Raw genomic sequence first — 54,927 nt, 5'->3', positions numbered from 1 at the left:
ACCAATCTCATCGTCGGCGTGATCGGCGCCCTGATCGGCGGCTTCATCGCCAATGCGCTGGGCTTCGCCTGGGGCGGTTGGATCGGTTCGACCATCGTCGCCACCATCGGCGCCATCATTCTTCTGTTCCTGCTGGGGCTGGTCAAGCGTCGCGCTTGATCAACTAGAAGCACAGAAATGGAAAAGGGCGGCTCGCGAGAGCCGCCCTTTTTTGCATTCGCCGCGATCGGTCTATTGATCGCGAGGCGCGGGCTGCAAATCGCCTTGCGCGCCGATGACGACGCCGCCCTGCACGGAGGCGGCGCCGGCCGGCAGCAGGCGGGTGGCCCCGTCGATCGTGCGGACGAGATAGCCCTGGGTACGGCCCGCCGTGTCGCGGCTCAGGCCCACGACCTGACCCAGCAAGTCGCCGTCCGAAGCGCGCACCGCGGCGCCGACCGAGACATCGGCGGTGGCGGAGTCGTGATCGACATGGGTGTCGGTCTGGGCGTTCGCGCCGACAGACGTGGCGTCCTGAACTACGTCGCGCGTGTTTCGGACGGTGTCGCGGGTCAGGTCGCCGGCGCCGCGCGCGGCGCCGGCGACCGTGCCGGTCACCCCGCCGATCGGCGGCGTGGAGACGCCGGCCTGGCCGGAGATATCGCCGCCCAGAACCTGGGCCGAGGCCGGCAGGGCGAGAGCGGCTGCGGCCGTGAGGCCGGCGAGGGATGCGAGGGTTTTCATGGTCAGTCCTCCTTGTTTGAATAGGCGGCCGAGGCGACCGCTTCGAGGTGCAGCGTCAGCGGGGAGAAACTCAGGCGATCATCGTTGCGGTTGGTCGCCGGTCGGCGGGGCCATCGGATCGCTGCTGCCCGACGGATCGACCGGCTCGGTCGGGGGCGGCGTCGCGGGATCGGCGGCGGGATCGGACACCGCAGCAGGGGCCGGAGCGGACTCCATGGCGGGCGGAGCGCCCGGGATCGGAGCGGCGGCGTCATACTCGGCCTTGGTGTAGGCCACGACGACATGGGCGCCGTCCTGGCGGATGCCGTTCAGCGGCACGGCGCGCAACTGTCCGTCGGCGCCGCGCACGGTCAGCTCCTGCGCGCCCGATTCATTATTCTGAACGCCTTCAAGCTTGCCCAGTTCGCCGTCAGGACCGTGGACCGCCGTGCCGGGATTCAACGAAAGGCTCTGCGGGGCGGCGGTTGCGGCGGCCGGGTCTTGGTCCGCCGGCGTTGTCGTCGCGGCGTCTTGCGCCAGGGCGGGAGAGGCGATCAGGAAGGCGGCGGCGCTGGCCAGAATGGCGGTCTTGAAGCTCATGGGACTGTCCCGTGTTGCACGGGCCCGACGCCCGCAACGACAGAACCCGCCCTGTTACCGATTGTTTCACCTGCCCCTAAATGACCTCCGACCTGCCTCGATTGGACGATTCCTGGTTTAGGATGCATGTCGCGCCGAATCGGCAGGAGGTCGCTTGAATCGCCGGAACGCCTATGTCCCCGGCCTGCTGCGCAGGTTGCTGGGTCTCGCCTATGAGCTGACGCCGCAGATTTTCGCGGTGCTGGCCTTCGGCGCGGGCGCCCTGATGCTGATCTCGGCGGTGACGCCCGAGTTCGACGGCCGACTACGCCAGCTGACGGGCGTGGTCTCGCCGATCCTGATCGACCTGTCGCACTTCGTCGCCAGCATCGCCGGATTCGTGCTGATGCTGCTGTCGGCGGGGCTGTGGCGCCGGCGGCGCGGCGCCTATTGGGCCGCCCTGGCGGTCCTGGCGGTCGGCGCCGTCTTCTCGCTGCTGAAGGGGCTGGACTGGGAGGAGTCGATCGACCTGATCGTCGTCGCCGCCCTGCTGGCGCCGTGCCGCACGGCCTTTGATCGGCGTTCACGTCTCAGCGAGCCGCTGCGGCCGGGGTGGCTGCTGCTGCTGATCGCCGTGGTGGCGTCCATGCTGTGGTTGGGCTTCTTCGCCTATCGGGACGTGGCCTATTCGGACGAGCTGTGGTGGCGGTTCCTGGTGGACCGCCAGGCCTCGGGCTTCCTGCGGGCGGGTCTGGTCCTGTCGCTGCTGACCCTGCTGGTGGCGGGGCGGTCGCTGCTGAGCTCGCCCGGCGCCGACAGCCATGGCCCCGCCGCGCCAGAAGAGGTCGAGCGCGCGCGCATCGCGCTGGAGGCCGCCGAACATGCGACCCCGGAAGCCTGGCTGGCCATGCTGGGCGACAAGGCGCTGTTGTTCAGCCCGTCCGGCCGCAGCTTCCTGGCCTATAGGGTGCGGGGCCGGCGCTGGATCGCCATGGGCGAACCGGCCGGATCACCGGAGGAACGTCAGGAACTGTTGTGGGCCTTCGCCGAAATGGCCGACAGCTATGGCGGCTCGGCGGTCTTCTATTCGGTGGGGGACCACATCCTCAGCGAATTGGCGACCATGGGCCTGGCCATGCGCAAGGTCGGCGAGACGGCGGTTATCCGCACAGAGGCCTTCACCACCGAAGGCAAGGGCAAGCAAAACCTGCGCACCGCCCTCAATCGGGCCGAGCGCGAAGGCGCCCGCTTCGAGGTCCTGCCGCCTGGCGCAGCCATTACGCTGGAGCCGGAATTGAAGGCGATTTCCGACGCCTGGCTGGCGATGCACAACGGCTCGGAAAAGGCTTTTTCTCTTGGCCGGTTCGACATCGACTATCTGAACCTGACGCCCCTGGCCCTGGTGCGCGAGGGCGAGCGGATCGTGGCCTTCGCCAATCTTCTGGTCACGCCGGGCGAAGCGGCCGTGGACCTGATGCGCTACACCCCCGACGCGCCGCACGGGGTGATGGACTATCTGTTCACTCGCTGCGTTCAGTGGGCCAAGGCCGAGGGAATCGCCGCCTTCGACCTGGGCATGGCGCCTCTGGCCGGACTGGAGGATCGGCGCGTGGCCCCCGTCTTCGCCCGCGTCGGCGCCCTGGTGTTCGAGGAGGGCGGCGCCCTGTACGGCTTCCAGGGCCTGCGAAGCTACAAGGCTAAATTCGCCCCGGACTGGAAGGCCCGCTTCATCGCCGCCCCGGTCTCCACGCCTCTGCCCCTGGCCCTGCTGGACGTCGCGCTGCTGACCAGCGGCGGCTGGCTGGGAATGCTGGGGCTGCGCAAGGGGCGCTGATATCGACTGGCGGGCCCGAAGCCGTCATGGTGCGCCCATGTCGTTCAAGCCCCTCTTTTCGCGCGCCCTGGCCCTGTCGCCCGAGCGTCTGCATTTCGCCGCCCACAGCCATCACCTGTGGCCCGACGCCAGTTTCGAGGCCCAGCAGCAGGCCTGGATCGACGCCAATCAGCACGCCGATCGAAAGTGGGATCTGATCTTCGGCGAGGTCATCCCGCGCGCGCAGGCCGAGGTTGCGGCGGAGCTCGGACTGTCCTCGTCCGACAGCCTGGTGTTCGCGCCCAACACCCATGACCTGCTGCTGCGGGTATTTTCGGCCTTCGAGACCCGGCCGGTGCGCATCCTGTCGACCGACGGCGAATTCCATTCGTTCCGGCGTCAGGCCGATCGCTGGGAGGAGGCGGGCGAGGCGGTGGTCACGCGCGTGCCCCTGGCGCCGTTCGAGACCTTCGCCGAACGGTTCGTGGCGGCGGCGAAGGCGGGCGGGCACGACTGGATCGTAGTCAGTCAGGTCTTCTTCCGCACCGGCGGCCTGTTCGACCGGATGGAGGATCTGGCGGCCCTGGCCCGGCCGGAAGGTCCTTGGGTGCTGGTCGACGGCTATCACGGCTTCATGGCGACCCCGACCGACCTGTCCAAGGTCGCGGACCGGATCTTCTATGTCGCCGGGGGCTATAAATACGCCATGGCGGGCGAGGGCGTCTGTTTCCTGCACGCGCCCGCCGGTTTCGCGCCCCGGCCCGTGGTCACCGGCTGGTTCGCCGAGTTCGGGGACCTGTCAGGTCCGCCGGGCGGGGTCCAGTACCGGTCGGACGGCGGCCGGTTCTGGGGGGCGACCTTCGACAGTTCGGCCCTCTACCGCTTCAACGCGGTGCGCGGGATGTTGACCGGGGCCGGACTGACGACCGCCGATGTCGCCGATCACGGTCGGGCGCTGGCGGTTCGGTTTCAGGATGCGGTTCGGGCGGGTGACGCGGGGGTGTTCGACGAGGCCGAGATCCTCAATCCTGTCGCGGGCGACGGTCCCCGCGCGCGCTTTCTGGCCCTGCGCCACGAGGAGGCCCAGGCCTGGCGCACGGCCCTGTTGGCGGATGGAGTGGTGACCGACGTGCGCGACGACGTCATCCGGTTCGGCTTCGGCCTGTACCAGGAGGCCGAGGACGTGGACCGGCTGATCACCGCTTGTCGCCGGATTCAGCGCCTCTAGAAGAAGGTGCTGTCTTCCTGCTTCTTGGCCACGGGCGCGGCCCGTGGCGCGGCGGATCGGTTCTGTCCCGCAGGACTGGACGATGGCGCCACACCGGGGTTCTGGCCGTCCGGCGCCGGGCCTTCGGGAGCCTGGCCGTCCGCCGGCGGGATGCCCGGCAAGGCGGGATAGGGCAGGGCGGCGGGGGCGTTCGCGTCCGCCGGCGTTCCGTCGCCCGGATAGGTTTCCGCCGCCGGCAGGGCGTCGACGGGCTCGGCCTGCCCCACACGTTCGGGCGCGTTCAGATCGTCGCGGATAAAGGGCCAGGACCGGCTGTCGGCGCAGCCGCAGGCCTTCAGGAAGCCGTCGCGGTCGCGCCAGAGGATCAGCGGATAGGTGATCTGCACCCCGGCGTCCTCGAGCAGGGCGGTCAGGCGCGTGTTAAACTGGCGGCTGGCCTCCACCACGGCGGCGCGGGCCAGATTGCCGTCCGCCGGGGGGATCCCGGCGGCGGTCCACTGACGCGCCGGCGTCGCGGTCCAGCGCTGATACAGCGACCAGTCGCGGGTCAGCCACAGTTCGGCGATGGTCGCCCGTTCGGCGGCCGTGGACTGGGCCAGGCCTTCGAGGTCGGGGCGGGCGAACAGGATGATCCTGGGCTCGACACCGGCGGCGCGAAGCTTTTCAGCCTCCTCGTGCTCGTAACGCTGGGCCGAGGCGCTGTCGCGGTAGGCGACGATATAGAGGGGCTGTCCCCCGCCGCCGCCGGACACCCAGGAGGCCTCGTCCAGAAGCTGCTGGATCTCGGCCTGATTGCGGCTGATCACCACCGGCTGGAAACGCGAATAGAAGTTCCAGTAGGCCCAATAGGCGACCCCGGCGATAACCAGCCCGACGAGGGCGGCCAGGCCGGTCCATATCAACAAGCGACGCATCGGGACGAGGCTCCAGCTACACCATTGGGGCGGTTAACGCATAACACCGAAAACCGTCGTGCGCTTGATCGCCGCGAGATTTCGAAATCGAAATCCTTCGGTGCGGTCCAGGCGTCACACCTGTCGACGGCCTTACGGTTGCCAGCCCGAGGTTTGATCGGCATCGCTCTCGCCGGCCAGGGCCCCCCGGGTCTTCTTCACCTCGGCCCAGGCGGCGCGCAGCAGGGCGGGCACGCCCTCGCCGGACACGCCCGACACCAGCATCGGCCGGCGACCGGCCACGGCTTCCAGTTCCGCGGCCTTTTCCTCGCGCGCTTCCGGCGTCAGGGCGTCGATCTTGTTCAGGGCCAGGATCTCGGCCTTGTCGGCCAGGCCTTCGCCATAGGCCTCCAGCTCGCCCCGGATGATCCGGTAGGCCTCGGCGACGTTGTCCTGCGTCCCGTCGATCAGGTGGATCAGGCTGGCCGAACGCTCCACATGGCCCAGGAAGCGGGTGCCCAGACCGGCGCCGTCGCTGGCGCCCTCGATCAGGCCGGGGATGTCGGCGATGACGAACCGCTCGGACGGCGACAGGTCCACCATCCCAAGGTTCGGCGCCAGGGTGGTGAACGGATAGTCGGCGATCTTGGGCTTGGCGGCGCTGGCGGCCGCCAGGAAGGTCGACTTGCCCGCATTGGGCAGGCCGGCCAGACCGATGTCGGCGATCAGCTTCAGCCGCAGCCAGATCCAGCGCTCCTGCCCGTCCTGGCCAGGATTGGCGTAGGCGGGCGCCTGGTTCGTCGGGCCCTTGAAACGGACATTGCCCCAGCCGCCGTTGCCGCCCTTCAGCAGCAGTTCCATCTTGCCGGGCGTGTCCATGTCCAGCAGGACCGTCTCCTTGTCCTCGTCCAGCACCTGGGTGCCGACCGGCACCTTCAGATGCACGTCCTCGCCCTTGCCGCCGTGCATCTGGCGGCCCTGGCCGTGGTGGCCGGTCTGGGCCTTGAAATGCTGCTGATAGCGATAGTCGATCAGGGTGTTCAGACCGTCGACCGCCTCGATCCAGACGTCGCCGCCCTTACCGCCGTCGCCGCCGTCCGGACCGCCGTTGGGAATGAATTTCTCGCGCCGGAACGACACGGAGCCCGCGCCGCCGTTGCCGGAGCGAATATAGATCTTGGCTTGGTCGAGGAATTTCATCGCGGGCTTATGCCGCAAGACGGCGCAAAATTACAGACGCCCTCTCCCCTTGCGGGAGAGGGAGACCGCGCACGGCGACGAAGCCGTCGTTCTGGCGCCGTCGGGCGAGGGGTTTCACAGGCGCTTGGACGCCCGTGTCACCCCTCATCCGGCCCTCTGGGCTGCCTTCTCCCGCAAGGCGAGAAGGAGGAGGCGTCACCCCTTCGCCCACACCCCGAACGGGTCGCTCCATTCCATCCCCAGCGCCTGCGCCACCGCCGGATAGGTGATCTCGCCCTTCAGCACGTTCAGGCCGCGCGCCAGGTGCGGGTCGGTCTTCAGGGCGTCCAAGCCCTTGTCCGCCAGGGCCAGGCCGAACGGCAAGGTGGCGTTGTTCAGGGCCTCGGAACTGGTGCGCGGCGCGGCGCCCGGCATGTTGGCGACGCAATAATGGACCACGCCGTCGATGACATAGGTGGGGTCTTCGTGGGTCGTCGGCTTTGAGGTCTCGAAACAGCCGCCCTGGTCGATGGCGACGTCAACCAGGACCGAACCGGGCTTCATCTTGGTCAGGTGCTCGCGTTTGACCAGTTTGGGCGCCGAGGCGCCGGGCACCAGGACGGCGCCGATGACCACGTCGGCCTTGACGATCTCTTCGTCGATCGCGCCGATGGACGAATAGCGGGTGATGACCCGGCCCTGGGTGACTTCGTCAATATAGGCCATGCGCGGGATCGAGCGTTCCAGCACCACCACCTCGGCGCCCAGGCCCATGGCCATCCGCGCCGCGTTCAGACCGACGACGCCGCCACCCAGCACCAGAACCCGCGCCGGCGCCACGCCCGGCACGCCGCAGAACAGCAGGCCCATGCCACCGTTGTGCTTCAGCAGGGTCTCGGCCGCCGAGAAGACGGCGATCCGGCCGGCGACTTCCGACATGGGCGCCAGCAGCGGCAGGCCGCCGCGGGCGTCGGTGACGGTCTCATAGGCCACCGCGGCGCATTTCGACGCCAGCAGGCCCTTGGTCTGTTCCGGGTCAGGCGCGAGGTGCAGATAGGTGTAAAGGATCTGGTCCTCGCGCAGCATCTCCCACTCGACCTTCTGGGGCTCCTTGACCTTCACGATCATGTCGTTGTTCGCGAAGACGGTCGCGGCGTCGGCGACCAGAGTCGCGCCCGCCTTTTCGTAATCAGCGTCGGTGAAACCGGCGCCCAGACCGGCGCCGGTCTGCACAGAGACGCTATGGCCGTGGGCCACATATTCGCGCACCGCCGTCGGCGTCAGGCCGACCCGGTGTTCGTTCTTCTTGATCTCGCTGGGAACGCCGACGCGCATGGGAGCCTCTCCTTGGATATTGGCGGCGTCCGTTGTGTGAGCGGATCGCCTTTGCCGAAGATATAGCGCCGAGCGGGGCGCAGAATCCTGTTCATTTCGCGATCTGATCGCCGTACATGCGCAGCATCTGCGAGGAATTGCGACTATGAAGACTGTTTCCGCCGTCGAACTGGACGGAACCGACAGAAAAATGCTCCGCCTTTTGCAGCAGGACGGCCGCGTGACCAACGCCGACCTGGCGCGGCAGGTTGCGCTGTCGGAAAGCGCCTGTCTGCGTCGGCTGCGGGCGCTGGAGGCGGTCGGGGTGATCGACCACTACGCCGCCGTGATCAGCGAACGGGCCGTGGGCCTGCCGATCAGCGTCTTCGTCACCGTCACTCTGTCGTCCCAGTCCGAGGCGGTGCTGACCGCCTTCGAACAAGCCGTCGCCGCCGCGCCCGAGGTGATGGAATGTTATCTGATGACCGGGGGCGCCGACTATCTGCTGCGGCTGGTGGTGCGCGACGTCGACGATCTGGAGCGGGTCCACGCCAAGACCCTGACCCGCCTGCCGGGGGTGCATCGGGTCTCGTCCAGCGTGGCCATGCGGTCGGTCGTCAAGCGCGGGGCGCTGCCCGTTTAGATTGTGTGGCCTTGACGCCCTTGGGACGCAGGAAGATCAGGGGGGCATGGGTGTAGAAGAAAGCATCGCTGTCTGGACTGATCGCGAGCCCACGCTCGATGAAGAACTGCGCGCGCTGGGCGAGGAGGACGTCTTCGAGATGGCTAATCTGCCGCCCGACTGGACCGGGGTGCTGGCGACCGTCTTCATTTCAACCGCATTGGGCGGCCATGGTCCGAAGATCAAACTCTATCTCAAGACGGGCAGGGGCCAGCCCAGCGCATCGATTTCGATAGATCCAAACCCCCGTGTCCTGGCGAGCAGTCTGGAGGAGCGCGATCTTAAGCGGATCGCGCCCAAGGCTCTGGAGTGGGTCGCTTTGAACCATGAGGCCCTCACAAGCTTCTGGTTCGAAGGTCAGGACTTGATGATCCAGGATGTGGCTGATTTCGGCCGGTCCCTGAAAAGGGTCTGACCCTACCTCAGCGCCAGGGTCACCGTCTTCACGTCAACATATTCGTCGATGCCGTGGATCGAGCCCTCGCGGCCGTAGCCGGACTGTTTGACCCCGCCGAACGGGGCGACGGCGGTGGAGATCAGGCCGGTGTTGACCCCGCACATGCCCGCCTCGATCCTACGACTGAACCGCATGGCGCGGTCCAGGTCGCGGGTGAACAGATAGGAGGCCAGGCCGAACTCGCTGGCGTTGGCCTTTTCCAGCGCTTCTTCCTCGGTGTTGAACGGGAAGACGGGGATCATCGGGCCGAAGGTCTCTTCTTCGCGGAACAGTTCGTCGTTTCCGCCCAGGGTCACGGTGGGCTGGAAGAAGCGGCCGCCCAGGTCATGGCGCGCGCCGCCGGTCAGGACGCGCCCGCCGTCGGCGACGACCGCCGCCACATGGCGTTCCACCTTTTCGATGGCCTTGTCTTCGATCAGCGGCCCGACCGTGACCCCGTCTTCGAAGGCGGCGCCGACCTTGATCTTCGCCACCTCGGCAGCCAGCTTCTCGGCATAGGCCTCGGCGACCGACCGTTCGACATAGACTCGGTTGGGGCAGATGCAGGTCTGGCCTGCGTTGCGGAACTTGCCCTTGATGGTCTCCGCCACCGCCAGATCCAGGTCGGCGTCGGCGAAGACGATCAGGGGCGCCGCCCCGCCCAGCTCCATCGAAACCCGTTTCAGGGTCGGCGCGCACTGCGCGGCCAGTTTGCGGCCCACTCCGGTCGATCCGGTGAAGGACAGTTTGCGGATCAGCGGGCTGTCGGTCATCACCTGACCGATCACCGAGGCCTCGCCCGTGACGATGGACAGGGCGCCGATTGGCAAGCCGGCCTGATAGGCCAGTTCGGCCAGGGCGATGGCGGTGAAGGGGGTCTGGCTGGCCGGCTTGACCACGGCGGTGCAGCCGGCGGCGAAGGCCGGCCCCAGCTTGCGGGTCAACATGGCGGCCGGGAAGTTCCACGGGGTGATCAGGGCGCACGGCCCCACTGCCTCGCGATAGGTCAGCAGCAGATGGCCCAGAGGGCTGTCCTGGGTCTCGCCGATCAGCCGTTCGGCCTCGCCGGCGAACCATTTCAGGAAGCCGTTGGCATAGGCGACCTCGCCCTTGGCCTCGGCGAACGGCTTGCCGTTCTCCAGGGACATCAGGGCGCCCAACCCCTCGATATTTTCGTCGATGAGCAGGGCCCATTTGCGCAGGAACAGGGCCCGCCTGTGTGGATCGGACCGCGACCAGTCCGGGAAGGCCTCGGCGGCGGCCTGGACGGCGCGCTCGGTCTCGGCCACGCCAAGATCAGGGATATGGCCGATGATCTCACCGGTCGCCGGGTCATCCACCGCGATGCCGCCGCCGTTCGCGGGTATCGGCTCTCCGGCGATCAGCGCGTGCTGGCGAAGAAGGGCGAGGCCGGCGTTGCGGGCGGTCTGGTTCACGACAAGTCTCCTGAGGCGGTCCTGAAACGAACAAGGCCCCGACGAAGCGGGGCCTTGCAAGCGTCGTCTATGCGGCCGAGGCCGCGGACGATCAGTTCTGGGCGTCCTGGGCGGCGCCCGTGACGGCCTGACCGGCGGCCTGGGTGTCGCGGCCCACGCCTTCGACGGTGTTGCAGGCGGCGGTGGTCAGGGCGGCGGCGGCGGCGAACAGTACGAAAATCTTGCGCATGAGAAAGCTCCGGTTGAGCCGACACGGGAGTCTGTCGGTCTTGGCCTTCTCAACGCGACCGCACGGCGCCGGTTCCGTCGGCCGCGCTCGTCTTGTCGGCGGGATCCACGGGCGAAAGCGCTTCAGGCGTTGCGAAGGTCATGCGGGCGATAGCTCCGCCTTCCGGCGCCTCGAAGAATTCCGCTTCGCCCCGCAACTGTTTGGCGAAGGCCCCCATCAGGGTTCGTCCGACACCCGCCTCCGCACCGGACGCGAGGCCGGGACCGTCGTCTTCGACCTCCAACACCGAAGTGTCGCCGTGAACCCGGAAGCGGACCTTCAGCGACCCGCCCCGCCCCGCGAAGGCGTGCTTCTGAGCGTTCGTCACCGCCTCGACCAGCCAGAGGGCGAGCGGCGCCAGCTTGTCGGGATCGACCAGCAGGGAATCCGCATCCACTGAACTGATCACGACCGGTCCTCTGCCGGCTTCGCTGGCGATCAGCTGCCCGACCAGTTCGGTGAGGAAGTCGCGTGCGTCGGCGTGACGGATATCCTCGCTCTGGTAGAGGGTGCGATAGATAAGGGCGAGGGCCGAAATCCTCTGGCGCGTGTCGCCCAGGGCCGCCTTGGCCGGGGCGTCGGTCAGGGCCCGTTGCTGCATGGACAGCAGGGAGGAGATGATCTGCAGATTGTTCTTCACCCGGTGATGGATCTCGCGCATCAGCGCGTCCTTCTCGGCGATGGAGTTCATCAGCTCGCGGTCGCGGACGGTGATGGCCTCGGCCATCTCGTCCAGGGTCCGGGCCATGGTGCGAATCTCGGACGGAGCGTTCATCGCCTGCAACGGCCGCACCGAGAACCGTCCCCTGGCGTAGAGGGCCGCGATCCGCTCCAGATAGTCGAGCCAGCGGATGAAGATGCGTTCCGACAGCAGCATGACCGCCGCGAAGGCGGCCAGCCAGGCGCCCAGCGGCAGCAGCAGGGTGCCGATCGGATTCAGCCGCGCCCACGATAGCAGTCCCGGCGCCGGCGCCGACAACAGGGCATAGAGATCGCCGCCCGCGAGCACGGCGCCGGCGTAGTCGCGGCGCTGATTACGACTGTCGGTCGCTGCGAAGACGGCCGAACCCCTGTCACGTGCTCGGGCGACCCAGCCCGACACGTCGCCGCCGTCGGACAGGTGGAAGGCTGCGGGATCGCTGGCGATCAGTATGCGGCCCGCGCCGTCGGTCAGGGCGGCCTCGGATGCGGCGGGCAGGGCGGGATCGCGGATGTCGGGCTGAAGGACGGACAGGGGAATGACGGCGGCCATGGCGCCGTCGAACCGTCCCATCGGCCGCTCCGCGCGGATGGCGATGATCAGGGCCGCCGGATAGCCTGCGTCGGCCGGCGCCCGGACCACGACCATTTCCTCGCCTTGTCGCAGGCGCTGGAACCAGTCCGCCTGCGCTGCCGGGGCCACGCCGGAACGAAGGCCGTCCAGCCGCCCGGACGAGCAGACCGCATCGCCGGTGGGGCTGAGGCGGTACAGGCCTTCGTAGCCCTCCAGCCGATCGACCAGGGCCGTAAGACGCGGGGCGCAATAGGGGCCGAGCGCATCTGGACTGAGGGCCCGCAACAGCACCTGGGCGCTGTCCAGCCGCGCCTTGGCGTCGCCGGCGCTGCGTTCCGCGGCCAGTTGCAGATCGATCTTGCGATCCTCCGCCTGTCGGCTGAAGTCAGCCTGGGTCTGGATCAGGATCAGGATGAAGAAGGGCAGCAGGGCCAGGGCCATGGCCGTGCCGAGCCGAAAGCGGATGCCCTGAAACCGGGCCGTGCTCCATTTCCGGCCGAGACGAGGCCGGGTCTCGGCGTCGCCTGATCTGGACCCCTGCGTCACCGAGGCTCAGGACCTGGCGCCGGCCAGTCTGTCGGCCTCGCCCAGGATGGTGCGCATGGCGTCGCCGGCGGCCTTGCCGTCGCGCCCGTAACCGCCCTTTTCGAGCGTGGCCTGAAGCGCCCGGCGCGCGCGGCTGACCCGGCTTTTCACGGTCCCCACGGCGCAGCCGCAGATTTCGGCCGCCTCTTCATAGGCGAAACCGCCCGCGCCGACGAGGATAAGGGCCTCGCGCTGTTCTTCAGGCAGGGTCTTCAGCGCTTGACGCAGTTCGTCCAGGGCGACCGGCGCCTCGGGATCATCGACCGCCACCAGGGTCCGCTCGGCCGCTTCCTGATCCAGTTGCGACTGGCGCCAGGACCGGCGTTTTTCGGAATAGAACTGGTTGCGCAGGATCATGAAGGTCCAGGCCTTCATGTTGGTGCCCATCTGATAGCTGGCGCGGGCGTCCCACGCCTTCATCATGGCGTCCTGGGCCAGGTCGTCTGCTGCGGTCGGATCGCCGGTCAAGGTTCGCGCGAAGGCGCGCAGATGAGGAATCAGCTGGACCAGTTCGCGCTTGAAGCCCTCGTCATCTGCGGACGCGGGTTTAGGCGCGGCGCCCAGGCGAGGGGAACTCATGCGCCACCACCCGATGACTTGGCGTCGGCGCGCTTCAGAATGTCCAGGAATTCATCTGGCACGGGTTCGTTGACGACCTCGTCGAACATATGGCGCAATTTGACGCCGATAGCCTGTTGGCGAAGCCGAGCTTCCTCGAGCCCCGCCTCCCCCGCTTTGTCGGCGCCCTTGCGCCGCGAGGAATCGGAAGAATCAATCATAGACAGAACACCGCCCACCCAACTGCAGTGCAGAAATGCAGCGTAGATAACGTCGCCCTCGTCGCTGGGTTCCTCCCCTTCGAGATTAAATACTCAAGCTTGCGAGGCCGTGCGGAACCGTGATCCATTTCATACGTTTCGATCCGCTGTAGCGCTGCGTCCGAAGGGACGGTTCAGCAAACTTTGTCGGGGACTACCTATATGAGCCTATTGGCCAGACTTGCGCCGCACCTGCCCTATGTCCGTCGCTATGCGCGGGCGCTGACGGGCGATCAGGCCACCGGCGACAACTATGTCCGCGTCGCGCTGGAAGCGCTGGCTGCAGGCGAGCAACAGCTTTCGCCGGAAATGACGCCTCGCGTCGCCCTGTATCACGTCTTTCACGCCATCTGGTCCTCGACCGGAGCGCAGTTGGAGGACGGCGGCGAGGCCGAAGGCGGCAGCGACGCCTCGAGCCGGCTGCTCCGCATCGCGCCGCGGTCCCGTCAGGCGTTTTTGCTGACCGCGCTCGAGGGCTTCACGCCGTCGGAAGCGGCCCAGATCCTGTCGGCTGACGCGCGCGACGTCGAACGCCTGATCGCGGACGCCCAGTCCGACATCGACGCCGAACTGGCGACCGACGTCCTGGTGATCGAGGACGAGGCCATCATCTCCGCCGACATCCAGAGCCTGGTGAAGGAACTGGGTCACCGCGTGACCGGCGCCGCCACCACGCACGAGGAGGCCATCGACGCCGTCGCCCGTCACAAGCCGGGCCTTGTTCTCGCCGACATCCAGCTGGCCGACGGCTCTTCGGGGATCGACGCCGTCAAGGAAATCCTGAAGAATATCGACGTGCCGGTGATCTTCATCACCGCCTTCCCCGAACGGTTGCTGACCGGCGAACGTCCCGAACCGACCTTCCTGATCACCAAACCCTTCCAGCCGGAGACGGTGAAGGCGGCGATCAGTCAGGCGCTGTTCTTCCACCCTTCGCGTCACAAGGAAGCCGCCTAAAAGATCCTGACGGCCTATGGCAGAACCCTCGGGACGGCGTCGCGAGGGTTCTGCCGCGTGTCAGTTGGACGGCTCGGTCGGGGCGTTGACGTTGGGCGTTTCGCCGGTGGGCTGCGGCCGGGCTTCTCCGTTGGGTCCCGTCGGGGCGTCTGCGGCGGGCGGAGTGGCGGCGTCGTCCTGGAAAGCCTGCACGTCCACCGGCTGATCGCCGTCATTGGCGTTGGTCGCCGACAGCCCCCACTGGCTGAAGAACCAGATCCCGATCATCAAAAAGGCCGCCGCGCCGGCCGAAAGGATCAGAACCCACAGAATTCGCGTGCCTGAGCGACCCTGACGGGCCGACTTGGCGTCCACCGGGCGAAGCGTGTGGACCTTCGTTGTATTGGCGTGGGGATCTTGCTGGGTCATGTCCGGGGCTCCCGCTGTTATTTTTCTGGCCGCCGCTCAACGCGGGGTGAGAGGCGACGTTCCGCCTGCGGGCCCTATGGCTGTCCCGGTTATGTGGCGTGTGAAATAAATCCGACGACGTCGGGAACCACTGTTCACACGTGCCGTTATCGGCCTGCGGAGGCGGCGACGCCCCCCGACTTGAGATTGGCGACAGCCAATCTGTCGCCTCCGCGCCTCATTCTCGATGATGCCACTTTCAGGGCGGCCCGCCATGGGTCGCCCTTTTTCTTTCCGAATAGGCCTCGACCGTCGCGTTCGCTCGGGTCAGGATGGTCTATAAAGAAAACGCACGGAGAGAGACGCATGGCTTCGAACGGCAAGATCAATCGCCAATGGGTGCTGCGCCAACGACCACGGGGGCTGATCCAGCCCGGCGACTTGGAGTTGGTGGAGAGCCCGATCCCCGCGCTGAACGATTCAGAGGTTCTGGTCCGCACCGTCTATCTGTCGCTGGATCCGACCAATCGCACGTGGATGAACGATTCCGAAGGCTATCTGCCGCCCGTAGCCCTGGGCGAGGTCATGCGCGGCCTGACCTTGGGCGTCGTCGAGCACAGCCGTTCGGACCGGTTCAAGGTCGGGGATGTGGTGATGCCGGCCTCGGGCGGCTGGGCGGATTATGCGGTCGTGCCGGACACCGGCCTGCGACCGGTGCACCGCGCGCCGGGAATGCCGCTGACGGCGAACATGTCGGTCCTCGGCATGACCGGCCTGACCGCCTATTTCGGCGTAACCGATGTCTTGAAGGCCAAGGCCGGCGAAACCCTCGTGATCTCGGCGGCGGCCGGCGCGGTGGGATCCATCGCCGGGCAGATCGCCAAACAGCGCGGTTGCCGGGTCATCGGCATCGCCGGCGGGCCGGAGAAATGCGCCTGGCTGACGGATGAACTCGGCTTCGACGCGGCTGTCGACTACAAGAACGAGGATGTAGGCACGGCGCTGGATCGACTGGCGCCGGACGGGATCGAACTGAATTTCGAAAACGTCGGCGGCGACATCATGATCGCCGTGTTCAATCGTCTGAAGGTGCATGGCCGCATGGCCGTATGCGGGCTGGTGTCGTCCTATAATGCGACCAAGGCGCCGCCGTCGCCGAACTTCGCCCGCCTCATCACCCATCGCCTTAACGTTCAGGGCTTCCTGGTGCTGGACTACGCCCACCGCGCCCGCGAAATGGTCGCCGAGATGGGCCCGTGGCTCGCCGAAGGCAAGGTCAAGTGGAAGGTCCATGTCGATGACGGACTGGAAGGCGCGGTGGACTCATTGAACCGCTTGTTCACCGGCGATCACGACGGCAAGCTGCTGGTTCGCGTTTCCGAAGAACCGGCCTGAAGGAAGTCCATGAGCGATCCCCTGCTCGTCCATTTCGAGGATCTGGAGACAGGGCAGGTCGTGCCCCTGGGCGCCTGCGCAGTCGATGCGGCGGCGCTGGACGTCTTCGTCGAGCGGTTTTCGCCGGGTTGGGACGCCGCCTATGGGGCGCCGGACGCCATGGTCTACGCCCTGTGGAGCCGGATGGCGGCCGAAAAGTCCGGCGGTTGGGCCCAGAGCAAGGTGCTGGCGGTGGACGGACTGCGCTATATGCGCAATCCGCCGCCGGGCGAACTGTTGCGCGGCCGCATGACGGTGATGGGCAAGGATCCGGTCGGTGACGAAAAAGGCATCGTCATCGCCTCGCACGATCTGCTGGACGAGGCAGGGCGCCTGGTCTTTTCCTGCCTGACGCGGGCGTTGTTCGCACGACGCTGAAACGAAAAACGCCCCGCCGGCTGACCGGCGGGGCGTTGTCTCGATACTCGGTTGCGGGTCTTAGTTGACCGTGCCGGGCGCCTGACGGAGGAAGGCCAGGGCGATCAGACGATCCCAGCCCAGCAGCGACACCAGGTGGGCGTAGATCTGGCCCAGGGCGCCGTTGTCGCGCAGCTCGGCCAGCTTCTCGACCGGCAGAGCCTTCAGCTTGTCTTCCGACACGGCGTAATATTCGGCCAGCTTCTGCGGCGCGCCGGGCGAGCCGTCCGGGTTGCGCGGCGTGAAGACGGCTTCGCGGACGTCCAACAGGTCCAGGTCCTGGATCAGTTTGACGAAGGCTTCGGTGCGCTGGCGCTCCTGCTCGAAGTTGTTGCAGAACTCCATCGCCATGGTGGTGTAGTCGCTGGCCTGGCCGTTGACGAACAGCGGGTTCTGGCCGCCTTCGGTCACGATCGAGGCGCCGCGGTCGATGCACAGGATCAGGCGCTGGTTCTGCTTGTCGTCGGCGAAGACGAACGGATAGCGGCGAACATAGGCCGGGATATAGGCGTCGGGACGGAACTCGCCGTCAGCCGCGACGAACAGGTTCTCGCCTTGGCGCAGGCCCATGACCACGACCGGCTGCCGGTTGTCGCCGGTGAAGATCACCGGATAGGACAGGGCGGCGGCGGCGAACTCGGTCACCGTCAGCGGCACGACATTGGTCTGGCCCACGAAGGCATAGGGCTTCTCAGCCGGATTGACGCCCAGCGTTGCGTGCAGGGTCGGGTCCAACGGCTCGGGGTTGGTGTAGAAGAGGACATTGCCTTCGAGCGGCGAATTGGTCGTGTCGGTCATGAGAAGCCAGGCACTCTGGAATGGAATGAGGCGGGCCTTCTAGCCCAAGCCCGCCTCAGCGGCAAACGGCCTGACGGTCGGGGGACCGCCAGGCCGCGCTCGTCGATCAGAAGGCGTAGGTGACGCCGACGCGAAGGTTCCGTCCGGGCAGGGGCGCGATGTCCTTCAGGAAGGAGGTATGCTCGCGCGCCTCCTCGTCCGTCAGATTGTGCGCCTCGGCGAAGACGGTGACGTTGCGATCGCCGAACGGGCGGACCGCGCCGCGCAGATTGACCATGGTGTAGGCGTCGGTCGGGAGTTCGTTGTCGGACAGGCGATCCTGCTCGCCGACGTGACGCACTTCGCCCGCCAGATCCCAGGTCCTCGATGTCCAGGCCAGGCGGGCGGTCGCGGACCACGGCGGGATACGTGCGGCGGGACCCAGGTCGGTGTCCGCCTTGACGTAGTCCGCCGCGCCTTCCAGCGACAGCTTGCGGTCGCCGCTCTGCCACAGGGCGTAGGCGGCCTCGGCCTCGAAGCCCTGGAAGTCGGCGTCGGTCTGGACGAACTGATAGATCGGGAACAGCTCGTCCTCTTCCTCGAAGTAGAAGTCTTCGCCGGTCGCCCGCTCGTCGATGAAGCCGTCGTACCAGGACTTGTAGACATGCAGGTCGCCGGTGAAGGCACCGCGGTCATAGTGGACCGTGCCTTCCAGGGTCGTGACCTTTTCGGTGTCCAGGTTCACGTCGCCGGTCTCGTAGACGGCGGTGGCGATATGGACGCCGTCGGCGAACAGCTCGACCTCGCTGGGCGCCCTTTCGGTGCGCGACAGGCTCAGGCCCAGGAACAGACCGGCCTGGGGACGCACGAAGGCGGCGGCGCTGGCCGACCAATTGTCGAACTCGCGCTCGACCTCGGCCGTTTCGCCGATCGGGGTGGCGGTCAGGGTGCGGCGGTCGTAGCGCAGGCCGCCCTCGAAGCCGTAACGGCCCAGGTCGTAGCGCTGGACGGTGTAGACGCCCTGTTCCTCGATCTTGACGGTCGGGACGAAGGCCTCTTCGCCGATGGCCTCGAAATTGCGCTCCAGGGCCTGGACGCCGACGGCGCCGTTCCAGCCGTTCTGCTCACGCTGGATCAGTTCGCCGCGCGTTTCCCAGCCGTCGGAGTTGAAGACGGTGCCCGGCTCGCCCGGGCCTTCGAACTCGGTGTGGGTGTAGTCGGCATGGCCGTAGGAGGCGCGCACCTTGGCGAAGGGACCGCTGTCGAAGCGGTATTCGCCGCGCCCGTCCCAGCGTTCCTGCTCCAGGTTGATGAAGACCTCCGGCTCGGCCACCGTGCCGTATTCGCTCTCGGTCGACTTGTAGGACAGGCCGACGAAGCCCTTGTCGGCGATATAGGAGCCGCCGACGCCCCAGGCGTTCAGTTCAGACCAGCTGTTAGGCTGCTTGTCGCCCTCGCCGCGCGGCTCGCCGTCGCTGTCGGCCAGAACCTGCGAGCGGGCGGGGGAGGGGATGTCGTAGTCGTCGGTCTTGCGCGTCACGCCGCTGACGTTCAGGGCGAAATGGCCGGCCCCGACCGTGACATGGCCCGAGGCGCCGCGTCCGTCGTCGACGCTGGAATACTGGGTCGAGACCCGGCCCTCGATACCGCCCTCGGGCAGAGTCTCGGGGATGCGGTCGTCGATGATGTTGACCACCCCGCCGATGGCCGAGCCGCCATAGATCAGGGTCGCCGGGCCGCGCACGATCTCGATACGGTGAGCCTCGCCGGGATCGGTGGCGACGGCGTGGTCGGGCGAGACCGAGCTGGCGTCGATCTGGCCCAGGCCGTTGGTCAGCACCTGGACGCGCGGGCCGGACAGGCCGCGGATCACCGGTCGGCTGGCGCCCGGCGCGAAGTCGGTCGAACGGATGCCCGGCATGCCGTTGACCAGATCGCCCAGCGAGGTCGCCGGGGCGATGGCCAGCTTCTGCTCGTCCAGCACGTCGGTGGCGATGGTGGTCGCGCGCTGGGTGACGCCGAACGGAGTCGCCGTGACGATGATGTCGTCCACCTGAGCGGTCGGACCCGGGGCTGTCTGGGCCAGAGCGGCGCCGCCCAGGGCGCTCCATGCCAAGGCGCCGGTTGCGGCGGACAACAGAAGGGAGCGAGGGGCGAAATGACGCATGGACACGACTTCTTTCGGTAGGAGGGCTGAATGTGTTATGAGATAACATCACGAAACGTCAAGCCGTGTTCTGTTGCGGCGGAGGCGGTCAGCGACTAGCTGTGGCGCATGAGTTCCACCTGCGACCATGACCACGATCCTTCGGGCCTGAACGGCGCGGCTCTGACCCGCGCGCTGGAGGGGGCGGAAGCGCGCATGGCGGCAGCGGGCGAAAGGATGACGCCGCCGCGCCGGCGGGTCCTGTCTCTGCTGCTTCAGACCGGCGAACCGGTGAAGGCCTATGATCTGATCGCCCGGTTCGGCGAGGACGGTCAGGCCGCCAAGCCGCCGACCGTATATCGCGCCCTCGAGTTCCTGGAACGCCAGGGCATGGCGCACCGGATCGCCTCCATCAGCGCCTATGTCGCCTGCGCCGGTCACGAAGGGGAGACGACCCATGCGGCGGCCTTCCTGATCTGCGACTGCTGCGGCTCGACGCGTGAGATCAGCGGACCGGACCAGGGCGTCATAGACGCCGCCGCGGCCGCCGTGGGCTATGCGATCGCCCGCACGACCATAGAGGCGCACGGTCTGTGCGCCGCCTGCCGAGAGGCTGCATGATCATGGACGCCGCGCTGATGTCCCCGCCCCGCCGTCTCAGCGTGCCGATCGACAACCGCTGGGGCGCGGGCCGGATGTCCGTGATGGATTACGGGGACCCGAACCGGCCCGTCGATCTGATCTTCTCCCACGCCAACGGCTTCAACGCCGCGACCTATCGAAGCCTGCTCTCGCCCCTGTCGGCGTCGCTGCGGATCTGGGCGCCGGATCTTCGCGGCCACGGCGGATCGGACCTGCCGGTGTTCGCCCGTCCCAAGACCAGTTGGCTGGACCATAGGGACGATCTGCTGAGCCTGATCCAGTCCATCGACGGCCCGCCGGTGGTTCTGGCCGGCCATTCGATGGGGGGCACCGCCTCGCTGTTGGCCGCCGCCGAACGGCCGGACCGCGTCTCGCGCCTGGTCCTGTTCGATCCGGTGATCTGGAAACGGTCCGCAGTGCTGGCCTTCAACCTGCCCTTCGCCCACCGGCTGATGGCGGCCATCCCGCTCGCCAAATCCACCCTGCGCCGCCGCAGTCTGTTCGACAGCCGCGAACAGGCCATGGCCGCCTATCGCGGGCGGGGCGCCTTCAAGGGCTGGCCCGACATGGTGCTGGCCGACTATCTGTCGGAAGGCCTGGCCGAGACGCCCCAGGGCCTGGCCCTGACGGCGACCCCGGCCTGGGAGGCGGCCAATTATTCGGCCCAGGCGCACAATCCATGGCGGGCGCTACGGCGCTATCACGGCCCGACCCGGATCCTGAAGGCCGAGCACGGCGCCCTGACCAGCGTGCCCGTCGCCCCGCGCGGCCTGTCCCATGTCTCGGTCGAGGCGGTGGCCGGCGGCGGGCATCTGTTCCCCATGACCCACGCCGACGTCGCCCGCGACGCCCTGTTCGAGGCCGCCGTCTGAGCGCGGATGATTAATCGGGGGACAGGCGCCGAGCCCCATGATAAGGGCGCCGTTGAGCATAACTCCCCCCGAGACGCCCGCTTGTCCTTCTTCCACGCCGGTCCCGCGCCCAAAGGCGCCGGCCCCCGCTCCGGGGGGTTGCGCGACGGATTGATCCTGACGCCGGGGATGAAGGTCGGCCTGTTCGGCGGTTCCTTCAATCCGGCGCACGAGGGGCACGCCCATGTGGCCGAGACCGCGATGCGTCGCCTGGGCCTGGATCGGGTCGTCTGGCTGGTCTCGCCCCAGAATCCATTGAAGGACGCCCGCCACAGCGCCCCCCTGGAAGACCGCATGGCCTCGGCCCGCGAACAGGCGCGCGGTCCGTCGATGATCGTGTCGGACTTCGAGAGCCGGGCCGGGACGGCCTGGACGGTGGACACCCTGCGCCTGCTGGTCGCCCGCCACCCCGGCGTCCACTTCGTCTGGCTGATGGGGTCGGACAATCTGGCCAGTTTCCACCGCTGGCGGGGCTGGACCGACATCATGCGGCTGACGCCGGTGGCGGTGATCGCCCGGCCGGGGTCTCTGCTCGACAGCCGCACCGCCCCGGCGGCCGCGCGGTTCGCCACCTTCCGCGTTCCGGCGGAGCAGGCCGGCCTGTTGCCGACCCTGGCGGCCCCTGCCTGGACCTATCTGACGGCGCCGCTGAATCCCCTGTCCTCGACCGCGATCCGAACCTCGGACGGACGACGCTCGGCCTCGTGATCCCGGCGCCGGTTCACGTTTCGGCCTATCCGTGCTAAAGGGCTGCTTTAGTCAACGCTCCCGGAGCCCTCCGCTGACCCCCTCGCCCGCGTATGATACGCAAGACGCCGCCGTTTCGAACACGGCGCACGAGATGGACGCTATCGAACCTCTCCATTCCGAAGACGGATCCGAGTCTGTCGCCGCTTTCGGCGATTCCGGCCCGCGTCCGGTCGGCTCGACCCCGCTTGAAGAAGCCCTGCTGACCCGCCTCGACGAGGACAAGGCCCAGGACATGGTCCTGATCGACCTCAAGGGCAAAAGCGCCATGGCCGACACCATGATTGTCGCCTCGGGCCGGTCGCACCGCCACGTCGGCGCCATTGCCGACCACCTGCTGCGCACCCTCAAGGAACAGGGTCTGGGCAAGGCCAAGGTCGAGGGCCTGCCGCACTGCGACTGGGTTCTGATCGACGCCGGCGACGTGATCGTCCACCTGTTCCGCCCGGAAGTACGGACCTTCTACAATATCGAGAAGATCTGGGCCGTCGATTCCGCCCACCGCATGGTCCGCGACTAGGACCGTGAGGCTGAGCATCGTCGCCATCGGCCGACCGGGCCGGGGGCCTGAGGCGACGCTCGCCGACGACTACGCCCGGCGCGCCACCCTCGCGGGCCGCGCGCTGGGCCTCGGTCCCCTCGAACTGATCGATCTGGAGGCCCGCAAGCCGGGCAAGGCGCCGGAGGCCGAGCTGATCCTCGCCGCCGCCGAAGGCGCGCATCTGATCGCCTGCGACGAACGCGGCAAGACCTATCCGTCGCGCGCCTTCGCCGATCATGTGGCCAAACTGCGCGATCAGGGCGAACGCCGGCTGGTCTTCGCCATCGGCGGGGCCGACGGGCTGGACGAGAGCGTGCGCGCCGCCGCCGGATCGACCCTGGCTTTCGGCCCCCAGACCTGGCCCCACGCCCTGGCCCGCGCCATGCTGGCGGAACAGTTGTATCGGGCCGTGACCATCCTGGCCGGATCACCCTATCATCGCGACTGACATGGGTCGCGCCACCACACTCTCCCTCGCCCTGCTGACGGGTCTCGTCCTCGCCGCACCCGCCGTGGGGCGTCAGGCAGGCGAGAGCGAGCTGTCGCGCATCCAGGCGGAATACCGCGACGAGGCCGTGCGGGCCCGCCGTCTGCGTGCCGACGCCGACGCCGCCAAGGCGGAGCTGACGACCCTTGAACGCCGTCTGGCCGCTCTGCGCGCCGACGAACGGACCGACGACCGCCAGATCGAGGATCAGCGCGCCCGCCTTCAGCAGCTCAGCGTGCGGGAGGCTGAACTGGTCGCGAACCTGGCCCGGGAACGCGGCGCCCAGGGCCGGCTGCTCAGCGCCCTGCAGATGATGAGCCGCCGCCCGCCGCCGCCCCTGCTGGTGCCGGCGGATAAGGCGGTGGACACGGTGCGCGCCTCCATTCTGCTGAAGGCCATGACGCCCGATCTGGAGAAGCGGGCCAGGACCCTGGCTGATCGTCAGGACGAAATCATGCGCATCCGCCGTCTAGCCGTCCTGTCGTCGGAGCGCTTGCTGACGACCGAGAGCGCTCAAGGCGACCGCCGCGCCGAGATCGAGGGCGTGACCGCGCGCAAGACCGCCCTGACCGCCGTGCTGAACGCTGAGGCCCGCGCCGCCGAACGCGTCGCCCGTGTGCTGGAAGGCCGAATCCGGGAACTGGGCGGCTCCGTCCCCACCGCCGAGCCTGCCGACGCGGCGCCCGCCCGCCTTCCCGCGGGCCGCAGCCGCCTCAGTTCGCCGGTCCAGGGCGCGCCGACCCAGACGTGGGGAGCGGGGACCTCGGGCTGGCGCTGGCGGGCGGACCGGGCCGCGGTGGTCGCGCCCGCCGACGCCAAGGTCGCCTATGCCGGTCCTCTGACCGGCTGGGGTCAGGTGGTCATCCTGGACTTGGGCCCCGGCTGGCGCGCCGTGATCGCCGGGCTGGAAAGTGTGGAGGTGACGCCTGACGCCCGCGTCGCCGACGGCCAGCCCTTGGGACGCAGCGGGCCGGACGGCGACGTCTATTTCGAGCTGCGCCGCGAGGAACGGCCCATCGACCCCGGCCCCTGGCTGAGATGAACCCGCAATAGAGCTTTGCATTCTGCTCCGACGCTGATTTTATCGGCGCGACGCCGCGTCGCCACGATTTCGTCGTGTCGGCGAGGCTTACCCCTCCCAACGGGCGCCCATCATGATCGGCCCGACCGAAAGAGACCGAATGCGTAAACTGCTCCTCGTCGGCTGCGCCGCACTGGTTCTCGGCGGCTCGGCCGCCGTCGCCACCAGCCAGACGCCCCGCAACGAAACCTTCCGCATGCTAGAGCTGTTCGGCGACGTGGTCGGCATCGTCGAGCAGGCCTATGTGGTGCCGGTCGACAACAAGAAGCTGATCGAGGCCGCTCTCGCCGGCATGATGACGGCGCTGGATCCCCATTCCAACTATCTGCCGCCTTCCAGCTATGACGAACTGCGCGAGCGGACCGAGGGCCAGTATTCGGGCGTCGGCTTGACCATCACCTCCGAAGGCGGTCTGGTGAAGGTCATCTCGCCTATGGACGAAAGCCCCGCCGCCAAGGCCGGGGTCCAGGCCGGGGACGTCATCTCCTCGATCGAGGGCCAGAACGCCGCGGGCCTGACCGTCACCCAGGTGTCCGAGAAGCTGCGCGGCGAGGTTGGCACCAGCGTCCGCGTCACCTTCCTGCGCGACGGCGAAGAGCCGCGCGAGGTGGTCCTGACCCGCGAAATCATCAAGGTCCAGTCGGTCACCGGCCGCGTCGAGGGCGACTTCGGCTATCTGCGGGTCTCGACCTTCAACGAGAACACCGGCCGCGAACTGACCGAGGCCATCGCCAAGATCAAGGCCCAGAAGCCGGGCGTGAAGGGCTATGTGCTGGACCTGCGCAACAACGGCGGCGGCTTGTTGAACGCCGCCATCGACGTGTCCGACGCCTTCCTGGAACGCGGCGAGATCGTCAGTCAGCGCGGCCGCAAGCCCGAGCAGATTCAGCGTTATTCCGCCAAGGCCGGCGACCTGACCGGCGGCCTGCCGGTGGTGGTCCTGGTCAACTACGGCTCGGCCTCGGCTTCGGAAATCGTCGCCGGCGCCCTGAAGGACCATGAGCGGGCGATCGTCGTCGGCCTGACCAGCTTCGGCAAGGGCTCGGTTCAGACGGTGATCCCGTTGCGCCAGGGTCAGGACGGCGCCCTGTCGATCACCACGGCCCGCTACTACACCCCGTCCGGCGCCTCGATCCAGAAGATCGGCATCGAGCCGGACCTCGAGGTGGCCCGGTCTGAGGCCGAGGCCCGGATCGTCTCGCGCTCCAGCTTCATCTATTCGGAGGCGGCCTACTCCACCGCCCTGGACTCCTCCATCGGCGCCGAGCGCAAGGGACCGCACACCCCCCACGAAGCCCCGGGCAAGGACTTCGACAAGGAGAAGGACTACCAGCTGCTGCGCGCGCTCGACGTCCTGCGCGCCGGCGGCGACCTGTCGAAGCTGTCCGCCCCGCCGGAGAATATTGTCGTGACCGAGCCTGGGTCGGAGCCGAAGACGGACGCGCCGACGACCGACGAGGACCTGCCCGAGGACGAATAGAGCCGGGCCTCGGCCCGCGCCTTGCAACGTCTCCCGCAGCAGCCGGCTGAACCGGCCTGTCGGGAGACGTTTTTCATGTCGGTTTCGTCACTTAACGGCTCCATCGGAAATGTCGCCTCGGTCGGTTTAGCCCTGTCGACCGGGAAATATCAGCCGACCTCGTCGATCCAGGGCGATCTGGACCAGATCCGGGAAAAGGGTTTCAGCGTCTGGGCGCACGATCAGCAGATGGAGAAGCTGAAGGAGCGGCTCCGCGCGGAAGTCCTGTCCGACAAGAAGATGAGCGAGAGCGACGTCGCCGCCATGCCGGCTGAACACCAGGCCGCCGTCGAAGACGAGATAGCCAAACTGATCGCCCAAAAACTGCAGGAGGCGATGAAGGCCAAGGTCCAGGAAGCCGCCGAGACGGGAAAGACGACGGCCGTGCTGGTGGATATTTCGGTCTGACTCGCCTCTGATTTCATTGCGTCGAGCCGGTCGGGCTTTGCTCCGAGCTGCGAAACGGCCGCGGGAGTCGACATTCCCCTTGTTTTCCTTCATAAGCCGCCGCTTCCGACGCAAGTGAACCTCGCGTCTCCACCAGCACGACCCCATCTCTGATGGACGAGGCTGGCGAGAACCCTCCGCCGACGTGATCGTCGCCGGGGGTCGTTGTCGTATGGAGCCGTTTCACCCGTCGCCACGAGGTAGTGAATGTTCGAGGCTCTGAACGAGCGGCTTACAGGCGTCTTCGACCGGATCACCGGCCGCGGCGCCCTGTCCGAAAAGGACGTGGCCGAGGCGATGCGCGAGGTGCGCGTGGCCCTGCTCGAGGCCGACGTCGCCCTGCCCGTGGTCAAGGAATTCATCGCCTTCGCCACCGAGCGCGCGACCGGCGAAGAGGTCATCCGTTCGGTCAAGCCGGCCGACCAGGTGGTCAAGATCGTCTATGACGGCCTGATCGAGATGCTGGGCGGCGAAGAGCCGGTCCCGCTGAACACCAACGCCAATCCGCCCGCCGTGGTGCTGATGGCCGGCCTGCAGGGCTCGGGCAAGACCACGACCTCGGCCAAGCTGGCGCTGCGCCTGACCAAGTTCGATCGCAAGAAGGTCATGATGGCCTCGCTGGACACGCGTCGTCCGGCCGCGATGGAACAACTGGCCCAACTGGGCCGGCAGATCGAGGTCGCTGTCCTGCCCATCGTGGCGGGCGAGAGCGCGGTCCAGATCACCCGCCGGGCGCTTCAGTCGGCCAAGCTTCAGGGCTTCGACGTCCTGCTCCTCGACACGGCCGGCCGCATCACCCTGGACGAGGGGCTGATGAACGAGGTGGCCGAGGTCGCCGAGATCGCCCAGCCCGTCGAGACCCTGCTGGTCGCCGACAGCCTGACCGGCCAGGACGCCGTACGCACCGCCGCCGCCTTCCACGCACGCCTGCCTCTGACCGGCCTGGTCCTGACCCGCGCCGACGGCGACGGGCGCGGCGGCGCCATGCTGTCGATGCGGGCTGTCACCGGCCTGCCGATCAAATATCTGGGCGCGGGCGAAAAGGTCGATGCGCTGGACGTGTTCGACGCCCGTCGCGTCGCCGGCCGCATCCTGGGCCAGGGCGATATCGTCGCCCTGGTCGAAAAGGCCAGCCAGGACCTGGACCAGGCCAAGGCCGAGAAGATGGCCCGCAAACTGGCCAAGGGCCAGTTCGACCTGGACGACCTGGCCGGTCAGCTTCAGCAGATGAAGCGGATGGGCGGGCTTCAGGGCATCATGGGCATGCTGCCCGGCGTGGCCAAGATGAAGGGCCAGATGGCCGAAAGCGGCATCGACGACCGCATGATCCTGCGCCAGGAAGCTATCATCTCCTCGATGACCAAGGTCGAGCGCAAGAAGCCGGACCTGCTGAACGCCAGCCGCAAGAAGCGCATCGCCGCCGGCGCCGGCGTCGAGGTCCAGGACGTCAACCGGGTTCTGAAACAGCACCGCCAGATGGCCGACGTGGTCAAGCAGATGGCGCGCGGCGGCCCCAGGAAGATGCAGCAGATGGCCGCCATGCTGGGCGGTCTCGGCGGCGGCGGCATCCCCGGCATGGGGGGAGCCGGCGGCCCGGACATGAACCGATTGAAGGCCCTGGGCGGCGGCAAGACGCCGGAACCTAGCGCCGACGAACTGAAAGCCATCCAGGACCGCCTCGCGGGACTTGGAAACCCCCTCGGGGGCGGCGGACAACTTCCGGGAGGCCTTCCGGGCCTTCCGGGCTTCCCTCCCAAGAAATAACGACATCCTAGAAAGAGACTTGAAATGCTGAAGATTCGTCTGGCCCGCGGCGGCGCCAAGAAGCGCCCCTACTACCACATCGTCATCGCCGACTCGCACTCGCCGCGCGACGGCAAGTTCATCGAGAAGGTCGGCAGCTACAACCCGATGCTGCCCAAGGACGGCGCCCAACCGCGCGTCGCCCTGAAGGTCGAGCGTATCGCCGAATGGCTCGGCAAGGGCGCCCAGCCGACCGACCGCGTCGCCCGCTTCCTGTCGCAGGACGAGACCCTGGGCCAGAAGGTGAAATGGACCCAGTCCAACAACCCGAACCGCGCCCAACCCGGCAAGAAGGCCCAGGAACGCGCCGCCGAGCGCGCCCAGCGCGAAGCCGACCGTCTGGAAGCCGAAGCCGCCGCCAAGGCCGAGGCTGCTGAAGCCGCCGCCGCCGCCAAGGCTGAAGCCGAAGCCGCCGCCGCCGCTCCGGCCGTCGAAGAAGCCCCGGCTGAAGAAGCCGCTGTCGAAGCCGCTGTCGAAGCTCCGGCCGCCGAGGCTGCTGTTGAAGAGGCTCCGGCTGCTGAAGAAGCCGCCGAAGAAAAGACCGAAGCCTAAGTTCTTCGGTCTCGATACGATCAAGGCGGCGTCTTTCGACGCCGCCTTTTTCATGCGCTAAGGACGCCCATGACCCAGGACAGCAGACTCATCCTCGTCGGCCAGATCGGCGGCGGTTTCGGGGTGCGGGGCGAGGTGCGGGTGACCGCCTTCACCGCCGATCCTCTGGCCCTGACCGCCTACGGGCCGCTGTTGCGCGCCGACGGGACGGTCGCCCTGACCCTGACCTCGACCCGGCCGGACAAGAACGGCGTGGTCGGCCGGGCAAAGGAAATCACGACCAAGGAACAGGCCGACGCCCTGCGCGGCCTGAAGCTGCACGTCCCCCGCGACCGTTTCCCCGAGCCGGAAGAGGACGAATTCTACCTCGCCGATCTGATCGGGATCGAGGTCCGCGACACGGCCGGCGCCGTCATGGGCGCGGTCAAGTCGGTCCAGAATTTCGGCGCCGACGACATGCTGGAGATCGCCCCCGCAGGCGGCGGCCCGACCTGGTACTTGCCTTTCACCAAGGAGGCGACGCCCGAACTGCACCTCGCCGACGGCTGGCTGATAGCCGCGCCGCCGACAGAGGTGGGCGAGCGCGAGCCGGACTAGCTGTTGTCCTCGACCTCGGCGTCCGGGCCGTTTTTCTTGATGGAGTCGATGGCGTTCTGGGCCGAGGCCTTGGAGCTGTAGCCTTCGGTCGAGAACATCGTCTCGCTGTTGTATTTGAAGCGGACGCGGAACTCGCCGGCCTTGTCCTTGTAGATCTCGAACTTGTGCGCCATCGGGGGCCCTCTCCAGTCTCGACCCTGATCGGGTCACGGCCAAGCTGGCCCGCCGCTGTGTGCGTTTCCAGACACAAACCTGAGAGCAAAAAAGGAACGGACCCGGTTGCGGATCGGGAGGCGCGCGCCACATGAGGGTCTCACGGAGGATTCGCCATGACCGACCTGTCCCAATTTCCGATCACCCGGCGCTGGCCGGCCCAGCATCCCGACCGGCTGCAGCTCTATTCGCTACCGACGCCCAATGGGGTGAAGGCCTCGATCATGCTGGAGGAGATCGGGCTGGCCTATGAGCCGCATTTCATCGACATCTCGGCCAACGAGACCTGGGAGCCGGAGTATCTGTCGCTGAACCCCAACGGCAAGATCCCCGCGATCCTCGATCCGAACGGCCCGGGCGGCAAGCCGCTGGCCCTGTTCGAATCCGGCGCCATCCTGATCTATCTGGCCGAAAAGACCGGCAAGCTGCTCTCCGCCGACCCCGCCGAACGCTACGAGACGATCCAGTGGGTCATGTTCCAGATGGGCGCGATCGGCCCGATGTTCGGCCAGCTGGGCTTCTTCCACAGGTTCGCCGGCAAGGACTACGAGGACAAGCGCCCACGCGACCGCTACGTCGCCGAGAGCCGCCGCCTGCTGGGCGTACTGGAGACCCGGCTAGAGGGCAGGGACTGGATCATGGGCGACTATTCCATCGCCGACGTCGCGACCCTGGGCTGGGTCCGCAATCTGGTCGGCTTCTACGAGGCGGGGGAGATCGTCGGTTTCAAGGACTTTCCGCACGTCGCCGCCTGGCTGGAGCGCGGCCTGGCCCGCCCGGCCGTCCAGCGCGGGCTGACGATCCCCGCCAAGGCTTGAATGAAAAAGGGCCCGAGCATCCGCTCCGGCCCTTGGTCTTCGGTCGCGGCGGCCCAGGCCGCGCGCCGCATCAGCCTTCGATGTCTTCCGGCAGGCCCACGGCGTGGAAGCCCGCGTCGACGTGGACGACCTCGCCCGTGGTCGAGCGACCCAGGTTAGAGCACAGCCACAGGGCCGCGCCGGCGACGCCCTCCATCGAGGTCTCTTCCTTGATCAGCGAGAACTGGGCGCTCTTGGAGTGCAGGCCCCGGCCGCCCGAGATACCGGCCAGCGACAGGGTCCGCATGGCCCCGGCCGAGATGGCGTTGACGCGGATGTTCTTCGGCCCCAGATCGCGGGCGATATAGCGGGTCGCGGCCTCCAGCGCCGCCTTGGCCACGCCCATGGTGTTGTAGTTCGGGATGACCCGCTCGGACCCCAGATAGGTCAGGGTGATGAGGCTGCCGCCGTTCGGCATCAGTTTGGCGGCGCGCTTGGACACGTCCACGAAGCTGAAGGCCGAGATGTTCAGGGCCAGCAGGAAGCTGTCGCGGGTGGTGTTGTCGACGAACGAACCCTTCAACTCGTCCTTGTTGGCGAAGGCCACCGAGTGGACGACGAAGTCGATCGTGCCGAAGGTCTTTTCCAGCTCGGCGAAGGCGGCGTCCATCGAGGCGTCGTCGGTGACGTCGGCGGGGATCAGCAGCTTGGCGCCGACGCTTTCGGCCAACGGGCGCACGCGTCGTTCCAGGCTTTCGCCCAGATAGGTGAAGGCCAGTTCGGCGCCCTGCGCCGCCAGTTGCGAGGCGATGCCCCAGGCGATGGAGCTTGAGTTCGCCACACCCATGATCAGGCCCTTCTTGCCCTTCATGAGGTCGCCGGTCGGCATGTCCCAGCCTTCGGAAGTGGCCATGGTTCGTCTCCTGATGATTTCCGCGGAGGGTTAGCAGGGGTCGGCCACAGGCTCAACGCTTCTCCCTCCCCCCTGCGGGGGAGGGGGGCGAAGGCGTAGCCGAAGCCGGGTGGGAACGGCCGGGCGCCCCATCACTGAAACAAGATCCGTGCGACGTCGCCTTGCCGCCCCCACCCCGTCGCTGACGCGACGCCCCTCCCCCCCCGCGGGGGAGGGAGAAAACTCGCCGTATTTACAGCAGGGCCGTCACCGCCGCGCGCGCGGCCTCGCCTAGGTCGGGGCGTTTCAGGGCCAGGGCGACATTGGCCTTCAGCAGGCCGATCTTGTCGCCGCAGTCGTGGGTCACGCCCTCGTATTCGACGGCGGTGAACAACTGGTCGGCCATCAGTCGGGCCATGGCGTCGGTCAGCTGGATCTCGTTGCCGGCGCCCCGTTCCTGAGTGGCCAGCAGATCGAAGATTTCCGGCTGCAGGATATAGCGGCCCGAGATCGACAGGTTCGACGGCGCCGTGCCCTTGGCCGGCTTTTCGATCATGCCTTTCATGGTGATGCGACGGCCGTCGCGCGCCGAGGGATCGACGATGCCGTATTTGTGGGTCTCGCTCTCGGGCACGGCCTCGACGCCGATCAGATTGCCGCCGACCTCGTTATAGGCGTCGATCAGCTGTTTCAGCGCGCCCGGCCGGCTGTCGACGATGACGTCGGGCAGCAGCACGGCGAAGGGTTCATGCCCGATGATGTCGCGGGCGCACCAGACGGCGTGGCCCAGGCCCTTGGGCGACATCTGGCGAGTGAAGCTCATCTCGCCGGCGTTCGGCAGCTCAGCCCGCAACTGGTCGAGAATCTCGGTCTTGCCCTTGGCCTCCAGCTGGCTTTCCAGCTCGATCTGGTGATCGAAATAGTCCTCGATCGCGCCTTTGGACCGGCCGGTGACGAAGACGATATGCTCGATCCCGGCCTCGCGGGCCTCTTCGACGATGTAAGACAGGATCGGCCGATCAACGACGTTCAGCAGTTCCTTCGGCGTGGTCTTCGTGCCGGGGAGGACACGGGTTCCGAGGCCGGCGACAGGCAGCACGGCCTTGCGCAAACGCGCGGGCTGAGAAGTCATAGGGTTTTCCTGATTGCTATCCCGCCCCCATCATAACCGACGGATCGGCCGTGGAAAGGGGCGGGAGTATCCGGAAGAGCGTTGTTATTGCGGACGCTGCATCGGCGTCATCGCCGTGGCGACGGCGCGCTGGGCCTGAAGCTGATCTTCCGGCAAAGGGATCAGGCCACGGTCGGCCAGATAGCCGCCCTTGCCGGCGGCGCCTTCGGACAGAAATTCCTGCACGAACTGCTGCAGGCCCGGGATCACGCCGATATGGGCCTTCTTCACATAGATGTAGAGGCTGCGCGACAGCGGGTATTCGCCGCTGGCGATGGTGTCCGCATTGGGTGCGACGCCGTCGATGGTCTCGGGCTTCACGGTGTCCAGGTTCTGTTCCAGGAAGGAAAAGCCGAACACGCCCAGCGAGCCCGGCGTACGGCTCAGGGTCTGGACGATGGCGTTGTCATTCTCGCCCGAGTCGATCCAGGCGCCGTCTTCACGCAGGGTGTGGGCCAGGGCTTCGAAACGATCTTCGTCCGACTCCGCCACCGCCGCCACGGCAGGCACCAGCTTGGCGCCCGGCGTCATGCCCAGCTCCAGGAAGGCGTCGCGCGTGCCCGAGGTGGGGGGCGGGCCATAGACTTGGATCCGCTGGTTCGGCAGGCCGCTGTTGACCTGGTTCCAGGTCTTGGCCGGGTTGGCGATGAATTCGCCGTTCGGCCCGGGGACTTCCTTGGCCAGGCCTTCGTACAGATCGTTCAGCTCGAAGTTGAAGCTGTTGCCGTTGCGCGCCGTGGCGATGACGATGCCGTCGAAGCCGATCTTGATCTCTACGATGTCGGTGACGCCGTTCTTCTGGCACAGGTCGAACTCGGACGCCTTCATCTGGCGCGAGGCGTTGGCGATGTCCGGGGTGGTCGGTCCCACACCCTGGCAGAAGGCCTGGATGCCGCCGCCGGTGCCCAGAGACTCGACGCGTGGCGCGGCGCCGCCCGAGGTGCGGGCGAAGTTTTCGGCCACGCGCGTGGCGAAGGGGAAGACAGTAGAGGAGCCCGCCGCCCAGATGCCCGACCGGGCGCTCGAGCTTCCGCCGCCGTCTCCGCAGGCCGCTAGGGCCAGCAGGGCCGCGGCCGAAGTCGCGAGTTTCAGTGCACGGATCATTCTGAGCTCTCCCTGAGCATCGATTTCACGACGTTTAGATCAGACGAGTGTGAAGGTTTTTAAGGCGCTGTGACAGCCGGAAGAGGCAGCCGAAAGGCCGAAATCATCTACAGCAGCCGCTTGCGCATGACCTGAGACAGGGTGTCGATCAAGGTCACGGCGACCACGATGACGATGGCGATGGCGGCGACCCGGCTGTAGTCGAAGGCCTGGATGCTTTCGAACAGGGTCTGCCCGATGCCGCCGGCGCCGATCAGGCCCAGCACGGTGGCCGCGCGGCTGTTGGATTCGAACCGATAGAGGGCGAAGGAGGTCCACAAGGGCGCCACCTGGGGGAAGACGCCCCAGACGATTTCGTGCAGCTTGCCGGCGCCGGTGGCGCGCACCCCTTCGACCGGCCCCTTGTCGATCGACTCGACCGCTTCGGAAAACAGCTTGGCCAGGACGCCGCCGGTGTTCAGCGCCAGGGCCAGCACCCCGGCGAGCGGACCCAGGCCCACGGCGACGATGAACAGGGTGGCGATGACCAGGTCCGGGATCGAGCGCAGCAGGTCCATGAACCGGCGTACGACGAACACCATCCAGCCCGGCGCGATGTTACGCGACGCCATCAGGCTGAGCGGCAAGGCCAGGAAGACGGCCAGGAAAGTGCCCCACAGGGCGATCTGCACTGTCAGCCACATCTGACCGGCCAGGCTGGTCGTCGGCTGGGTGAAGACGTGGGTGAAGGAGGTCCAGAAGTCGCCGGCGGGGAAGATGGCGCCCCAATCGGGCCGAAGCAGATCGGCGCCATAGGTCGAGATGTTCGACGAGCCCGAGAACAGCCGGCCGATATTCTGCATGTCGACCTTGCCGAAGCTGGCGATCAGGATGATCGCCAGTCCGCCCCACAGCATGATGTCGAACAGGGTCGAGGACAGGGACTTGGTGGGCGCTGCGGGGATGGCGCCCGGCACTGCGCCAGGGGCGACGCCGCCCTGGGCCGCCATGTCTGCGGTGACGTCGCTCAAGGCTGGACCTCGCGCTTGGCGCGCAGGGCGGCCAGATCGCGTTCGGCGGCGGCGACCCCGGCCTGGTCGTTCTTGGCCTTGGCCTCGTTCAGCTTCTGGTCGGCGACCATCTCGCGCACCGGATCGAGATAGGAATCATCGGCGGCGCGGAACATCGAATAGTTCAGCCCGGCCAGCACCTGGCGCTGGCGATCGGCTTCCGGCCCCTGGCCCTGGCCATAGGTCAGGAAGAAGCTGCGCAGCTTCTCCTTCAGGACCGGATCCAGATCCTCACGGATGACGATGCCGGATTCCGGAATCGGCGGCGAAACCCAGATGTCCTCGATCTGGGCGGCCAGCTGCGGGTTTTCGCGGCGCATGAAGACCGTGTTGACCGAGTTGGAGGTGGCGATGTCGACCACGCCCGTCGCGACGGCGAAGGCGTTGGCCTGGTGGCTGGCCGAGCGCACCGTCTTGAAACACTGGTTCGGCACGATGCCGCGCGGATTGAACAGGAAGGTCAGGGGGGCCAGGGTGCCCGAGGTCGACTGGGCGTCGCCGATGCCGAAGTCGTACTGCTTGCCGCAAGCCAGCACCTTGTCCAGCGTGATGCCCGAGCCCTTCTGCACGATCAGGGTCGAGGTGTAGCTGTCGCGGCCTTCGGGATCGACGATGCGGGCGATGACCTCGCCCTGGGCGCGATCGACGGCTTCCAGCGCCGGCTTGGCCGAGAACCAGGCCACCTGGGTCTGGTTGAAGCGCATGGCCTCGATCAGGACATTATAGTTGCCGGCGAAAAAGGGTTTCACCGGAATGCCGATGGCTTCGGACATGTCGTCCAGCAACGGCTGCCACAGCGGCCCGGACGAGGCCTGGCCTTCCGCCGACAGGATCGAGAAGGTCAGTTCCGACGGCATGGCGCCGGTGGTCTTCTTGTCGTCACCGCCGCCGCACGAGGCGACGCCAAGCATCAGGACGGCGGCGCCGGCGGCCACGAACAGGCGACGGACCGAGCCCTTGAGGGAAAGGGGGGTACGGGAAGGGCTCATGCCTTGGTCTCCCAGAACGCGTCCTCGAATTCAGGACCGTAGATTTCGATCAGGCGCTGTTGATCCAGGCCCGTGGCGGGACCGTCATAGACGATTTTGCCGCCCTGCAGGGCGATGACGCGGTCGCAGTAGCGGATGGCGTAGTCGACCTGGTGCAGGGTGACGATCACCCCCATGCCGTCGCGCCTGTTCAGCTCGACCAGCAGCTCCATCACCTTACGGGCCGACACGGGGTCTAGCGAGGCGACCGGCTCGTCGGCCAGGATGGCCTGGGCGCCCTGCACGATGGCGCGGGCGATGGCGCCCCGCTGCTGCTGGCCGCCCGAAAGCGTATTGGCGCGCTGCCCGGCGTAGTCGCTGACTCCGACCCGGTGCAGGGCCGCCATGGCCCGGTCCTTGTCGGCCTGGGGCCACAGGCCCAGCAGACCCCGCCAGACCGGCAGACGCCCCAGGGCGCCCAGCATGACATTGGCGAACAGGCTGAGGCGGCCGACCAGGTTGAACTGCTGAAAGATCATGCCCAGCTTGCCGCGCGCCTTGCGCACGGCGCCGGTGACCCGCCCGTCCTTCTGCACCGTCTCGCCGAAGACGGTGATCACGCCCTTGCCGGCGTCGATCGACTGCAGGCCGGTGATGGAACGCAGCAGGGTCGACTTGCCGGACCCGGACGGGCCGATCAAGGCGACCATCTCGCCCGAGTCGACGGAAATCGAGACGCCGTCCAGCGCCTTTCGCGATCCGAAGGTCTTCGACACATCGCGCGCCAGGACAAGCCCGGGGGCGACGGCGGCTGCGGATGAACTCATGAACTCGCTGGGAGGCTGTGGCGAACGGCGCCGCATGACGCGACAGGAGCGTTTGGGCAAGTCCTTAATCGCACGTCGTGCGCAATCTCGTCCAGACCCCGATCCGTCAGCTCGACAGGGCCGCCTCCTCGACCCGCCGTACGTCGGCGGTGATCGGCAGGGCGATGCGCGACCGTTCCAGCGCCTCCCGCGCGAGGGCCGTGGCGGCGGGCGCCAGGGCGGGCGTCGTCGCCAGGGTCTTCAGGGCCTTCTGCAGCCTCAGCGCGACCACCAGATCGCCCGCCCCGTACCGGGCGATGGGACCGAAGACGTCTTCCAGCAGATCCTCATGCTCGATCGCCGGCCCCATCACCCGGTCGCGCAGGGGCTGATCCCGGTCCTTGGCGCCGTCCTGGACCCAGGCGTCGAGCAGACGCACCCCGGTTCCCGTCACCTGGATGGCGGTGCCGGGATCATTCACGCCCGGCGACAGGGCCTTTGCGGCGATCTCGCCCAGCACGATCAGGCCGAAACGGGGGTCCTGATCGAAGGATCGCGAGTCACCCAGGGTGAAGGCGGAATGGAAATCGGCCTGCGCCTCGTCGTCGCACGCGGCCAGGCTGATGCGCGCCAGGATGCTGCCGCGCCGGACGAAGGCGCCCGGCACCGCGACCACCTCGACGTGGCAATCGCGGGCTTTGGCCACGGCTTGCAGACGTTCGGGATCAACGTTCTGGACATAGCCGGTCGCCTTGGCCGTAACCTCTGCGCCCCGCTCCAGCCGCCCCGACCGGCCGCCGAAAAACGGAGAATCGCGACGCATTTCCAGCGCCTCCAGCGCACGCGCCTCCACCAGATCTATGGTGTGGCCCACGCGGGCCAGACTGGACAGCCGATTGATCCAGGCCAGCAGCCGATAGGCCACCAGTCCGACCATGGCCAGGCTGACCAGAAACAGTATGGCTCGGCCGCTTTGACCGTAATAGTGGGCGTTGATCGCCGTCACCGAGACGATGGCGTAGAGAAAGGCGCCGACGAAGGTCGCCAGCGCCTTCTGGGTCTCCTCGTCAGTCGTCACCAGGGCGGCCACGCGCGGGCTGGCCGCCGTCGAAACGGAAGTATAGGCGGTGACCATGGCGCCGACCGAAAAGGTCGCGACCCCCAGAAGGCTGGAGGCCAGGATCGTCAGGATGGATTCGACCGACTCGCCGCCCAATCGCTCGGCCATGTCGTCCGGCACCCAGGGCGCCAGGGCTGCGGCCAACAGCGACGCCGCGACGCCTACGCCGGCATAGGCCGTCGCTTTCACCCAAAGTTGGCGTGCTAGCTTGCGCCAGAAAAACAGCCACCGATTCATGCGGACCTCCTGTCAAGGAACGGCGCAGAACGGCCAAGGTTGCCCGCTGGAGGTTGTCCACAGGCGTCCCCGCGGATTTGTGACAGTCAAATCCAGGCCCTGCCACGAAAAAACCCCTTTACATGACAGTTCGATGCCCCCATATCGCGCCTTCCGGCGGACCCCGTGGTCTAACCGTTAAGCGCTGCTAACGCCGGTCTGGGTTTAACAATTAGCAGGGGGTTACGTGAATTGCGCACGTACCAGTTTCCCCTGGACCTGGTCCGTGAGCGGTCCCCTGAACGTCCCGTCGCCCTCGTGCGACCGCGTTCGGTTTCCGTAGCGGCGCGCTGGTTCCAGGATAATCTAAAGGCCGACGTCTTCTATGCGGTGAAGGCGAACCCGTCGCGTTGGGTCGTCGAGACCCTGATCGAGGCCGGGGTTCGCGGCTTCGACGTGGCGTCCATCGCCGAGATCGAACTCGTTCGTTCGGTCAGCCATGACGTTCGCCTGGCCTTCATGCACCCGGTCAAGAGCCGGTCTGCGATCACCAAGGCCTATTTCGAACACGGCGTTCGCACCTTCTCGCTCGACTGCGAGGATGAGCTGAACAAGATCCTCGACGCCACCGGCGGCGCGGACGACCTGAATCTGATCGTGCGCATGGCGGTTTCGGCCGATGGCGCCGCCTATACGCTTTCGGGCAAGTTCGGCGTCTCGACTGACCAGGCCCCGGCCCTGCTTATGGCCACGCGCCAGGCGGTCAAGGATGGTCTGATGGGCGTCAGCTTCCATGTCGGCAGCCAGTGCATGCGCCCGACCGCCTACCAGGCCGCCATGGCTCAGGTCGGCCGTTCGATCAGCCGTGCGGGCGTCATCGTGGACATCGTCGATGTCGGCGGCGGCTTCCCCTCGGTCTATCCGGGCATGGTCCCGCCGGACATGAGCGAATACGCAGACGCCATCCATCGCGGCTTCAACGAGATGCCGGTGTCGGAAACGACCGAGCTGTGGTGCGAACCCGGCCGGGCGCTGGTCGCCGAATCTTCGTCGATCCTGGCCCGCGTCGATCTGCGCAAGGGCGACGCCCTGTATCTGAACGACGGCTCGTACGGCTCGCTGTTTGACGCGACCCACTCGCGCTGGCCCTTCCCGACCAAGCTGGTCCGGGACGGCGAGGCGTCGGGCGATCTTAAGGCGTTTCAATTCTACGGCCCGACCTGCGATTCCATCGACCATATGCCGGGTCCGTTCTGGCTGCCGGCCGACATCCGCGAAGGCGATTTCATCGAAATCGGCATGCTCGGCGCTTACGGCGTCGCCATGTCGACGGGCTTCAACGGTTACGGCGAACACGATATCGCCGCGGTCGAGGACGCTCCGATGGCCTCGCTCTACGGTCTCGCCCCGCGCTCCATCCCGACCGTGCGCACCACGGCCGAGGAGAACGCCCGCAAGGTCGTGCGTCTGTCGCGCCCGAAGGGCAAGGCCGGTCAACGCAAGAAGTCGCGGCGGTAAACTTCATTTGCACGGGTGGGCCCGCGTCCCTAGAAGGCGCGCGTCCACCCAAGCCAATGGAGGCGACCATGCGAACGCGCGACCAGGACTTCAGCTTTCCAGCCCACTAGCAAACGCCGGAGAGGCTTTCCCCAGCGAAACCCGTGTCAAGACGGGCGACCGTGTCGTCCATGGCGACAAGGAGCTGCTGGAAAAGCTCGGGCGTCAGGACCCGTGCCCCTGCGGCTCAGGGCGTAGATTCAAGGCTTGCTGCATCGCTGCTCGATCCTTTCAAGGACCTGAAGCATTACAGGCGTAGCAAGTAGATTTCCGACCCGCCGTCGCTCCGTCCGGCGGGTCGGCGTTTCCCTCGACGGCGCTCAAATCAAGGGAAACCTCCGAAATGAACGCACCCGTTCAGGCCAACACCAAGGCCCAACTGCTGCAGGATGTCGTCGAACACGTCGACATCACCAGCTTCGACGCCCGTCCGATCATCGACTCGATGCGCAAAATGAGCTTCTCGTCGCGCGACACCGCCCGCGCCGCCGACATCTTCTCCATGGCCATTGAGGACAAGGACTGCTCGCCCTGGCTGATCCTGGCGGGTTCGACCTCGGCCGGCGGCTGCATGCACGTCTACCGCGACATGGTGAAGTTCGGCATGGTCGACGCCGTCGTCGCCACCGGCGCCTCGATCGTGGACATGGATTTCTTCGAGGCCCTGGGCTTCAAACACTACCAGGCGGCCGGCGAGGTGGACGACAATGTCCTGCGCGAAAACTACATCGACCGGATCTACGACACCTATATCGACGAGGAAGAACTCCAGGCCTGCGACCACACCATCCTGGAGATCGCCAATCGTCTGGAGCCGCGCGGCTATTCCAGCCGCGAATTCATCTGGGAGATGGGCAAGTGGCTGAGCGAGGGGAATGCGAAAAAGCCCGGTTCCCTGATCCAGACCGCCTATGAAGAGGGCGTCCCGATCTTCTGCCCGGCCTTCGTCGACAGCTCGGCTGGTTTCGGCCTGGTCAAGCATCAGAAGGAACGCGCGGCCGCCGGCCAGGCCTATCTGATGCTGGACGCCATCGCCGACTTCCGCGAACTGACCGACATCAAGATCGCCGCCGGCGTTACCGGCCTGTTCATGGTCGGCGGCGGCGTGCCCAAGAACTTCGCCCAGGACACGGTGGTCTGCGCCGAAATCCTGGGCGTCGAGGCCGAGATGCACCGCTATGCGGTCCAGATCACGGTCGCCGACGTCCGCGACGGCGCTTGCTCGTCCTCGACGCTGAAGGAGGCGGCTTCGTGGGGCAAGGTCCAGACCACGCACGAACAGATGGTCTTCGCCGAGGCCACCACCGTCGTGCCCCTGATCGGCTCGGACGCCTATCACCGCGGCGCCTGGAAGGCCCGCGACAAGCGCCGCTGGAACAAGCTGTTCGAAAAAACGTCCTGAGAAAAAGGGCGGCTCTGCAAGGAGCCGCCCTTTTTTACTATCCGGCTTCGCCAAACGCCTTGCCGGCTTCGACCGGTTCGCAGCGGATCAGGCGAGAATCCGCCACCGCCGCCTGGCGGTGAATGACCGCTACTCGATATTCCGGGTCCTGCAACATCGAGACGAAGGCGGCGGCGGTCGGGTATCGGGCGATGAAGGCCAGGTCCCAGGCCTCGTCGGCCGGGCCGATCAAGGTCAGTTGGGGGCGTCCAAGCCAGACCTGATCGCCGCCAGAGCGGGCGAAGGGCGCCGCGGCGGCCTTGCCATAGGCGGCATAGGCCTGGGCGCCCGTTCGACCCTTGTCCGCATCCGGATGATCGGCCGGATAGGCGGCGTCGTCGCGGAAGCGCAGCAGATTGATCATGGCGATGGGTTGATCCGGCGGCAGGTCGCGGAACGCCGCCATGGCCTCCCGGCTCGGATCAATCCAGCCGGTCATGCCGCGCAGGCCTCGAACCCGGCCTTCAGCGCCGCCTCGTCCAGGTCGCGGCCAATAAAGACCGCGCGGCTCCAGCGGCGTTCGCCGGCGCCCCATTCGCGTTGCAGGTCGCCTTCCAGAATCATGTGCACGGCCTGGAAGACCAGGCGGCGGTTCTCGCCCTGAACGTCGATGATCCCCTTCGCGCGCAGGATGTTCTGCCCCTGTTCGCCAAGCAGCCGATCCAGCCAGGCGGTGAATTTGGCGCCGTCCAGCGGCCGGTCCAGCGACAGGGAGATTCCCTTGATGTCGTCCTGGTGGGCGTGACCGCGCGCGCCATGCGTATGATCGTGAGCATGGCCGTGGTCGTGCCCATGGTCATGATCGTGGTGGTCGTGGCCGCAATGTTCGTCGTGGACATGTCCGTCCGCGCCGTGCGGCGGGTTGGCGAAGTCCGGCTGGACCTCCAGGATACGATCCAGGTCGAAGGCGCCCAGGCCCAGCACCTGATCCAGCGGCACGTTCGATCGCTCGGCCCGCACGATGGGGGCCAGGGGGTTCAGCGCCCGCAGACGGGCCTCGACGGCGTCCAGTTCGTCCGGGGTCGCCAGATCGACCTTGTTCAGGATGATGCGGTCGGCGAAGGCCACCTGTTCGCGCGCCTCTTTCGAGTCGTCCAGCCGGGCCATCACGTGTTTGGCGTCCACCAGGGTAGTGACGCTGTCCAGCTGGGTCTTGGCCTTGACGTCCTCGTCGACGAAGAAGGTCTGGGCCACCGGGCCGGGATCGGCCAGGCCCGTGGTCTCGACGATGATGGCGTCGAAGGCCGGCTTGCCGGGACGTTGGCGCTTCATCAGGCCGGCGACCACGCGGATCAGGTCGCCGCGCACCGTGCAGCAGACGCAGCCGTTGTTCATCTCGAACACGTCCTCGTCGGCGCCGACCACCAGATCGTTGTCGATGCCGATCTCGCCGAACTCGTTGACGATGACGGCGTAGCGCTTGCCGTGGTCCTCGGTCAGGATCCGGTTCAGCAGGGTGGTCTTGCCCGCGCCGAGATAGCCGGTCAGGACGGTCACTGGAATCTTGCCAAGCGTGGCGGTCGAGGCGGGGGCGGCGAGGGTGTCGGTCATCGCCGCTAGATGGCGGCTGATGTCGCACTTGGAAAGAGGGGGCGCTAAGCCTTCTTCACGAACTCGACACGCAGGACCAGGCCGCGCACCTTGTCGACATTGGCCTCGATCTCGTCGGTGTCGCCGGTCAGGCGGATATTCTTCACCAGGGTTCCGCGTTTCAGGGTCACCCCGCCCGATCCCTTGACCTTGAGGTCCTTGATCAGGGTCACGCTGTCGCCATCGGCCAGGATGTTGCCGTTGGAGTCTTTGGTCACGTCGTCGGTCATGGCGAAGCTTCTAGCGCTCTGGTCGGCGAATATCCACACTGGAGACGCGGGATTTTTGCGCTGTCTCCTTGTGTGTGTTGACGGTCTGCTCCCGCCTCGCGAAGACGACCGGGGAGGTCACGCCTGTTTCCTTTCGTCATTCCGGGCGGAGCGCAGCGTAGACCCGGAACCCAGCGGCGCGCGAGAGCGCGAACCTGTCGCGGACTCGGTGTTTCAGCATGGTGCGGCGGATAGATTTCGCCTTCGGCGCCGCTGGGTTCCGGGTCTACGGGCCAAGCGGCCCTTCGCCCGGAATGACGAAAGGGGGAGGCCGATGGAGAACGGACATGATTGCTCCCCACTCTGTGAGGAGGAGACGTCTAGTCCGGGACGTTGGCGTCCAGTTCGTCCAGCCAGACCCGCGCCGAACCGTCCGACGGCGCACGCCAGTCGCCGCGGGGCGAAAGCGAGCCGCCGGTCACTACCTTGGGGCCGTTCGGCAGGGCCGAGCGTTTGAACTGGGCGGTCTGGAAGAAGCGGATAAGGAACTTCCTCAGCCAGGCCTTGATGGTCGCCAGGTCGTATTCGACCTTTTCGGCCTCGGGCGTGCCGACGGGCCAGTCGCCGCTCGCAGCATCGCCCCAGGCCTGGTGCGCCAGGAAGGCGACCTTGGACGGTTTCAGGCCGAACCGGCTGATGTAGAACAGGAAGAAGTCGTTCAGCGCATAGGGGCCGACCGTCCCCTCGGTCGACTGGATCACCCCGTCCTTGGCCGGGACCAGTTCGGGCGAGATTTCGGTGTCCAGAATGGCGTGCAGGGTCGGGGTCGCCTCGGCGCCGACCAGTTCGCGCTCGGCCACCCAGCGGATCAGGTGGCGGATCAGGGTCTTCGCCACCCCGCCGTTGACGTTGTAGTGGCTCATATGGTCGCCGACGCCATAGGTGGCCCAGCCTAGGGCCAGTTCCGATAGGTCGCCGGTGCCCAGGACGAAGGCCCGGTTCTGGTTGGCCAGCCGGAACAGATAGTCGGTCCGCAGTCCAGCCTGCACATTCTCGAAGGTGATGTCGTGCACCGGCTCGCCGGCGGCGTAGGCGTGGCCGATGTCCTTGAACATCTGTTCGGCGGCGGGGCGGATGTCGATCTCGGCCCCCGTCACCCCCAGGGCCTTCATCAGGGCCCAGGCGTTGGACTTGGTGCCGTCCGAGGTGGCGAAGCCCGGCATCGTATAGGCCAGGATGTTGGTCCGGGGCAGGTCCAGCCGGTCGAAGGCGCGGCAGGCGACCAGCAGGGCCTGGGTCGAATCCAGCCCGCCCGACACTCCGATCACCAGCCGCTCGCCGTTCGTCGCCGTCATCCGGCGCATCAGGCCCTGAACCTGGATGTTGAAGGCCTCGTAGCAGTCCTGGTCCAGCCGTCCAGCATCGTCAGGCACGAAGGGGAACCGGTCCAGCGGTCGGATCAGGTCGCTGGCCTCGTGGTCCTCGCGCGCCGCGAAGGGCACGATGGTCGCGGCCTCGCCTTCGTTGCGGGCGCATTCGGAGAAGGTGCCGTTCCTCAGCCGGTCCAAGCCTATCCGGTCCACGTCGATGTCGGCGATCGTCAGGTGGCTTTCCAGCGAAAACCGCTCGCCCTCGGCCAGTTTAGAACCCAACTCATGGACCGTGGCCTGGCCGTCCCAGGCCAGGTCGGTGGTGCTCTCGCCCCAGCCCGATGCGGTGAAGACGTAGGCCGACAGGGTCCGCGCCGAATGGCTGGCGCTCAGCATGGCGCGCTCGTCGGCCTTGCCGATGACGATGTTGGACGCCGACAGGTTCAGCAGGATGCGCGCCCCCGCCAGGGCCGCCCGGGTCGAGGGGGGCAGGGGCGCCCAATAGTCCTCGCAGATCTCGGCCGCGAAGACGAAGCCGGGCCGGTTGACCGCCTCGAAGATCAGACCCGGCGCGAAATCCACCGTCTCGCCGTTCAGCTGGATCACATCCTCGCTGCGAGCTGTGGCCGGGGCGAACCAGCGTTTCTCGTAATATTCCCGGTAGTTGGGCAGATAGGTCTTGGGCACGACCCCCAGAATCTCGCCGGCGCCCATGACTACGGCGCAGTTGTAGAGGGCGTCGCCGTTGCGGATCGGCGCCCCGATCACGGCCACCAGATCGCTGTCCGCCGTCGCCTGTGCGATGACGGCGATCTGACGTTCGACCTCGTCCAGCAGGGCCGCCTGCATGTGCAGGTCGTCGATAGCGTAGGCCGAAAGCGACAGTTCCGGAAAGACCATCAGGTCGACGCCCTGGTCGCCCGCCTGACGGATCAGGGCCAGGTGTTCCTCGGCGTTCGCCTTCGGATCGCCGACATGGCTGACGGGGGTGGCCGCTGCGACGCGAACGAAGCCGTGGATTTTCGGCGAATGGAAGGAGAGGGGCTCGGCCATCGAATCGTCCGCTAACTCGGCGTGCGCCGGTCTTCGGTCCTCATATAGGCCGGAAAGGTGAAGGGAGAGAATCCTCCCCCTCATCCCGGCGTCGCCCCGAAGGGGTCAGCCGCCCATGGCCACGAAGGGACCGTTCAGGAATTTCGGCTTGCCGTAGGCCAGCCGCTGGCCGTCGTCGGCCAGGACGCGGCCGCCGGCGGCCTCCAGCACGGCCTGACCCGCCGCCGTGTCCCATTCAGATGTCGGGCCGGAGCGCGGATAGGCGTCGAACCGGCCCTCGGCGATCAGGCAGAATTTCAACGACGAATCGGTGCCCTGCCAGCGGGTGCAGCCGTGGCGGGCGGCCAGGCGGGCGGCCTCCTCGTCGGTGACGCTGTGGCTCAGCAGGGCCATGCCCTCCTGCGGCCGGTCGCGGACCTTGATCGGCCGCCATTCTGCGCCGGAATGGGCCTCGCCCTCCTGCTGCTCACCGAACTGGCGACGGAAGGCGCCGCCGCCGGGGACGTCGGTGCGCCAGGTGGTCCCGGTCGCCGGGGCAGTGACCACGCCCGCTACCGGATAGCCGGCGTTCATGAGGGCGATATTGACGGTGAAGGCCTCGCCGCCGCGCACGAACCCCTTGGTGCCGTCCAGCGGGTCGATCAGCCAGAACCAGTCCTCAGCCGAATCCGGAACGCCGTTCGCCGCCACGGCTTCCTCGGCCACCGTCTGGACGCCGGGGTAGAGGGCGGCCAGCCGTTCCAGGATCAGGGCCTCGGCGGCGCGATCGGCCTGGGTGACGGGACTGTCGTCGGACTTGGTCTCGACCGCTGTGTCATTGCGCCAGTAGGGCAGGATCACGCGCGCGGCGTCTTCGGCGATCTCGGCGATGGCCACGGACAGGGCGCCGGAGTTCAGGTCCAGCGCCAGTTTCTTTGAGGGGGAGGTCGTCATTGCGGGCTCGATAGACTATTGCGGCGGTTCCATGAACCGGCAAATCACGTCAGCTTCGCGCGCGACACCAACTGTGACCTGAACGCCGACGAAAGCATGCTGGCCTCCATGACCCCGACCGACGCCGCCGAAGCCCCGCTGGACCTCCCCGTCGACGGCGCCGAACTGGCCACTTTCATCGCCGCCAAGCTTTGTCACGACTTCATCAGCCCGTCTGGCGCCATCGTGTCGGGACTGGACCTTCTGAAGGATCCGTCGGCCCAGGACATGCGTGAAGACGCCATGGGCCTGATCGAACAGAGCGCCCGGAAAATGGTCTCTCTGGTGCATTTCGCCCGTGTCGCCTTCGGTGCGGCGACCACCAGCGAGCGGTTCACCGCCCGGGAGCTTCAGGGTCTGGTCACCGGCATGACGGAGGGTGGGCGCGCCTCGCTGGACTGGCGCATCGCAGAAGGCGAGTTCTCCAAGCCCCAGGCCCGCGCCCTGACCAACCTGGCCTATCTGACCGTCGGCGCCCTGCCGATGGGCGGCAATGCGGTGGTGCAGTCGCGCGTTGAAAACGGTGACCTTTTCATCGAGGGTTTCGCCGAAGGCGCCCGCGCGCGGCTGAAACCCGAGGCGGTCACGGGCCTGGCGGGAGAGCGGCTGACCGAGGGGTTGGCGGGACAATGGATCCAGCCCTACTGGCTGTGGCTGACCGTCGTCGAGGCGGGCGGCGCGTTGAATGTGACAGTCGAGGACGGTCGGGTCGTTCTGGTCGCGCGAATGCCCGCGTGAGGCGTTTCCCAACGACTCGTTAACTGGAATCGGGGAATGCTGTAGACGCGTGGCTTCTGCCGGAGGTCCAGCGCCTGGGAGCCCGCCTTGGATTTCAAAACCTGTCTCATCGTCGACGATAGCCGGATCATCCGCAAGGTGGCCCGCCGGATCGTCGAGGGCCTGGGCTATGAGGTCGACGAGGCCGCCGACGGCGCCGAGGCCCTAGCCTATTGCACCGGCGCCATGCCGGACATGCTGCTGATCGACTGGAACATGCCGGTGATGGACGGACTGACCTTGTTGCGGCGCCTGCGCGCCCTGCCGGGCGGCGACCAGCCCAAGATCCTGTTCTGCACCATCGAGACCCGCCCCGAACGGATCGCCGAGGCCCTCGCCGCCGGCGCCGACGACTATGTGATGAAGCCCTTCGACGGCGAGATCCTCCAATCCAAGCTGATGGAGGTCGGGGCGATCGCGGCATGACACCCGAGGATTTCGATAGGCTCCAAGGACTCTTGGCCACCCGCGCCGGCTATCGGCTGACGCGGGATCGCATCCATCTGGCCGAACACCGGCTGGGGCCGATCGCGCGTCGCGAGGGCTATGCCAATGTCGAGGCCCTGTTGACCAATCTCTGGGCCAATCCCGTCGCCTCTCTTGGCTGGGCGGTGATCGAGGCCCTGTTGAACGCCGAGACCTGGTTCCGCCGCGACCGCTCCCCCTTCGCCGTGCTGGAGAAGGAACTGCTTCCGGCGCTGAGCCGTGTCAGGCCGGGCGGCCGGGTCAGCCTCTGGTCCGCCGGCTGCTCCACGGGCCAGGAGGCCTGGTCTGTCGCCATGGCCGGTCTGGAGATCGGCATCCCCGTGGACCTGGTCGCCACCGACCTGTCGCAGCGCGCGATCGAAAAGGCGCGATCGGGCCTCTACACCGGTTTCGAGATCCAGCGCGGCCTGACCGCCCGGACCATGCTGCGCTGGTTCGAGCCGGTCGAGGACAATTGGCGGGTCCGCGACGAACTGGCCGCCGCCGTCCGCTTCGGCCGGGCCAATCTGCTGGACGAACCGACCGACGACGCCCGATTCGACGTCATCTTCTGCCGCAATGTGCTCGTCGACATGGAGCCGACGCGTCGCGCCCGCGTGCTGGACGGGCTGGAACGCCGCCTGGTCGATGACGGTTGCCTCTTCCTCGGCGCCGACGAACAGCTGGAAGGCGAGACCGTCGCCTTCCGCCCCGTCAGCGGCCGCAAGGGGCTCTACGTCAAGAGCCCCTCGGCCCTTCGCCGCGCCGCCTGACCTCGGGCGACGACGGCGCGCTTCAGGCCGTCATGATCTTCTGCAGCACCGACAGCGGGACCGATCCGTTGGCCAGGACCTTGTCGTGGAAGGCCTTGAGGTCGAAGCCGGGACGGGCTTCGGCCTCGCGGCGCAGGCCCGCGATGACGGTGTGGCCGATCTTGTAGGAACAGGCCTGGCCCGGCATGACGCAATAGCGGTCGATCTCGCTGGCCGAGGCGTCGCCCGGTTTGGCGCCGGAGGCGGCCATATAGTCGATGGCCCGCTGACGGCTCCAGCGCTCGTGATGCAGACCGGTGTCGACCACCAGACGAACGGCGCGGAACAGGTATGACCCCAGGAAGCCGACCCGGCCCAGCGGATCGTCGGCATAGACGTCCAGGTCGTTGGCGGCGACGCCTTCGGCATAGAGCGCCCAGCCCTCGTTGAAGGCCGAGAATCCGCCGGCGCGGCGATAGATCGGCAGGCTGTCCATCTCGCGCGCCAGGGCGACCTGCAGATGGTGGCCGGGCGAAGCCTCGTGATAGGTCAGGGTCGGCAGCGAGAATTTCGGCCAGTTCGCCGTATCGCGCAGGTTGATGTAATAGGCGCCCGGTCGTGATCCATCCAGCGTCGGCGCCTGGTAGTACCCGCCCGGCGCTCCGACCTCGATCGACGGCGGCACCCGGCGAACCTCGACCTTCGACTTCGGCAGATGGCCGAACATCCGCGGCAGCAACGGCTGCAGCGCCTCGACCTGGGCGTTAAGCGAAGCGATCAATTCCATCTTGCCGGCGTCGGTGTTGGGCCAGAGCTGGGCCGGATCGGCGTTGAGGGCGGCGATCCGTTCGCCGACCGTGCCCCGGGTCATGCCCTGGGCCTTCAGGATCGCATCGATCTCGGCGCTGATCTCCGCCACCTGTTCCAGCCCCATCCGGTGGATCTCGCCGCCCGACAGGTCGGTGGTCGTATAGGTCTTCAGGTTCTGCGCGTAGAGGGCGTCGCCTTGCGGGAAGCGCCAGAGGCCCACGTCCTCGGACGACCTGGGCTGTTGCGCCTTCAATGTCTCGGCCTGACGGGACAGGGCCGGTTTGACCTTCTCCTCGACCAGTGCGGCGGCGCGGGTGCTCCAGTCGCCGGGGATTCCGCGCTCCGCCGTCTTGCGGCCCAGAGCCTTGACGAAGGCCATGTCCGCGCCGGACATGCGGGATAGGGCGTTGAGCTGATCCAGCGTCTTCTGCATCAGCACCGTCGACAGGACGATGTCCCGGTCGCCGTCGGCCCGCACCCGCTGGGTTTCCTGGTCCAGCACGTCGCCGAAGGCCTCGACCCGCTCCAGGAAGGCTTCGGCGTCGGTCGTCGTCTCTATCCGGTGCTGGTTCTCCAGGAAGTCCGGCACGGTGAAATAGGCGCCGGACATCTGGGTCACGACATAGGGGCCCTGGCGGCCGCCGCCGCCCACATTGCCGTAGTCGAACCGCGCCGCCGAGGCCCCGGTTTCGGCGTTGAAGGCAGCGATCTCATAGGTGATCAGCGACGCCGGGCTCAGTTCGGCCTTGGGGAAGGTTTGCAGGACGCGCCACCGCTCGACCGCCCTGGCCTTGTCGCGCGCCACATCGGCCGGGCCACGCTGAGACAGGCGGCCGGACAGCTCGGCCCTGTCGCCCTTGTCGAGGCCCAGGCTGGTCGCGCTCTCGGGGCTGTCCTCGATATCCTCGTCGAACCAGCCGGTCAGCAGGGCGTCCAGTCGCGCATCGGCTTCGGGCGTCCGGGCGAAGGCCGGCAAGGCCGAGGCCAGGCCCGCTCCGGCGACGGACAACATCAGTCGGCGACGATCGATCATGGCGGAACCCCTCTTGGAACATAACAGGAGGACATTGGTCGGCGCCCGGCCGCGTCTGGCAAGCCTGTTGATCGTCGCAGGGCTCAGCCCGCGTGCAGTTCCTGTTTCACCCGTTCCGCCAGGGTCTTGATATCCAGCGGCTTGGGCAGGAAGGACACCCCGACCTCGTCCTGCAGCAGGTCGGAGAAGTCGCTTTCGGCATAGCCCGAGATGAACATGACCGGGGCGTCGCCCAGGTATTTGCGCGCCTTCTTCAGCAGCGACGGGCCGTCCAGGCCGGGCATGATGACGTCGGAGATCATCATGTCGATCTGGCCCGCGTGCTCTTCCGCCAGGATCAGGGCCTCCTCGCCGTCGGCGGCCTCGATCACCTCATAGCCGCGTTGGCGCAGCAGGCGGGCGGCGATGCCGCGCACGGCGTCCTCGTCCTCGACGAACAGGATGCGGCCGGCGCCCGACAGGTCGCGCGGCGCCTTGACCTTGACCTCGACCGGCTGAACCTCGGCCAGTTCCGCCTCGCCCGCCGCCGGCAGGAAGATGCGGAAGGACGCCCCCATGCTCATCCCGTGCGGCCCCTCGATATTGCTGACCGAGATATGGCCGCCGGCCTGCTGTGCGATGCCGTAGACGGTGGCCAGCCCCATGCCGGTGCCTTCGTTCACCGCCTTGGTGGTGAAGAAGGGTTCGAAGATCTTGTCGACCAGTTCGGGCGGGACGCCGGGGCCGGTGTCGGACACCTCGATCAGGGCGACCTCGTCGGTGGGGGCGTCGATCCAGCCCAGGTCGCGGGCCTGTTGGGCGGTCAGACGACGGGTGGTGATGGTCACGACCGCGTCGCCTGGCTCGACCACGCCGCGCATGGCGTCGCGGGCGTTGACGGCCAGGTTCATGACGGCGGTTTCCAGCTGGCTCTTGTCGGCCAGCACCACCGGCAGGTCGCGGCCATAGTCGGTCTCCAGCCGCACGTCCTCGCGCAGCAGCCGGCGCAGCAGTATGGCGAATTCGCCGACCAGTTCGCCCAGATCCAGCCGCTCGCGCCGCACGGTCGACTTGCGCGAGAAGGCCAGCAGCTTACGCACCAGGTCGGCGGCGCGGATTGCGGTCTGGCGGATCTCGTTCAGCCCCTCGTAGGAGGGGTCGCCGACCGGATGCCGTTCCAGCAGGCCCGACAGCTGCAGCTGGATCGCGGTCAGCAGATTGTTGAAATCGTGCGCCACGCCCCCGGCCAGCTGGCCCACGGCCTGCATCTTCTGGGCCTGGGACAGCTGCAGCTCCATCGACTTCTGCGCCGAGACGTCGAACAGCCAGATGCGCTGCTGCCCGCCTTCGGGCGCCACATACAGATGAAGCATCTTGTCGGGATGGGCGCGGGCGACCAGCTCGATCGGGCCGGAAGATCCGGCAGCCAGCTTCAGCCGGGCCTCGGCCACGCCGATGGGATCGAACAGATGACCGAAAGCGGCGTCGCGCGCGGCGTTGGGGCCGGTCAGCACCGCCAGGGCGGTGTTGGCCTCCTGGGCCCGGCCGGCGAACAGGTCGTCGCCGTCGATCACGGCCGAGCCGAAAGGCGCGCCCGCGGCCATGGCGCGGGATTCACCGGCGCCCGCGCCGTTGGTCGTGGGGGCAGGAGGGGCGGCCAGGGGCAGGACAGCCTCGGGCGCGACCCGCATCAGGAAACGGTCGTCGCCGGCACGGCCGATGACGACCTCGGCCTCGCGCTCGCCGATCTGGACGATGGCGTGGCCCGGCTCTCCCCGGCGCGCCTGGGCGAAGGCCATGTACAGGGCCTGGGCCGACTTGCCGCGCGGCAGGGCGGTCGTGGCGCCGTCCGCCTGGGCCCAGGCGGCGTTGAAGGCCAGGACCTGGCCCGTGTCCCACACCAGGGCCGCCGGCTCGGCCATGGCGTCGAGCAGGTCCACCGCGACGTCGCTGGACGGTTTGACCGTCTCAGCGCGGCGAAACCCGAACAGGCCGATCAGGGCGATCAGCCCGACGGTGATGATCAGGATCATGCCCGGCGCCGAGGTCGGATTGGTCTTGAACGCCGGATAGGCCAACGCCGCCACGGCCACGACGACGCCGAAGGCCGTCGCGGCGGACAGGATATCGAACGAACGGCGACGGGTGGGCGTCATGCGGCCTCGCGAATCAGAGGACTGATCATAACCTCAAATCCGGCCGCAAGCCTTACAGGGCTCTTACCGACGTTTGCGGGACTGGAAGACGAAGCCGATGATCTTGGCGGCGGCTTCAAAATGTTCCTTCGGAATGACCGCGTCCACCTCGACCGAGGCGTAGAGGGCGCGGGCCAGGGGCACGTTCTCGATGATCGGCACGTTGTGCTCCTTGGCTACTTCCCGGATGCGCATGGCCAGGGCGTCGACGCCCTTGGCGACGCAGACCGGCGCCCCGTCGCCCTGGTCGGGCTCGTAGCGCAGAGCCACGGAATAGTGGGTCGGGTTGGTCACGATCACCGTGGCCTTGGGTACGTTCGCCATCATCCGCTGTCGGCTGCGCTGCATGCGGATCTGTTTCAGCTTGGCCTTGACGTGGGGGTCGCCCTCGGACTGCTTGTAGTCTTCCTTGACCTCTTCCTTGGTCATCCGCATCCGCTTGGCGAAGCGGAACTTCTGCCAGATGAAGTCGGCGCCCGCCGTGGCGCCCAGCAGGATGATCGCCGCCACGAACAGGGCCAGAGCCATATCCCGCGCCAGCGGCAGGATCGCCAGGGGGCTCATGGCCACCATGTTCTCGAACTCGCGGACATGAGGCTTCAGCACCATCCAGCAGACGACGAAGACGGCGATCAGCTTCAGGAAGGTCTTGAGGAACTGCACCAGGCCATCGGGGCCGAAGATCCGCTTGAAGCCTTCCAGCGGGTTCACGGCCGACCATTTCGGCTTCAACTTCTCCGCCGTGAAGATCAGGCCGGACTGGGCCAGGTTGCCGCCCGCCCCGCCGATGATGGTGGCCAGCATGACAGCGCCCAGGAACGGGGTCATGGCCCACAGGGCCCGGACCAGGATCTGAACCCCGCCGCCGCCTTCCAGCATCCCCAGCATCTGATGGGGTTGGGCGATGAAGGGGGCCAACTGTTCGGCCATGGACGAGGCGAACCACCCGCCGCTGGTCAGGATGACGGCCGCCGCACCCGCCAGGGACAGGACCTGGGCGACGTCGGGCGACTTGGCGGAGTCGCCCTTCTTGCGCGCCTCCTCGAGTTTTCGCGGGGTCGCCTCTTCGGTTTTTGACTCGGGATCGGCGCCTTCAGCCACCGGCGCCTCCCCCGAAGGCGCCGGCCGCGAACACCTCGGCGAGGCGGCGGTAGCGGTCGATGAAGACGGTGCCCAGGGCGCCCAGGCTCAGGGCGAAGATCGACAGCCCCAGAATGACGCTCAGGGGCGCGGCGGCGAAATAGACCTGGAACGACGGCATGACCCGCGCCACCAGGCCCGAGGCCAGGTTGAAGATCAGGGCGAACACCAGAACCGGCGCCGATAATTGAACCCCCAGCAGGAAACTGTCGCCCAGGGTCCGCACCGCCATTTCGGTGAAATCGCTCATGATCAGGGGCCGAGCCGGAGCGATCAGATCATAGGAGCCCACCATGCCCGCGATGAACAGATGATGGGTGTCGGTCGCGAAGATCAGCGTCACCCCGAACAGCATCAGGAAGGACGCCACCGTCGATCCAGGCTGGGCCTGCAGCGGATTGGCCGTCTGGGCGAAGCTGAGGGTGGTCTGCAGCGACACGATCTCGCCCGCCGTCGTCAGGGAGGTCATGAACATCCGCAGCAGCAGGCCGATCATCAGGCCAGTCGCCACCTCGCGGATCACCCAGCCGGCCATGCCGCCCAAGGTCTCGGGCAGGCCGGGCAGGCCGGCGCGCACGACAGGCCACAGGGCCAGGCTGATCAACAGGGCCAGCGACAGGCGGATGCGCGGCGAGACATAGGCCTCGCCGATTCCGGGGATCAGCATCAGGATCGCCCCGATCCGGGCGAAGATCAGCCCGCCGGCCCAGACCTGGTCTGCGGTGGCATACGCCTCCACCTGTTACATACCCGCGATGCGGGCCGCGATCTGGCGCATGAACCCGCCCAGCAGGGCGCCCATCAACGGCAGGAACAGCAGCAGGGACACGAAGATGGCGATGATCTTGGGCGCATAGATCAGGGTCTGTTCCTGGATCTGCGTCAGGGCCTGGAACAGGCCGATCACCACGCCGACAACAAGGCCGACCAGCAGGACCGGCAGGCAAAGCTGGATCGTCAGCCAGATGGCGTCGCGCCCCACATCCAGAACTTCCGCGCCGTTCATCGCCACAGGCTCCCGCAAATCACTGGGCAGAAAATGCCGGGAGGATGGTTAACGGGGAGATAATGTTTGGCGCGGCGCTGAAATCCTTTCGGCTAGGACAAGCCCGTGATCGGACACGCGGCCGCCCTCCAGGAGGAGAAGCGTCTTACGTGGGCTCGCGCTGCTTCATCCCCTTATGGAATCGGGATTGAGAGCCCGATGTAGGGTTCGGGCGAGTTTCCATGATTTTAGTGAGGGCGACCTGGAGATGTGTTCAGGGTAGAGATCAATTTCAGCCTCAAAGCGACCGAGAAGTGTATCCTTAGCGAGGCATGAGCTAAGCTCGATGCAAAAAAATCTTAGTTATAATCGGTGCTTATAGATAAGTGGAATCCCTTACTCACCGTTTGAAGTCGGTTTAACTATCTCCAGTAATGATGAGCCTAAGTTGTGTTGCTGTGCGCCGAACATATGGGCGAGGGATGGCGAGACGATTATCGGGGGGTGTGGTCTGGGGTTTGCGATGTCGCGAGCCCTTCGAGAGCCGAATCCGATGGTCGTTGACTCGCTCAGTCCCCAGATCGCCCTGACCGTCTCGGCTATCGGTTGTCTTCAATTTGCACCAGGACGCCCTTTCGCAGGTCGCGTCCGTCGCTCGTCATTGATCGGCTCTTCGGGAGATAGGCTATGCGTTTTACCATCAAGGCCAAGTTGATCCTGACCTTCGGGTTGCTGATCGCGGCGATCGGCGTGCTCGTCGCCCTGTCCCTCAACCATTTGTCGTCCTTGAACGCCGCGACCCACGATGTGATCTCGGGGCCGGCCGCCCAATTGAGCCGCGCCCAGACCATAGAAGCCGAGTTCAGCGCAATCGTCCGACGCGAGCGCGGCATGTTGCTGACCACAAACCCCGAGGAGATTCGGACCTTCTCGAGCGAGGTCGACGAGGGGCGCGAGAGACTGGAGCGAGTGCTCGCCGAAGGGCAGGCGGCCGCGTCGCCGCAAGCAAAGGCCGAATGGATTTCGCTGGCCAAGGCCTGGTCGGATTACAAGCCGATAAGCGCCGAGATCCATCAGCGGGCTCTGCGCCGCGACAGGGCCGGCGCGACGTCGCTGATGCTGAACGATGCGCGCGTCAGTCTGTCCGCGATGGAGAAGGCCGCGCAGGCCATTGTCTCGATCGACAAGGCGAAGATGGCGCAAACAGACGAAGAGGCGAAGGCCGTGTTCGATGAAGCGCGCATCAGCCTGATTAGCGTCGCCATAATCGCTCTGTTGTGCGCGACCGCCGGCGGCGTCGCGATCACCCTGATCATTCGCAAGGGCCTGAACCGCGCAAGCGAATCCATTCGCACAGTCGCGGACGGGGACCTGACGAAGACCGTCGTGATAACGAGCCGGGACGAAATCGGCGACATGATGAGCGATCTCAACCTGATGGTCGAACGCCTGCGCGGCGTCGTCTCCGACGCGCTGTCGGCCGCCGACAATGTCTCGGCGGGCAGTCAGGAACTGTCTTCGACGTCGGAACAGATGAGCCAGGGCGCGACCGAACAGGCCGCCGCCGCCGAACAGGCCTCGGCCTCGATGGAAGAGATGGCCGCCAACATCA

The 54,927-nt window shown here is 67.1% G+C and carries 58 protein-coding genes (1 of these 58 only partly in view); 27 read left to right on the top strand and 31 right to left on the bottom strand.

Annotated elements, in window-relative coordinates:
* Positions 1-159: the 3' portion of a GlsB/YeaQ/YmgE family stress response membrane protein gene (locus tag H2037_RS12700; RefSeq protein WP_271165335.1), read on the top strand. 84 nt of this gene lie to the left of the window's left edge; only the last 159 of its 243 coding nucleotides appear in the window; the start codon falls outside the window, past its left edge; it ends in the stop codon at positions 157-159.
* 72 nt (positions 160-231) lie between these two features.
* Here H2037_RS12700 and H2037_RS12695 read toward each other — a convergent pair whose 3' ends face one another.
* Together H2037_RS12695 and H2037_RS12690 are read right to left on the bottom strand one after the other, a co-directional pair.
* On the bottom strand, positions 232-723 hold the full coding sequence (locus H2037_RS12695; protein WP_292122557.1) for a hypothetical protein: 492 nt from the start codon (positions 721-723) through the stop codon (positions 232-234).
* Positions 724-801: 78 nt separating this feature from the next.
* Positions 802-1,302: a hypothetical protein gene (locus tag H2037_RS12690; RefSeq protein WP_292122556.1), complete on the bottom strand. Its 501-nt coding sequence runs from the start codon at positions 1,300-1,302 to the stop codon at positions 802-804.
* Positions 1,303-1,456: 154 nt separating this feature from the next.
* Between H2037_RS12690 and H2037_RS12685 the strand changes: the two genes are divergently transcribed.
* Positions 1,457-3,115: a GNAT family N-acetyltransferase gene (locus H2037_RS12685; RefSeq protein WP_292122553.1), complete on the top strand. Its 1,659-nt coding sequence runs from the start codon at positions 1,457-1,459 to the stop codon at positions 3,113-3,115.
* A 37-nt stretch (positions 3,116-3,152) separates the two neighbouring features.
* Entirely contained in the window at positions 3,153-4,322 is a 1,170-nt protein-coding gene (locus tag H2037_RS12680) for a class V aminotransferase (protein ID WP_292122550.1), read from the top strand.
* Here the strand turns inward: H2037_RS12680 and H2037_RS12675 are convergent.
* The 3 genes from H2037_RS12675 to ald form a co-directional block, all read right to left on the bottom strand.
* Positions 4,319-5,236 (bottom strand): hypothetical protein, encoded by a 918-nt coding sequence (locus H2037_RS12675; RefSeq protein ID WP_292122548.1) that lies wholly within the window; start codon positions 5,234-5,236, stop codon positions 4,319-4,321. The genes H2037_RS12680 and H2037_RS12675 overlap by 4 nt on opposite strands.
* A gap of 132 nt (positions 5,237-5,368) precedes the next feature.
* Positions 5,369-6,415 carry a GTPase ObgE gene (obgE, locus tag H2037_RS12670; RefSeq protein ID WP_292122545.1) on the bottom strand — a complete coding sequence of 349 codons (1,047 nt, stop codon included), beginning with the start codon at positions 6,413-6,415 and terminating at the stop codon, positions 5,369-5,371.
* 195 nt (positions 6,416-6,610) lie between these two features.
* Positions 6,611-7,729 carry an alanine dehydrogenase gene (ald, locus tag H2037_RS12665; RefSeq protein WP_292122541.1) on the bottom strand — a complete coding sequence of 373 codons (1,119 nt, stop codon included), beginning with the start codon at positions 7,727-7,729 and terminating at the stop codon, positions 6,611-6,613.
* Between the two features lie 145 nt (positions 7,730-7,874).
* Between ald and H2037_RS12660 the strand changes: the two genes are divergently transcribed.
* Positions 7,875-8,351 (top strand): Lrp/AsnC family transcriptional regulator, encoded by a 477-nt coding sequence (locus H2037_RS12660; protein WP_292122538.1) that lies wholly within the window; start codon positions 7,875-7,877, stop codon positions 8,349-8,351.
* A 46-nt stretch (positions 8,352-8,397) separates the two neighbouring features.
* On the top strand, positions 8,398-8,805 hold the full coding sequence (locus tag H2037_RS12655) for a hypothetical protein (protein ID WP_292122535.1): 408 nt from the start codon (positions 8,398-8,400) through the stop codon (positions 8,803-8,805).
* 2 nt (positions 8,806-8,807) lie between these two features.
* Here H2037_RS12655 and H2037_RS12650 read toward each other — a convergent pair whose 3' ends face one another.
* The 5 genes from H2037_RS12650 to H2037_RS12630 form a co-directional block, all read right to left on the bottom strand.
* Positions 8,808-10,262, bottom strand: coding sequence for an NAD-dependent succinate-semialdehyde dehydrogenase (locus H2037_RS12650; RefSeq protein ID WP_292122533.1), 1,455 nt, complete (start codon positions 10,260-10,262; stop codon positions 8,808-8,810).
* 91 nt (positions 10,263-10,353) lie between these two features.
* A complete protein-coding gene (locus tag H2037_RS12645) occupies positions 10,354-10,491 on the bottom strand; it encodes an entericidin A/B family lipoprotein (protein ID WP_292122528.1) in 138 nt (45 codons plus the stop codon).
* 49 nt (positions 10,492-10,540) lie between these two features.
* Entirely contained in the window at positions 10,541-12,244 is a 1,704-nt protein-coding gene (locus H2037_RS12640) for a sensor histidine kinase (protein ID WP_292122663.1), read from the bottom strand.
* A 111-nt stretch (positions 12,245-12,355) separates the two neighbouring features.
* Positions 12,356-12,967, bottom strand: coding sequence for a sigma-70 family RNA polymerase sigma factor (locus tag H2037_RS12635; RefSeq protein ID WP_292122526.1), 612 nt, complete (start codon positions 12,965-12,967; stop codon positions 12,356-12,358).
* Entirely contained in the window at positions 12,964-13,167 is a 204-nt protein-coding gene (locus H2037_RS12630) for a NepR family anti-sigma factor (protein ID WP_292122524.1), read from the bottom strand. Before H2037_RS12630 ends, H2037_RS12635 begins: the two co-directional genes overlap by 4 nt.
* 201 nt (positions 13,168-13,368) lie before the next feature.
* Here H2037_RS12630 and H2037_RS12625 point away from each other — a divergent pair, with 201 nt between their 5' ends.
* Positions 13,369-14,163 carry a response regulator gene (locus H2037_RS12625; RefSeq protein WP_292122521.1) on the top strand — a complete coding sequence of 265 codons (795 nt, stop codon included), beginning with the start codon at positions 13,369-13,371 and terminating at the stop codon, positions 14,161-14,163.
* Between the two features lie 60 nt (positions 14,164-14,223).
* Here the strand turns inward: H2037_RS12625 and H2037_RS12620 are convergent, their stop codons facing one another.
* Complete coding sequence (locus tag H2037_RS12620) at positions 14,224-14,571, bottom strand: hypothetical protein (RefSeq protein ID WP_292122518.1); 348 nt, start codon at positions 14,569-14,571, stop codon at positions 14,224-14,226.
* 345 nt (positions 14,572-14,916) lie between these two features.
* Here H2037_RS12620 and H2037_RS12615 point away from each other — a divergent pair, with 345 nt between their 5' ends.
* A complete protein-coding gene (locus H2037_RS12615) occupies positions 14,917-15,945 on the top strand; it encodes an NADP-dependent oxidoreductase (protein WP_292122517.1) in 1,029 nt (342 codons plus the stop codon).
* Between the two features lie 9 nt (positions 15,946-15,954).
* Positions 15,955-16,362, top strand: a complete 408-nt coding sequence (locus tag H2037_RS12610) for an acyl dehydratase (RefSeq protein ID WP_292122514.1) — start codon at positions 15,955-15,957, stop codon at positions 16,360-16,362.
* 60 nt (positions 16,363-16,422) lie between these two features.
* Here H2037_RS12610 and H2037_RS12605 read toward each other — a convergent pair whose 3' ends face one another.
* Both H2037_RS12605 and H2037_RS12600 read right to left on the bottom strand, forming a co-directional pair.
* Positions 16,423-17,199 (bottom strand): SapC family protein, encoded by a 777-nt coding sequence (locus tag H2037_RS12605; RefSeq protein WP_292122511.1) that lies wholly within the window; start codon positions 17,197-17,199, stop codon positions 16,423-16,425.
* A 106-nt stretch (positions 17,200-17,305) separates the two neighbouring features.
* On the bottom strand, positions 17,306-19,345 hold the full coding sequence (locus H2037_RS12600; RefSeq protein ID WP_292122507.1) for a TonB-dependent receptor: 2,040 nt from the start codon (positions 19,343-19,345) through the stop codon (positions 17,306-17,308).
* A gap of 108 nt (positions 19,346-19,453) precedes the next feature.
* Here H2037_RS12600 and H2037_RS12595 point away from each other — a divergent pair, with 108 nt between their 5' ends.
* The 11 genes from H2037_RS12595 to rimM all read left to right on the top strand — a co-directional run bounded on the left by H2037_RS12595 (position 19,454) and on the right by rimM (position 28,651).
* Positions 19,454-19,945, top strand: coding sequence for a Fur family transcriptional regulator (locus H2037_RS12595; protein ID WP_292122504.1), 492 nt, complete (start codon positions 19,454-19,456; stop codon positions 19,943-19,945).
* Positions 19,942-20,838 (top strand): alpha/beta hydrolase, encoded by an 897-nt coding sequence (locus H2037_RS12590; protein ID WP_292122502.1) that lies wholly within the window; start codon positions 19,942-19,944, stop codon positions 20,836-20,838. Before H2037_RS12595 ends, H2037_RS12590 begins: the two co-directional genes overlap by 4 nt.
* An 81-nt stretch (positions 20,839-20,919) precedes the next feature.
* The gene (locus H2037_RS12585) at positions 20,920-21,585 is read left to right on the top strand and encodes a nicotinate-nucleotide adenylyltransferase (RefSeq protein ID WP_292122499.1); all 666 of its coding nucleotides are present in this window, start codon (positions 20,920-20,922) and stop codon (positions 21,583-21,585) included.
* A gap of 133 nt (positions 21,586-21,718) precedes the next feature.
* Complete coding sequence (rsfS, locus tag H2037_RS12580; RefSeq protein ID WP_292122497.1) at positions 21,719-22,144, top strand: ribosome silencing factor; 426 nt, start codon at positions 21,719-21,721, stop codon at positions 22,142-22,144.
* A gap of 4 nt (positions 22,145-22,148) precedes the next feature.
* Positions 22,149-22,613, top strand: coding sequence for a 23S rRNA (pseudouridine(1915)-N(3))-methyltransferase RlmH (rlmH, locus tag H2037_RS12575; protein ID WP_292122494.1), 465 nt, complete (start codon positions 22,149-22,151; stop codon positions 22,611-22,613).
* A 1-nt stretch (position 22,614) separates the two neighbouring features.
* Positions 22,615-23,694: a peptidoglycan DD-metalloendopeptidase family protein gene (locus H2037_RS12570; protein WP_292122491.1), complete on the top strand. Its 1,080-nt coding sequence runs from the start codon at positions 22,615-22,617 to the stop codon at positions 23,692-23,694.
* Positions 23,695-23,833: 139 nt separating this feature from the next.
* Positions 23,834-25,213: a S41 family peptidase gene (locus tag H2037_RS12565; RefSeq protein WP_292122488.1), complete on the top strand. Its 1,380-nt coding sequence runs from the start codon at positions 23,834-23,836 to the stop codon at positions 25,211-25,213.
* Positions 25,214-25,288: 75 nt separating this feature from the next.
* Positions 25,289-25,660, top strand: coding sequence for a hypothetical protein (locus H2037_RS12560; protein ID WP_292122485.1), 372 nt, complete (start codon positions 25,289-25,291; stop codon positions 25,658-25,660).
* Between the two features lie 246 nt (positions 25,661-25,906).
* Positions 25,907-27,463 (top strand): signal recognition particle protein, encoded by a 1,557-nt coding sequence (gene ffh, locus H2037_RS12555; RefSeq protein WP_292122482.1) that lies wholly within the window; start codon positions 25,907-25,909, stop codon positions 27,461-27,463.
* Positions 27,464-27,487: 24 nt separating this feature from the next.
* Complete coding sequence (gene rpsP, locus H2037_RS12550; protein WP_292122477.1) at positions 27,488-28,054, top strand: 30S ribosomal protein S16; 567 nt, start codon at positions 27,488-27,490, stop codon at positions 28,052-28,054.
* Between the two features lie 69 nt (positions 28,055-28,123).
* Positions 28,124-28,651, top strand: a complete 528-nt coding sequence (rimM, locus tag H2037_RS12545) for a ribosome maturation factor RimM (RefSeq protein WP_292122474.1) — start codon at positions 28,124-28,126, stop codon at positions 28,649-28,651.
* On the opposite strand, the gene H2037_RS12540 is transcribed toward rimM, so the two are convergent.
* Positions 28,648-28,824: a YegP family protein gene (locus H2037_RS12540; protein WP_292122471.1), complete on the bottom strand. Its 177-nt coding sequence runs from the start codon at positions 28,822-28,824 to the stop codon at positions 28,648-28,650. The genes rimM and H2037_RS12540 overlap by 4 nt on opposite strands.
* A gap of 156 nt (positions 28,825-28,980) precedes the next feature.
* Between H2037_RS12540 and H2037_RS12535 the strand changes: the two genes are divergently transcribed.
* Positions 28,981-29,682 carry a glutathione binding-like protein gene (locus tag H2037_RS12535; protein WP_292122469.1) on the top strand — a complete coding sequence of 234 codons (702 nt, stop codon included), beginning with the start codon at positions 28,981-28,983 and terminating at the stop codon, positions 29,680-29,682.
* Between the two features lie 70 nt (positions 29,683-29,752).
* Here H2037_RS12535 and H2037_RS12530 read toward each other — a convergent pair whose 3' ends face one another.
* From H2037_RS12530 to H2037_RS12500, 7 genes are all read right to left on the bottom strand, one after another.
* Positions 29,753-30,550, bottom strand: coding sequence for an enoyl-ACP reductase (locus tag H2037_RS12530; protein WP_292122661.1), 798 nt, complete (start codon positions 30,548-30,550; stop codon positions 29,753-29,755).
* 256 nt (positions 30,551-30,806) lie between these two features.
* Positions 30,807-31,685 (bottom strand): UTP--glucose-1-phosphate uridylyltransferase GalU, encoded by an 879-nt coding sequence (gene galU / locus H2037_RS12525; protein ID WP_292122466.1) that lies wholly within the window; start codon positions 31,683-31,685, stop codon positions 30,807-30,809.
* An 84-nt stretch (positions 31,686-31,769) separates the two neighbouring features.
* The gene (locus H2037_RS12520) at positions 31,770-32,828 is read right to left on the bottom strand and encodes a substrate-binding domain-containing protein (RefSeq protein WP_292122464.1); all 1,059 of its coding nucleotides are present in this window, start codon (positions 32,826-32,828) and stop codon (positions 31,770-31,772) included.
* A 107-nt stretch (positions 32,829-32,935) separates the two neighbouring features.
* Positions 32,936-33,838, bottom strand: coding sequence for a phosphonate ABC transporter, permease protein PhnE (phnE, locus tag H2037_RS12515; RefSeq protein ID WP_292122462.1), 903 nt, complete (start codon positions 33,836-33,838; stop codon positions 32,936-32,938).
* Complete coding sequence (gene phnD / locus H2037_RS12510; RefSeq protein WP_292122460.1) at positions 33,835-34,866, bottom strand: phosphate/phosphite/phosphonate ABC transporter substrate-binding protein; 1,032 nt, start codon at positions 34,864-34,866, stop codon at positions 33,835-33,837. Before phnD ends, phnE begins: the two co-directional genes overlap by 4 nt.
* On the bottom strand, positions 34,863-35,672 hold the full coding sequence (phnC, locus tag H2037_RS12505; RefSeq protein WP_292122457.1) for a phosphonate ABC transporter ATP-binding protein: 810 nt from the start codon (positions 35,670-35,672) through the stop codon (positions 34,863-34,865). Before phnC ends, phnD begins: the two co-directional genes overlap by 4 nt.
* 106 nt (positions 35,673-35,778) lie before the next feature.
* Positions 35,779-37,008: a DUF2254 domain-containing protein gene (locus H2037_RS12500; RefSeq protein WP_292122455.1), complete on the bottom strand. Its 1,230-nt coding sequence runs from the start codon at positions 37,006-37,008 to the stop codon at positions 35,779-35,781.
* A 231-nt stretch (positions 37,009-37,239) separates the two neighbouring features.
* Between H2037_RS12500 and H2037_RS12495 the strand changes: the two genes are divergently transcribed.
* The 3 genes from H2037_RS12495 (at position 37,240) to H2037_RS12490 (ending at position 39,946) form a co-directional block, all read left to right on the top strand.
* Positions 37,240-38,505 (top strand): type III PLP-dependent enzyme, encoded by a 1,266-nt coding sequence (locus H2037_RS12495; RefSeq protein ID WP_292122452.1) that lies wholly within the window; start codon positions 37,240-37,242, stop codon positions 38,503-38,505.
* Between the two features lie 7 nt (positions 38,506-38,512).
* Complete coding sequence (locus H2037_RS17435; protein ID WP_365833732.1) at positions 38,513-38,803, top strand: SEC-C metal-binding domain-containing protein; 291 nt, start codon at positions 38,513-38,515, stop codon at positions 38,801-38,803.
* An 84-nt stretch (positions 38,804-38,887) separates the two neighbouring features.
* Positions 38,888-39,946, top strand: coding sequence for a deoxyhypusine synthase (locus tag H2037_RS12490; RefSeq protein ID WP_292122449.1), 1,059 nt, complete (start codon positions 38,888-38,890; stop codon positions 39,944-39,946).
* Between the two features lie 37 nt (positions 39,947-39,983).
* Here the strand turns inward: H2037_RS12490 and H2037_RS12485 are convergent, their stop codons facing one another.
* From H2037_RS12485 to cysQ, 5 genes are all read right to left on the bottom strand, one after another.
* The gene (locus H2037_RS12485) at positions 39,984-40,424 is read right to left on the bottom strand and encodes a DUF1330 domain-containing protein (protein ID WP_292122447.1); all 441 of its coding nucleotides are present in this window, start codon (positions 40,422-40,424) and stop codon (positions 39,984-39,986) included.
* Positions 40,421-41,536 carry a GTP-binding protein gene (locus H2037_RS12480; RefSeq protein WP_292122444.1) on the bottom strand — a complete coding sequence of 372 codons (1,116 nt, stop codon included), beginning with the start codon at positions 41,534-41,536 and terminating at the stop codon, positions 40,421-40,423. The genes H2037_RS12485 and H2037_RS12480 overlap by 4 nt, the downstream gene beginning before the upstream one ends.
* Positions 41,537-41,580: 44 nt before the next feature.
* Positions 41,581-41,805 (bottom strand): alkylphosphonate utilization protein, encoded by a 225-nt coding sequence (locus tag H2037_RS12475; protein ID WP_159846931.1) that lies wholly within the window; start codon positions 41,803-41,805, stop codon positions 41,581-41,583.
* Between the two features lie 359 nt (positions 41,806-42,164).
* The gene (locus H2037_RS12470; protein WP_292122438.1) at positions 42,165-44,207 is read right to left on the bottom strand and encodes an NAD(+) synthase; all 2,043 of its coding nucleotides are present in this window, start codon (positions 44,205-44,207) and stop codon (positions 42,165-42,167) included.
* Between the two features lie 105 nt (positions 44,208-44,312).
* Positions 44,313-45,140, bottom strand: a complete 828-nt coding sequence (gene cysQ, locus H2037_RS12465; RefSeq protein WP_292122436.1) for a 3'(2'),5'-bisphosphate nucleotidase CysQ — start codon at positions 45,138-45,140, stop codon at positions 44,313-44,315.
* Between the two features lie 18 nt (positions 45,141-45,158).
* Here cysQ and chpT point away from each other — a divergent pair, with 18 nt between their 5' ends.
* The 3 genes from chpT to H2037_RS12450 all read left to right on the top strand — a co-directional run bounded on the left by chpT (position 45,159) and on the right by H2037_RS12450 (position 47,194).
* Positions 45,159-45,917, top strand: a complete 759-nt coding sequence (gene chpT / locus H2037_RS12460) for a histidine phosphotransferase ChpT (RefSeq protein WP_292122433.1) — start codon at positions 45,159-45,161, stop codon at positions 45,915-45,917.
* Between the two features lie 87 nt (positions 45,918-46,004).
* Entirely contained in the window at positions 46,005-46,382 is a 378-nt protein-coding gene (locus tag H2037_RS12455; protein ID WP_292122430.1) for a response regulator, read from the top strand.
* A gap of 32 nt (positions 46,383-46,414) precedes the next feature.
* Positions 46,415-47,194 (top strand): protein-glutamate O-methyltransferase CheR, encoded by a 780-nt coding sequence (locus H2037_RS12450; protein WP_292122428.1) that lies wholly within the window; start codon positions 46,415-46,417, stop codon positions 47,192-47,194.
* A 22-nt stretch (positions 47,195-47,216) separates the two neighbouring features.
* Here the strand turns inward: H2037_RS12450 and H2037_RS12445 are convergent, their stop codons facing one another.
* The 5 genes from H2037_RS12445 to fliQ all read right to left on the bottom strand — a co-directional run bounded on the left by H2037_RS12445 (position 47,217) and on the right by fliQ (position 53,336).
* On the bottom strand, positions 47,217-49,016 hold the full coding sequence (locus H2037_RS12445) for a DUF885 family protein (RefSeq protein ID WP_292122425.1): 1,800 nt from the start codon (positions 49,014-49,016) through the stop codon (positions 47,217-47,219).
* A gap of 83 nt (positions 49,017-49,099) precedes the next feature.
* Positions 49,100-51,151, bottom strand: a complete 2,052-nt coding sequence (gene cckA / locus H2037_RS12440; protein WP_292122422.1) for a cell cycle histidine kinase CckA — start codon at positions 51,149-51,151, stop codon at positions 49,100-49,102.
* A gap of 63 nt (positions 51,152-51,214) precedes the next feature.
* Positions 51,215-52,291, bottom strand: a complete 1,077-nt coding sequence (gene flhB / locus H2037_RS12435; RefSeq protein ID WP_292122417.1) for a flagellar biosynthesis protein FlhB — start codon at positions 52,289-52,291, stop codon at positions 51,215-51,217.
* Entirely contained in the window at positions 52,284-53,069 is a 786-nt protein-coding gene (gene fliR, locus H2037_RS12430) for a flagellar biosynthetic protein FliR (protein ID WP_292122415.1), read from the bottom strand. The genes flhB and fliR overlap by 8 nt, the downstream gene beginning before the upstream one ends.
* A gap of 3 nt (positions 53,070-53,072) precedes the next feature.
* Positions 53,073-53,336 carry a flagellar biosynthesis protein FliQ gene (gene fliQ, locus H2037_RS12425; RefSeq protein WP_008258892.1) on the bottom strand — a complete coding sequence of 88 codons (264 nt, stop codon included), beginning with the start codon at positions 53,334-53,336 and terminating at the stop codon, positions 53,073-53,075.
* Positions 53,337-54,002: 666 nt separating this feature from the next.
* On the opposite strand from fliQ, the gene H2037_RS12420 reads away from it, so the two are divergent.
* Positions 54,003-54,927 (top strand): methyl-accepting chemotaxis protein (locus H2037_RS12420; RefSeq protein ID WP_292122411.1); only part of this gene is annotated, 925 nt, incomplete at its 3' end.

The sequence above is a fragment of the Brevundimonas sp. genome, from assembly GCF_013912065.1.
Classification (GTDB): domain Bacteria; phylum Pseudomonadota; class Alphaproteobacteria; order Caulobacterales; family Caulobacteraceae; genus Brevundimonas.
The sequence above is the reverse complement of the archived record's forward strand: the minus strand, read 5'-3'. Positions and strand labels throughout refer to the sequence as shown.

What these genes read in the sequence shown, in the direction of transcription:
- H2037_RS12595 (WP_292122504.1), top strand. Translation starts at nt 19,454, where the DNA reads ATGAGTTCCACCTGCGACCATGACCACGATCCTTCGGGCCTGAACGGC.
- H2037_RS12635 (WP_292122526.1), bottom strand. Translation starts at nt 12,967, where the DNA reads ATGAGTTCCCCTCGCCTGGGCGCCGCGCCTAAACCCGCGTCCGCAGAT.
- H2037_RS12470 (WP_292122438.1), bottom strand. Translation starts at nt 44,207, where the DNA reads ATGGCCGAGCCCCTCTCCTTCCATTCGCCGAAAATCCACGGCTTCGTT.
- H2037_RS12530 (WP_292122661.1), bottom strand. Translation starts at nt 30,550, where the DNA reads ATGCCGACCGGCGACCTCATGAAGGGCAAGAAGGGCCTGATCATGGGT.
- H2037_RS12565 (WP_292122488.1), top strand. Translation starts at nt 23,834, where the DNA reads ATGCGTAAACTGCTCCTCGTCGGCTGCGCCGCACTGGTTCTCGGCGGC.
- rsfS (WP_292122497.1), top strand. Translation starts at nt 21,719, where the DNA reads ATGGACGCTATCGAACCTCTCCATTCCGAAGACGGATCCGAGTCTGTC.
- H2037_RS12500 (WP_292122455.1), bottom strand. Translation starts at nt 37,008, where the DNA reads ATGAATCGGTGGCTGTTTTTCTGGCGCAAGCTAGCACGCCAACTTTGG.
- H2037_RS12655 (WP_292122535.1), top strand. Translation starts at nt 8,398, where the DNA reads ATGGGTGTAGAAGAAAGCATCGCTGTCTGGACTGATCGCGAGCCCACG.
- cysQ (WP_292122436.1), bottom strand. Translation starts at nt 45,140, where the DNA reads ATGACGACCTCCCCCTCAAAGAAACTGGCGCTGGACCTGAACTCCGGC.
- H2037_RS12445 (WP_292122425.1), bottom strand. Translation starts at nt 49,016, where the DNA reads ATGATCGATCGTCGCCGACTGATGTTGTCCGTCGCCGGAGCGGGCCTG.
- H2037_RS12610 (WP_292122514.1), top strand. Translation starts at nt 15,955, where the DNA reads ATGAGCGATCCCCTGCTCGTCCATTTCGAGGATCTGGAGACAGGGCAG.
- cckA (WP_292122422.1), bottom strand. Translation starts at nt 51,151, where the DNA reads ATGACGCCCACCCGTCGCCGTTCGTTCGATATCCTGTCCGCCGCGACG.
- ald (WP_292122541.1), bottom strand. Translation starts at nt 7,729, where the DNA reads ATGCGCGTCGGCGTTCCCAGCGAGATCAAGAAGAACGAACACCGGGTC.
- H2037_RS12485 (WP_292122447.1), bottom strand. Translation starts at nt 40,424, where the DNA reads ATGACCGGCTGGATTGATCCGAGCCGGGAGGCCATGGCGGCGTTCCGC.
- H2037_RS12625 (WP_292122521.1), top strand. Translation starts at nt 13,369, where the DNA reads ATGAGCCTATTGGCCAGACTTGCGCCGCACCTGCCCTATGTCCGTCGC.
- H2037_RS12535 (WP_292122469.1), top strand. Translation starts at nt 28,981, where the DNA reads ATGACCGACCTGTCCCAATTTCCGATCACCCGGCGCTGGCCGGCCCAG.
- H2037_RS12540 (WP_292122471.1), bottom strand. Translation starts at nt 28,824, where the DNA reads ATGGCGCACAAGTTCGAGATCTACAAGGACAAGGCCGGCGAGTTCCGC.
- H2037_RS12605 (WP_292122511.1), bottom strand. Translation starts at nt 17,199, where the DNA reads ATGACCGACACGACCAATTCGCCGCTCGAAGGCAATGTCCTCTTCTAC.
- H2037_RS12680 (WP_292122550.1), top strand. Translation starts at nt 3,153, where the DNA reads ATGTCGTTCAAGCCCCTCTTTTCGCGCGCCCTGGCCCTGTCGCCCGAG.
- H2037_RS12570 (WP_292122491.1), top strand. Translation starts at nt 22,615, where the DNA reads ATGGGTCGCGCCACCACACTCTCCCTCGCCCTGCTGACGGGTCTCGTC.
- H2037_RS12645 (WP_292122528.1), bottom strand. Translation starts at nt 10,491, where the DNA reads ATGCGCAAGATTTTCGTACTGTTCGCCGCCGCCGCCGCCCTGACCACC.
- ffh (WP_292122482.1), top strand. Translation starts at nt 25,907, where the DNA reads ATGTTCGAGGCTCTGAACGAGCGGCTTACAGGCGTCTTCGACCGGATC.
- rimM (WP_292122474.1), top strand. Translation starts at nt 28,124, where the DNA reads ATGACCCAGGACAGCAGACTCATCCTCGTCGGCCAGATCGGCGGCGGT.
- H2037_RS12660 (WP_292122538.1), top strand. Translation starts at nt 7,875, where the DNA reads ATGAAGACTGTTTCCGCCGTCGAACTGGACGGAACCGACAGAAAAATG.
- H2037_RS12620 (WP_292122518.1), bottom strand. Translation starts at nt 14,571, where the DNA reads ATGACCCAGCAAGATCCCCACGCCAATACAACGAAGGTCCACACGCTT.
- H2037_RS12695 (WP_292122557.1), bottom strand. Translation starts at nt 723, where the DNA reads ATGAAAACCCTCGCATCCCTCGCCGGCCTCACGGCCGCAGCCGCTCTC.
- H2037_RS12480 (WP_292122444.1), bottom strand. Translation starts at nt 41,536, where the DNA reads ATGACCGACACCCTCGCCGCCCCCGCCTCGACCGCCACGCTTGGCAAG.
- obgE (WP_292122545.1), bottom strand. Translation starts at nt 6,415, where the DNA reads ATGAAATTCCTCGACCAAGCCAAGATCTATATTCGCTCCGGCAACGGC.
- galU (WP_292122466.1), bottom strand. Translation starts at nt 31,685, where the DNA reads ATGACTTCTCAGCCCGCGCGTTTGCGCAAGGCCGTGCTGCCTGTCGCC.
- H2037_RS12690 (WP_292122556.1), bottom strand. Translation starts at nt 1,302, where the DNA reads ATGAGCTTCAAGACCGCCATTCTGGCCAGCGCCGCCGCCTTCCTGATC.
- H2037_RS12630 (WP_292122524.1), bottom strand. Translation starts at nt 13,167, where the DNA reads ATGATTGATTCTTCCGATTCCTCGCGGCGCAAGGGCGCCGACAAAGCG.
- H2037_RS12615 (WP_292122517.1), top strand. Translation starts at nt 14,917, where the DNA reads ATGGCTTCGAACGGCAAGATCAATCGCCAATGGGTGCTGCGCCAACGA.
- H2037_RS12490 (WP_292122449.1), top strand. Translation starts at nt 38,888, where the DNA reads ATGAACGCACCCGTTCAGGCCAACACCAAGGCCCAACTGCTGCAGGAT.
- H2037_RS12590 (WP_292122502.1), top strand. Translation starts at nt 19,942, where the DNA reads ATGATCATGGACGCCGCGCTGATGTCCCCGCCCCGCCGTCTCAGCGTG.
- H2037_RS12475 (WP_159846931.1), bottom strand. Translation starts at nt 41,805, where the DNA reads ATGACCGACGACGTGACCAAAGACTCCAACGGCAACATCCTGGCCGAT.
- phnD (WP_292122460.1), bottom strand. Translation starts at nt 34,866, where the DNA reads ATGAGCCCTTCCCGTACCCCCCTTTCCCTCAAGGGCTCGGTCCGTCGC.
- H2037_RS12560 (WP_292122485.1), top strand. Translation starts at nt 25,289, where the DNA reads ATGTCGGTTTCGTCACTTAACGGCTCCATCGGAAATGTCGCCTCGGTC.
- H2037_RS12675 (WP_292122548.1), bottom strand. Translation starts at nt 5,236, where the DNA reads ATGCGTCGCTTGTTGATATGGACCGGCCTGGCCGCCCTCGTCGGGCTG.
- rpsP (WP_292122477.1), top strand. Translation starts at nt 27,488, where the DNA reads ATGCTGAAGATTCGTCTGGCCCGCGGCGGCGCCAAGAAGCGCCCCTAC.
- H2037_RS12640 (WP_292122663.1), bottom strand. Translation starts at nt 12,244, where the DNA reads ATGGCCCTGGCCCTGCTGCCCTTCTTCATCCTGATCCTGATCCAGACC.
- fliQ (WP_008258892.1), bottom strand. Translation starts at nt 53,336, where the DNA reads ATGAACGGCGCGGAAGTTCTGGATGTGGGGCGCGACGCCATCTGGCTG.
- H2037_RS12600 (WP_292122507.1), bottom strand. Translation starts at nt 19,345, where the DNA reads ATGCGTCATTTCGCCCCTCGCTCCCTTCTGTTGTCCGCCGCAACCGGC.
- phnC (WP_292122457.1), bottom strand. Translation starts at nt 35,672, where the DNA reads ATGAGTTCATCCGCAGCCGCCGTCGCCCCCGGGCTTGTCCTGGCGCGC.
- H2037_RS12520 (WP_292122464.1), bottom strand. Translation starts at nt 32,828, where the DNA reads ATGATCCGTGCACTGAAACTCGCGACTTCGGCCGCGGCCCTGCTGGCC.